Origin of the sequence: Streptomyces sp. TRM68367 (assembly GCF_014495685.1) — a bacterium.
Taxonomy (GTDB): Bacteria; Actinomycetota; Actinomycetes; order Streptomycetales; family Streptomycetaceae; genus Streptomyces.
In genome coordinates this window covers 1-57,671 of the sequence record NZ_JACTVI010000036.1, presented here as the reverse complement: position 1 = coordinate 57,671, position 57,671 = coordinate 1, and the positions used below count along the sequence as shown (strand labels likewise).

General features: G+C 70.7%; 45 protein-coding genes and 5 pseudogenes (1 of these 50 running past the window's edge). 21 read left to right on the top strand and 29 right to left on the bottom strand.

Annotated features, from left to right (window positions below; genetic code table 11):
• Together H8R17_RS22890 and H8R17_RS22885 are read left to right on the top strand one after the other, a co-directional pair.
• On the top strand, positions 1-1,854 hold the 3' portion of the coding sequence (locus H8R17_RS22890) for a S8 family serine peptidase (RefSeq protein ID WP_187825084.1). The gene continues 1,635 nt to the left of window position 1, outside the view; the window shows 1,854 of its 3,489 coding nt (coding positions 1,636-3,489); its start codon lies beyond the left edge, outside the window; the stop codon is at positions 1,852-1,854.
• 539 nt (positions 1,855-2,393) lie between these two features.
• Positions 2,394-3,128: a FadR/GntR family transcriptional regulator gene (locus H8R17_RS22885; protein ID WP_187825083.1), complete on the top strand. Its 735-nt coding sequence runs from the start codon at positions 2,394-2,396 to the stop codon at positions 3,126-3,128.
• A gap of 194 nt (positions 3,129-3,322) precedes the next feature.
• Here the strand turns inward: H8R17_RS22885 and H8R17_RS22880 are convergent, their stop codons facing one another.
• The 5 genes and pseudogenes from H8R17_RS22880 to H8R17_RS47200 form a co-directional block, all read right to left on the bottom strand.
• Positions 3,323-4,777, bottom strand: a complete 1,455-nt coding sequence (locus H8R17_RS22880; protein ID WP_187825082.1) for an SLC13 family permease — start codon at positions 4,775-4,777, stop codon at positions 3,323-3,325.
• On the bottom strand, positions 4,774-5,679 hold the full coding sequence (locus H8R17_RS22875; protein ID WP_187825081.1) for an NAD(P)-dependent oxidoreductase: 906 nt from the start codon (positions 5,677-5,679) through the stop codon (positions 4,774-4,776). The genes H8R17_RS22880 and H8R17_RS22875 overlap by 4 nt, the downstream gene beginning before the upstream one ends.
• 359 nt (positions 5,680-6,038) lie before the next feature.
• Positions 6,039-7,448, bottom strand: coding sequence for a four-carbon acid sugar kinase family protein (locus H8R17_RS22870; protein ID WP_187825080.1), 1,410 nt, complete (start codon positions 7,446-7,448; stop codon positions 6,039-6,041).
• A 79-nt stretch (positions 7,449-7,527) separates the two neighbouring features.
• Positions 7,528-8,094, bottom strand: coding sequence for a FadR/GntR family transcriptional regulator (locus tag H8R17_RS22865; RefSeq protein ID WP_187825079.1), 567 nt, complete (start codon positions 8,092-8,094; stop codon positions 7,528-7,530).
• Between the two features lie 199 nt (positions 8,095-8,293).
• Positions 8,294-8,526: pseudogene (locus tag H8R17_RS47200) on the bottom strand (ATP-binding protein); the annotation flags it as partial.
• 175 nt (positions 8,527-8,701) lie between these two features.
• Between H8R17_RS47200 and H8R17_RS22860 the strand changes: the two are divergent.
• Entirely contained in the window at positions 8,702-9,799 is a 1,098-nt protein-coding gene (locus tag H8R17_RS22860) for an acyl-CoA desaturase (protein ID WP_187825078.1), read from the top strand.
• A 183-nt stretch (positions 9,800-9,982) separates the two neighbouring features.
• Here the strand turns inward: H8R17_RS22860 and H8R17_RS22855 are convergent, their stop codons facing one another.
• Complete coding sequence (locus H8R17_RS22855; protein WP_187825077.1) at positions 9,983-13,630, bottom strand: LamG-like jellyroll fold domain-containing protein; 3,648 nt, start codon at positions 13,628-13,630, stop codon at positions 9,983-9,985.
• A gap of 471 nt (positions 13,631-14,101) precedes the next feature.
• On the opposite strand from H8R17_RS22855, the gene H8R17_RS22850 reads away from it, so the two are divergent.
• Positions 14,102-15,331 carry an MFS transporter gene (locus tag H8R17_RS22850; protein WP_187825076.1) on the top strand — a complete coding sequence of 410 codons (1,230 nt, stop codon included), beginning with the start codon at positions 14,102-14,104 and terminating at the stop codon, positions 15,329-15,331.
• Positions 15,332-15,778: 447 nt separating this feature from the next.
• Here H8R17_RS22850 and H8R17_RS22845 read toward each other — a convergent pair whose 3' ends face one another.
• A complete protein-coding gene (locus H8R17_RS22845; RefSeq protein WP_187825075.1) occupies positions 15,779-16,903 on the bottom strand; it encodes a sorbosone dehydrogenase family protein in 1,125 nt (374 codons plus the stop codon).
• Between the two features lie 311 nt (positions 16,904-17,214).
• Between H8R17_RS22845 and H8R17_RS22840 the strand changes: the two are divergent.
• Positions 17,215-18,318: pseudogene (locus H8R17_RS22840) on the top strand (IS200/IS605 family accessory protein TnpB-related protein); the annotation flags it as partial.
• Here H8R17_RS22840 and pqqE read toward each other — a convergent pair.
• The 6 genes from pqqE to pqqA are packed head-to-tail and all read right to left on the bottom strand — an operon-like array spanning position 18,298 to position 21,719.
• Positions 18,298-19,461: a pyrroloquinoline quinone biosynthesis protein PqqE gene (gene pqqE / locus H8R17_RS22835; protein WP_187825074.1), complete on the bottom strand. Its 1,164-nt coding sequence runs from the start codon at positions 19,459-19,461 to the stop codon at positions 18,298-18,300. The pseudogene H8R17_RS22840 and the gene pqqE sit on opposite strands and share 21 nt — an antisense overlap.
• Entirely contained in the window at positions 19,458-19,847 is a 390-nt protein-coding gene (gene pqqD, locus H8R17_RS48780) for a pyrroloquinoline quinone biosynthesis peptide chaperone PqqD (RefSeq protein WP_187825073.1), read from the bottom strand. Before pqqD ends, pqqE begins: the two co-directional genes overlap by 4 nt.
• Positions 19,848-19,888: 41 nt before the next feature.
• Positions 19,889-20,692: a pyrroloquinoline-quinone synthase PqqC gene (gene pqqC / locus H8R17_RS22825; RefSeq protein WP_187825072.1), complete on the bottom strand. Its 804-nt coding sequence runs from the start codon at positions 20,690-20,692 to the stop codon at positions 19,889-19,891.
• Positions 20,689-21,330, bottom strand: coding sequence for an MBL fold metallo-hydrolase (locus H8R17_RS22820; protein WP_262505437.1), 642 nt, complete (start codon positions 21,328-21,330; stop codon positions 20,689-20,691). The genes pqqC and H8R17_RS22820 overlap by 4 nt, the downstream gene beginning before the upstream one ends.
• Positions 21,327-21,578 (bottom strand): hypothetical protein, encoded by a 252-nt coding sequence (locus H8R17_RS47190; protein ID WP_262505439.1) that lies wholly within the window; start codon positions 21,576-21,578, stop codon positions 21,327-21,329. Before H8R17_RS47190 ends, H8R17_RS22820 begins: the two co-directional genes overlap by 4 nt.
• Before the next feature lie 9 nt (positions 21,579-21,587).
• Positions 21,588-21,719, bottom strand: a complete 132-nt coding sequence (pqqA, locus tag H8R17_RS22815) for a pyrroloquinoline quinone precursor peptide PqqA (protein ID WP_187825071.1) — start codon at positions 21,717-21,719, stop codon at positions 21,588-21,590.
• A 266-nt stretch (positions 21,720-21,985) separates the two neighbouring features.
• Between pqqA and H8R17_RS49385 the strand changes: the two genes are divergently transcribed.
• Entirely contained in the window at positions 21,986-22,513 is a 528-nt protein-coding gene (locus H8R17_RS49385) for a hypothetical protein (RefSeq protein WP_399477120.1), read from the top strand.
• Between the two features lie 371 nt (positions 22,514-22,884).
• Here the strand turns inward: H8R17_RS49385 and H8R17_RS22805 are convergent, their stop codons facing one another.
• Entirely contained in the window at positions 22,885-23,316 is a 432-nt protein-coding gene (locus H8R17_RS22805; RefSeq protein WP_187825070.1) for an SRPBCC family protein, read from the bottom strand.
• Positions 23,317-23,524: 208 nt separating this feature from the next.
• Here H8R17_RS22805 and H8R17_RS22800 point away from each other — a divergent pair, with 208 nt between their 5' ends.
• From H8R17_RS22800 to H8R17_RS22790, 3 genes are all read left to right on the top strand, one after another.
• On the top strand, positions 23,525-24,019 hold the full coding sequence (locus H8R17_RS22800) for a hypothetical protein (RefSeq protein ID WP_187825069.1): 495 nt from the start codon (positions 23,525-23,527) through the stop codon (positions 24,017-24,019).
• A 318-nt stretch (positions 24,020-24,337) separates the two neighbouring features.
• Complete coding sequence (locus H8R17_RS22795) at positions 24,338-25,162, top strand: SAM-dependent methyltransferase (protein ID WP_187825068.1); 825 nt, start codon at positions 24,338-24,340, stop codon at positions 25,160-25,162.
• A gap of 112 nt (positions 25,163-25,274) precedes the next feature.
• Complete coding sequence (locus tag H8R17_RS22790) at positions 25,275-25,949, top strand: hypothetical protein (RefSeq protein WP_187825067.1); 675 nt, start codon at positions 25,275-25,277, stop codon at positions 25,947-25,949.
• A 28-nt stretch (positions 25,950-25,977) separates the two neighbouring features.
• On the opposite strand, the pseudogene H8R17_RS22785 reads toward H8R17_RS22790, so the two are convergent.
• Positions 25,978-26,967, bottom strand: a pseudogene (locus H8R17_RS22785) (MFS transporter); the annotation flags it as partial.
• On the opposite strand from H8R17_RS22785, the pseudogene H8R17_RS22780 reads away from it, so the two are divergent.
• The 3 genes and pseudogenes from H8R17_RS22780 to H8R17_RS22770 all read left to right on the top strand — a co-directional run.
• Positions 26,967-27,227 (top strand): annotated as a pseudogene (locus H8R17_RS22780) (ArsR/SmtB family transcription factor); the annotation flags it as partial. The pseudogenes H8R17_RS22785 and H8R17_RS22780 overlap by 1 nt on opposite strands.
• Positions 27,224-27,736: a glutathione peroxidase gene (locus H8R17_RS22775; RefSeq protein WP_262505430.1), complete on the top strand. Its 513-nt coding sequence runs from the start codon at positions 27,224-27,226 to the stop codon at positions 27,734-27,736. The pseudogene H8R17_RS22780 and the gene H8R17_RS22775, both read left to right, overlap by 4 nt.
• A 55-nt stretch (positions 27,737-27,791) precedes the next feature.
• Positions 27,792-28,667, top strand: coding sequence for a MerR family transcriptional regulator (locus H8R17_RS22770; protein ID WP_187825066.1), 876 nt, complete (start codon positions 27,792-27,794; stop codon positions 28,665-28,667).
• Positions 28,668-28,816: 149 nt separating this feature from the next.
• Here H8R17_RS22770 and H8R17_RS22765 read toward each other — a convergent pair whose 3' ends face one another.
• The 3 genes from H8R17_RS22765 to H8R17_RS22755 all read right to left on the bottom strand — a co-directional run bounded on the left by H8R17_RS22765 (position 28,817) and on the right by H8R17_RS22755 (position 31,125).
• The gene (locus H8R17_RS22765) at positions 28,817-29,008 is read right to left on the bottom strand and encodes a DUF397 domain-containing protein (RefSeq protein WP_187825065.1); all 192 of its coding nucleotides are present in this window, start codon (positions 29,006-29,008) and stop codon (positions 28,817-28,819) included.
• A 238-nt stretch (positions 29,009-29,246) separates the two neighbouring features.
• Positions 29,247-30,107, bottom strand: a complete 861-nt coding sequence (locus H8R17_RS22760; protein WP_187825064.1) for a Scr1 family TA system antitoxin-like transcriptional regulator — start codon at positions 30,105-30,107, stop codon at positions 29,247-29,249.
• Between the two features lie 265 nt (positions 30,108-30,372).
• Positions 30,373-31,125 carry a GPP34 family phosphoprotein gene (locus H8R17_RS22755; RefSeq protein WP_187825063.1) on the bottom strand — a complete coding sequence of 251 codons (753 nt, stop codon included), beginning with the start codon at positions 31,123-31,125 and terminating at the stop codon, positions 30,373-30,375.
• Between the two features lie 243 nt (positions 31,126-31,368).
• Between H8R17_RS22755 and H8R17_RS22750 the strand changes: the two genes are divergently transcribed.
• The 3 genes from H8R17_RS22750 to H8R17_RS22740 all read left to right on the top strand — a co-directional run bounded on the left by H8R17_RS22750 (position 31,369) and on the right by H8R17_RS22740 (position 37,637).
• Positions 31,369-34,512 (top strand): D-alanyl-D-alanine carboxypeptidase, encoded by a 3,144-nt coding sequence (locus H8R17_RS22750; RefSeq protein ID WP_316959498.1) that lies wholly within the window; start codon positions 31,369-31,371, stop codon positions 34,510-34,512.
• Between the two features lie 182 nt (positions 34,513-34,694).
• Positions 34,695-36,674: an MFS transporter gene (locus H8R17_RS22745; protein WP_187825061.1), complete on the top strand. Its 1,980-nt coding sequence runs from the start codon at positions 34,695-34,697 to the stop codon at positions 36,672-36,674.
• 105 nt (positions 36,675-36,779) lie between these two features.
• Positions 36,780-37,637 carry a hypothetical protein gene (locus H8R17_RS22740; protein ID WP_187825060.1) on the top strand — a complete coding sequence of 286 codons (858 nt, stop codon included), beginning with the start codon at positions 36,780-36,782 and terminating at the stop codon, positions 37,635-37,637.
• Here the strand turns inward: H8R17_RS22740 and H8R17_RS22735 are convergent.
• Entirely contained in the window at positions 37,616-38,179 is a 564-nt protein-coding gene (locus H8R17_RS22735) for a TrmH family RNA methyltransferase (protein WP_187825059.1), read from the bottom strand. The genes H8R17_RS22740 and H8R17_RS22735 overlap by 22 nt on opposite strands.
• A gap of 4 nt (positions 38,180-38,183) precedes the next feature.
• Entirely contained in the window at positions 38,184-38,807 is a 624-nt protein-coding gene (locus H8R17_RS22730) for a class I SAM-dependent methyltransferase (RefSeq protein WP_187825095.1), read from the bottom strand.
• A 430-nt stretch (positions 38,808-39,237) separates the two neighbouring features.
• Here H8R17_RS22730 and H8R17_RS22725 point away from each other — a divergent pair, with 430 nt between their 5' ends.
• Complete coding sequence (locus tag H8R17_RS22725; RefSeq protein WP_187825058.1) at positions 39,238-40,023, top strand: SDR family oxidoreductase; 786 nt, start codon at positions 39,238-39,240, stop codon at positions 40,021-40,023.
• A gap of 163 nt (positions 40,024-40,186) precedes the next feature.
• A complete protein-coding gene (locus tag H8R17_RS22720) occupies positions 40,187-41,755 on the top strand; it encodes a sodium:solute symporter family protein (RefSeq protein WP_187825057.1) in 1,569 nt (522 codons plus the stop codon).
• Positions 41,756-41,760: 5 nt separating this feature from the next.
• Here H8R17_RS22720 and H8R17_RS22715 read toward each other — a convergent pair whose 3' ends face one another.
• The gene (locus H8R17_RS22715) at positions 41,761-42,876 is read right to left on the bottom strand and encodes an ADP-ribosylglycohydrolase family protein (RefSeq protein WP_187825056.1); all 1,116 of its coding nucleotides are present in this window, start codon (positions 42,874-42,876) and stop codon (positions 41,761-41,763) included.
• A 565-nt stretch (positions 42,877-43,441) separates the two neighbouring features.
• Between H8R17_RS22715 and H8R17_RS22710 the strand changes: the two genes are divergently transcribed.
• The gene (locus tag H8R17_RS22710; protein WP_187825055.1) at positions 43,442-43,960 is read left to right on the top strand and encodes a DUF2165 domain-containing protein; all 519 of its coding nucleotides are present in this window, start codon (positions 43,442-43,444) and stop codon (positions 43,958-43,960) included.
• Here H8R17_RS22710 and H8R17_RS22705 read toward each other — a convergent pair.
• The 3 genes from H8R17_RS22705 to H8R17_RS22695 all read right to left on the bottom strand — a co-directional run bounded on the left by H8R17_RS22705 (position 43,953) and on the right by H8R17_RS22695 (position 48,211).
• On the bottom strand, positions 43,953-44,513 hold the full coding sequence (locus H8R17_RS22705) for a hypothetical protein (protein WP_187825054.1): 561 nt from the start codon (positions 44,511-44,513) through the stop codon (positions 43,953-43,955). The genes H8R17_RS22710 and H8R17_RS22705 overlap by 8 nt on opposite strands.
• Positions 44,514-44,626: 113 nt before the next feature.
• Positions 44,627-47,212: a bifunctional FO biosynthesis protein CofGH gene (locus tag H8R17_RS22700; protein WP_187825053.1), complete on the bottom strand. Its 2,586-nt coding sequence runs from the start codon at positions 47,210-47,212 to the stop codon at positions 44,627-44,629.
• Between the two features lie 168 nt (positions 47,213-47,380).
• A complete protein-coding gene (locus tag H8R17_RS22695) occupies positions 47,381-48,211 on the bottom strand; it encodes an LLM class F420-dependent oxidoreductase (RefSeq protein WP_187825052.1) in 831 nt (276 codons plus the stop codon).
• A 66-nt stretch (positions 48,212-48,277) separates the two neighbouring features.
• Between H8R17_RS22695 and H8R17_RS22690 the strand changes: the two are divergent.
• Positions 48,278-49,752, top strand: a pseudogene (locus tag H8R17_RS22690) (CehA/McbA family metallohydrolase).
• 188 nt (positions 49,753-49,940) lie between these two features.
• On the opposite strand, the gene H8R17_RS22685 reads toward H8R17_RS22690, so the two are convergent.
• The 5 genes from H8R17_RS22685 to H8R17_RS22665 form a co-directional block, all read right to left on the bottom strand.
• Positions 49,941-50,327, bottom strand: a complete 387-nt coding sequence (locus tag H8R17_RS22685; protein ID WP_187825051.1) for a hypothetical protein — start codon at positions 50,325-50,327, stop codon at positions 49,941-49,943.
• Between the two features lie 88 nt (positions 50,328-50,415).
• The gene (locus H8R17_RS22680; protein ID WP_187825050.1) at positions 50,416-51,876 is read right to left on the bottom strand and encodes an aldehyde dehydrogenase family protein; all 1,461 of its coding nucleotides are present in this window, start codon (positions 51,874-51,876) and stop codon (positions 50,416-50,418) included.
• A complete protein-coding gene (locus H8R17_RS22675) occupies positions 51,876-53,606 on the bottom strand; it encodes an amidohydrolase family protein (protein ID WP_187825049.1) in 1,731 nt (576 codons plus the stop codon). The genes H8R17_RS22680 and H8R17_RS22675 overlap by 1 nt, the downstream gene beginning before the upstream one ends.
• 119 nt (positions 53,607-53,725) lie before the next feature.
• Positions 53,726-54,844 (bottom strand): LLM class flavin-dependent oxidoreductase, encoded by a 1,119-nt coding sequence (locus H8R17_RS22670; protein ID WP_187825048.1) that lies wholly within the window; start codon positions 54,842-54,844, stop codon positions 53,726-53,728.
• Between the two features lie 100 nt (positions 54,845-54,944).
• On the bottom strand, positions 54,945-55,715 hold the full coding sequence (locus H8R17_RS22665; protein ID WP_187825047.1) for an SDR family NAD(P)-dependent oxidoreductase: 771 nt from the start codon (positions 55,713-55,715) through the stop codon (positions 54,945-54,947).
• Positions 55,716-55,932: 217 nt separating this feature from the next.
• Here H8R17_RS22665 and H8R17_RS22660 point away from each other — a divergent pair, with 217 nt between their 5' ends.
• Both H8R17_RS22660 and H8R17_RS22655 read left to right on the top strand, forming a co-directional pair.
• On the top strand, positions 55,933-56,679 hold the full coding sequence (locus H8R17_RS22660) for a hypothetical protein (RefSeq protein WP_187825046.1): 747 nt from the start codon (positions 55,933-55,935) through the stop codon (positions 56,677-56,679).
• 38 nt (positions 56,680-56,717) lie between these two features.
• Positions 56,718-57,422, top strand: a complete 705-nt coding sequence (locus tag H8R17_RS22655) for a hypothetical protein (RefSeq protein WP_187825045.1) — start codon at positions 56,718-56,720, stop codon at positions 57,420-57,422.
• Positions 57,423-57,671 lie beyond the last annotated feature (249 nt).

Below are 57,671 nucleotides of genomic sequence, written 5' to 3'. Positions count from 1 at the left end.
CAGACGGTGCTGTTCGCCGCCGGAAACGGTGTCGGCAACGCCTTCGACGTCCCCGTCAGCACCTGGCACTCCGACCAGACGGGACCCGACTGGAACATCACCGTCGGCGCGCTGCGCCGCGACGACCAGCGTGCCGTCGTCGGTGACGGGATCCCCGTGCACCTGTCGTCGTGGGGCATCGGCAGCCTGCCGTCCGCCTGCCACACCGGAGTGCAGTGCCAGGACCAGTTCAGCGGGACCTCCGCGGCGACTCCCTACACGGCAGGTGTCTTCGGTACGACCCTGCAACGGGTCCGCGACGCGATCGGCGACCCGCGGGCAGGGCAGAAGGGCAGCCAGGTGGTCGCGGAGGGCTCGGCGGTCCCCGAGAGCGTGTACCTGGAGGACGGCAGGCTCACCCGGGGCGAGCTGCGCGAGGCGGTCCTGAAGGACGCCTTCCCGCTCGGCGAGGACAACCTGCCCTCCGCGAGCTGGCCGCTGGCCTCGCCGTACTCGGCCGGCAACGTCCTCTTCGAGGGGTACGGAGCCGCCACGCCGGAGACTGCGAGGAGGGCGGTGGACGTGCTGCTCGGTCGGGCGCTGCTGCCAGAACGGCCCGTCGAGGACGACTTCTTCGCCGCCGACCGTGCCATCCGGGACACCCTCTGGGGCGGCTACGACCGGGACGGCGACGGCACCGAGGACCAGGCGTCGCTGCCCACCGGGGTGTCGGCCGGGCTGGACGACGTGGCGTCACTGGACGGCTCGCTGGCTGTACTGCGCGAGACGCTCGCGGCCCAGCAGCACAGCCAGGACGAGCAGGACGCACAGAACCGGCAGGAGGCCCAAGGCCCGTACTCCGCACAGGCCTTCAGTTACTACCTGCACCAGGGCCCGGACTGCTCGGGCGAACGGACGATGGACCGCACCGACCGCGACGACGACGCGGACGGCTGCACCGTCGGCGACACCCTGTCGTCCGCGGCGCCGTATCTGCCGACCGCCGCCCATCCCGCGACCGACACCCTGGATGAGCCGCTCGCCTCCGGCTCGGAGGTACGGGCCGAGCTGTATGTCCGTACCCGCGCGCCGGCCGCGCTGGTGACCCCCACTGTCGTACTTCTTGCGACGGACCGGGAGATCGGACGCGGCAAGGCCACCACCCAGCCGGTCACCGGCGGCTGGACCAGATTCACCATCGAGTTCGACACCGCCCGGCACGCCTTCACCGGAGAGCAGCTGACCGTGCAACTGCTCTCCGATACCACCGCGTTGGCCGTTCTGGGCTACGAGGACGGCCATGCCTCGCGGCTGTCGATCGACCCGGCGCCGCTGCCGCCGACCGGACTCGAGTTCGGCGTCACGATCGCCGAGCCCGCTGACGGTGCGAACGCCGTCGAGGGCGAGACCGTCGTCGCCGGCGGCCAGTACGCCTTCCCCGACCTCGGTACCGACCCGGAGGGCGTCGGCGGCCGGCCGGAGACGGGGCGGGTGCAACTGTCGGTGGACGACGAGGCGTTCGCCTCGCCTGTCTCCGCGCAGCTCGACGAGGAGAGCGGCACCTGGCAGGCCGAGGCCGGCCGGCTCGCCGTGGGCGAGCATGTGCTGTACGCCCGCGCGGTAAGGGACGGCACGCCCTCGGACGTCGCCACCACGACGTTCCGCGTCACGCCGGACGCCCGGGTCGAATGGCAGGTCGTGAACCGCAACTCCCCCGTGGACGCGGAGGCCTGGCAGCCCGCCGACGGCCTGGACGACTGGTCGTTCCCGCTCACCACGTCCTCCTACGGCAACGGCCACCGGACGATCGTCGTACGCCTCATGGAACACGGCACCGAGACGGCACGTGACACCGTGCGGACCCGGTTCCGCTGAGCCGGGATCCGCTCTGAGCGGTGCGTCGGGACCGACGCACCGCTCCGCGCCCGGTCGGGGTGCGACGGGACAGCGGGATCTCCCGTCGCGTGGGTGACAGTGCCGCGGCGGGCGAGGGCATGCTGACGCGTGCTCGCGCGGGGATGCCGACCGCGATCCCGACACAGGCATCCTGTCCCTGGTCTACGAAGTGCCCCTGTCGGGGAGCAGCGCGCCGCAGCAGACGGCGTCCTCGGAGGTCGCCAAGGTCAATCGTTGACGGCTGTGGGCGGCGCTTCGAATTGGTCTCCCAGACCCAGTTGATCGGGATCCAGGCAGGGTCCCTTGACCTGCTGCTCAGCGCAACCTCGCGAAACCCCACGCACGTCCACGACGCGGGCTTCTGCCGGTGGGGCACGGCGGGGATAACCCCTCCGCTCTAACGTGCACGTCAGAGCAGCCTTGAGATGCATTCAGCCCCGGCGTGAACGCCGGGGCTTTCTGCAAGAGTCCCGGTAACATCTGACGTCTGACCCATGAGGGCGACAAAGGAGTGGTCGATGTCCCTGTCCGACGAGGTCGCCGAGCGACTGCTCAACGCGATCATCGATGGGGTGTACCCGCCCGGCAGCATGGTGCCGCCGGAGGGCGAGCTGGCCGAGCAGTACGGGGCCAGCCGGCTCACTGTCCGGGAAGCGGTGAAGGTACTGCGATCGCAGAACGTGGTCCGCATCCACCGTGGCCGGGGCACCTACGTCAACCCGCCCGACCGCTGGACGGCGCTCGAACCGATGGTTCGGGCCGCGGCCGCCACCCCTCGCTCGCGCGGCACGATCTCCGAACGGCTCATCGAGGCCCGACGACTGATCGAGATCGGCGCGGTCGAACTCGCCGCCGCCCGCAGCACCAAGGACGACCATCAAGAACTCCGCGGCCTGTTGGACGACATGCGCAAGGCCGCCGCAGCGCAGGACACCGACATGTTCGTCGAAGCCGACATCGCCTTCCACGACACGGTGATGCGGTCCACCGGCAACGCCTTCGTCCCGCTGCTCTTCGAACCCTTCGGACGGCTGCTGATCGAGGGCCGCCGCGAGACGTCGGCGATCCCGCAGATTCGGGAGAACGCCATTGCTCATCACGCCCTCATCCTGGAGGCCCTCGAATCCGGGGACCCGGAGCAGGCACGCCGCGCAATGGACGCCCATATGGCACAGACCGCGGACGACCTGCGCACCCACGTCATCGGCCACCAGCAGACACCGCCGAAGCCGCAGGAGCCCCACTCCTCCTGACGCCACCGCCAACGGCAGTCGCCTCCGCGATCGCGAGGCGACTGCCGTTGGCTGCGCGAGGACTGCCCGTGGATCCGGCAGGTGGCGCAACGGGGGCATCGGACGTCAGTCGCTGATCTCGTGACCGGCCGGGCCCCGGCGCCGGGAGGGCGGCGCCGGGGACCGGGGGCGGTGGGGCCGACGGCCCCCAGTGGCTAGACGACGGGCCAGAGGGCCCACGCCAGCAGGAAGGCGGACACGCCCATCGCGGTCGTCAGGACCGTCCAGGTGCGCAGGGCGGTGCTCACGTTGATGCCGACCAGCTTCGTGAAGATCCAGAAGCCCGAGTCGTTGATGTGGGACAGGGCGAGCGAACCACCGCCCATGGCGAGGGCTGTCAGCGCCAGCTGGGGCGAGGACAGGTCCAGTTCCTTCAGCATCGGCGCGAGGAGACCGCCGACGGTGACCAGCGCGACCGTGGCCGAACCCTGAGCGGCCCGCAGCACGAGCGTCATCAGGAAGCCCAGGGCGAGCAGGGGCAGACCGGTGGACTGGAGCACATTGGAGACCGCGTCGCCGATACCGGTCTTGACGAGCACCTTTCCGAAGATGCCGCCGGCGCCGGAGACCAGGACGACCAGGGCCACGGGCGGCAGTGCGGAGCTGAGGACCTCTTCGATGTGGGAGGCGGACCATCCGCGGCGGGCGCCCAGCAGGTAGGCGCAGAGGACCACGGCGATGAGCAGGGCGACCATCGGGGCGCCGAGCACGCCGAGGACCGTGCGTACCGGCGAGCCCTCGGCCATGGTGTTCGTGGCGACCGTGCCGAGCATGATGAGCACGATGGGCGTGAGGACCAGAGAGAGGATCATCCCGAAGGACGGCGGCCGCTCCGCCTGCTTCGTCGCGGTGGTCACCGGGGCCAGAAGGGTGGCGCCGCCACCGCCGTTCCCTGCGCCGTCACTGTCCGCCGGGACGGAGCCGCCGCCGGTTCCCTGCGCGTCGCCCTGCGAGTCCTCGCCATAGACCCTCTCGTACAGCTCGGGGTCGATCGGGTACTCCCGGCGGGTCATGCGCCGGGCGAGCAGGAACCCGATCACGGACACCACCGCGGTGATCGGGATGCCGAAGAGCAGGACCATGCCCTGGTCAGCGCCGATGAGGCCGGCCAGCGCCACCTGCCCCGGGTGCGGGGGCAGCAGGGCGTGCACCGCGAGCATCGCCCCGCCCAGCGGCAGGGCGTACGTCAGAATCGGCTTGCGGGAGACACGGGCGACTCCGAGGACGATCGGCATGAGAATGATCAGACCGACGTCGAAGAAGATCGGGATGCCGAGAACGAACCCGGCCACGGTCAGCGCCAGCGGGGTGCGGCGCTCACCGAATCTGTCGATCAGCGAGTGGGCGAACGCCTGGGCGCCGCCGGAGATTTCGATCATACGGCCGACCATGGCGCCCAGCGCGATGATGATGGCGATGTAGCCCAGGGTCAGGCCCATGCCCTCCTGGATGGTGGCCACCAGCTCTCCGCCGGGGATGCCCGCGGCCAGCGCCACGCCCATGCTCACCATGAGCAGGGCGATGAACGGCTGGACCTTGAACTTGATCACCATCAGCAGCAGCAGGGCGATACCGCCCGCCGCGATCAGAAGCAGTGTTGTGGCGCTCATCTGCTGGCCTCCTTCGGGGAGAGTACGGTCACGATGCTTGAGTCGTCGCGTGCGGCCAGCCCAGCGCGCTCGCCGAGCAGGTACAGCTGCTCGGCGGCAGAGGCCAGCGGAAGGGGGACATGGGCCTGCTTGGCGATGCCGGTGACGATCCCCATGTCCTTGACGAAGATGTCCAGCCGGGAGCGGACCTCCACGGCGTCCGCCTCGTCGCTGTACGCCTGGGCCATCCGCGGTCCGCGGTCGGCGAACATGAACGATCCGGCGGCGCCCTGGCTGAGGCTGTCGATGACGGTCCCCGGGTCGAGACCGAGGCCGCGGGCGAGCGCCACGGCCTCGGCGGCAGCCGCGATGTGCACACCGGCGAGCAGCTGGTTGACGGCCTTCAGGGCCTGCCCGTCGCCGGGCTTGTCGCCGATGACGGTCAGCGTCGAGGCGAGCCGGTCCAGGACCGGCCGGGCCAGGTCCAGCGCGGATTTCTCCGCGCCGACGACTATCAGCAGGTCACCGTTGCCGGCCCGGGTCGGGCCGCCGCTCACGGGGGCGTCGACGAGCAGCAGGCCGAGCTTGGCGAGCCGGGCGGCGGTCAGCCGGGCGGCCTCCGGGCCGACCGTGCTGGTGAGTACGACGACTGTCCCGGCACGCATGGCAGCGGCGGCTCCGTGCTCACCGAACAGGGCACTGTCGACCTGCGCCTGATCGCGCACGGCGAGCAGCACGACCTGCGCGTGGCGCGCGGCCTCGGCCGGGGTCGCCGCTTCGGCGGCCCCGTCGGCGGCGACGAGGGCTCGCGGTTCGGCGGCGATGTCGAACACGGTCACGGGAAACGCCTTGGCGAGATGCCGGGCCATCGGTAGGCCCATCGCGCCGAGGCCGATCACGGCCGTGCGGGGGGAATCAGACATGCGGGGGTCCTTGGGAAGGGGAAGGGGGGAGCGGTGACCTGTGCGGGTGGTCGGGTCGGTACAGGCGATCCGAGGGGCGCCTCGTTCCCGGGTAGTGATCGGGTCCGGCCGGGATCGGTACACAGGCCGGGGTCGGGGGCCAGGCCGGCAGCGGGCCGGGATCGGCGTCGGGGCCAGGCCGGGATCAGGGTCCGGGCCGGGAGCGGGTCGGGGTCGGGGTCGGGTTGGGGGTCCGACGGGCAGGAGGAGACCACCGCCCCTCCCGCGGCCGCCGGCCTACCGAGCCCTGTCGCGTTCGCCGCGGGGCCCATCACGCGCTGCCGGTTGTCGGGGAATGCGCAGCATCCGGCGCATCAGCATCAACGGCTCCTGAGCAGGTCGAGCGCGTCGCCGAGGGCGTCGTCGTCCCCGACGTTCCCGGCGAACACGACGTACGGGATGCCGGCGCTCGGGCCGGACTCGGCCTCCCACAGCGAGACGATGCCGGGCAGCAGGGTGCCCCGCGCCCAGGCCCGGCGAATCTCCAGGCCCTCGGTCGCGATGTCACTGGAGGTGATGCCGCCCTTGGCGATGACGAAGGCCGGCCGGCGGGCGGCGGCGACCGTCCGTACGGCGTCGACGAGCGCTGTGGAGACGCTGCGCGCGATGGCGAGCGAGTCGGCGGCGTCGGCGCCGGTGACCACCGTGCGCGAGGTGCGTACAACGACATCGCTCGTGGCCAGCGCGTCGGCGGCGGCTCGCGCCACCTCGGCGATGTGCGCGGGGCGCTGTCCGGCGTCGAGCAGCGCGTGCACGTCGAGTTCGTACTCGGTGATGCCGCCGCGCTCCCGCAGCCGGTCCAACTGCCGGGTGGTCAGCCCGACATGGGAGCCGACGGCGATCAGTCCGTGTGTCGTGCCGCCCTCAGGCCGGCCCAGCTCCACAGCCGTCAGCGGCGGCTTCGCGGACTGCCCGGCCCGGGCCCGTACGAAGGAGGGGCCGCAGCGGTACAGCAGCCGTGCGCCCCGGGCCTCCGCCCCGGCCGCGCCCAGGGCCAGCGCCCGCAGGTCGTCGTCGCAAAGGGCGTCCGCGACCGCCGTGCGTCCGTCGCGCAGCGAGCCGAGCAGGCGGGCGACGTGCTCCGGCCCGCGGACGCGCAGGTCCTCCAGGGTGATCCGCAGGACGTCACCGGCGGCAATCCGCCCACGGGTCTTCTCCTCGATCCATTCCGGGAGGCCGGAGTTGACGTAGGCGAACGTGGCGTCCTTGGCGAACTCGCTCTGTCCCACGGGAAGCATGGAACCGTCCGCGGTCCGCATCCAGTGCACGGAGCCGGCGGTCAGCCGCCCGGCCTCGATGTACGCGGGCACCAGGACGACACCGTCGACGGGTGTCTCCTCCGCCAGGACGTCCGTCTCCAGCGGGAAGTGGCCGCGCAGCGTGGAGTCGCTGCGGCTGGCCAGGACATAGCCGACGCCCTCCGCCGCCGATGCCTCGCCCAGAGCGCGCACGACCCCGCGGTTACGCCGGGCGGCGTCCCCCGGCGCGAGGCTGCGCGTGTTGGTCAGGACGAAGAACGCAGGGCTGTCCTGCCGCAGCGCCCACCGCAGGTCGTCGATCGACCATCGGGTCAGGACGGGCACCCCGGCGACGGTCTGCGTACCGGTCGGGTCGTCGTCGAGGACGACGAGGCGGGGGCCTCCGGCGATCGTGGCAGCCACTTCCCGGGCGGTAACCGGACGCACGGGCGGCACCTCGTCCAGGTGGGGGAAGGTCGTGGTTGGGAGCATGAGCGGCTCTTCTTTCGTATGGGCCTGCCTTTTCGGCAGGCCGACATGGCCGCCTGGCGCGGCCCGTTGTGGTGTGCCCTCAGGTGCGCTTGCTGATGACGTGGGTGCGCAGGTCGTCCGCGGTCTGGGCCATGTGGTCGTCCATCGCTCGCCGCGCCTTGTCCGGCTCGCCGGTGCGCAGCGCCTCCAGGACGGCTTCGTGGTGGGCGATGGCGTTGGTGCGGATCTGGGGCACCGCCGAGGTCTCCCGGCGGCCCTCGATCAGCAGCCGCCCGAAGGGCTCGGACAGCAGCGGGATGGTGCACCGCGCGGCGGCCAGCTGGGCGGCGCCGACCTCGATCAGCCGGCGGGCCTCGATCAGCTTCTCGGAGATCGCTCCGCCGGCGCGCGGCGCGGTCGCCGCGGCACGGATCATCGGCTCGAGCGCGGTCCAGTGGTCGGGTGCGTTGACGTACGTACCACGCCCGCGGTGGATGCGTACGACGTTCTGCGAGCGCAGGACCTTGATCGCCTCACGTACGGTGAGCCGACTGGCCGCGTACTCCTCGGCCAGGGCGCCCTCCGGGGGCAGCGCGGTGCCGGGCGGGTAGTGGCCGTCGATGATGGAGTACAACAGCCGCTCGGCGAGCTTGTCGGACAGCGACATTGCTGTCGACCTCCTTGCGTCATCCAACACATCAGACCTCTGATGTCTGCGGTGTGACGCTAAGTGCGCCCCTGGCGCACGTCAAGACCGTAAGGAAATCAATCTCCGACTACGGCTAACTCGCTGTCCTACCTCCCGACCCTGGCCGACGGCGGCGTCGAGCTCGCCGAGATCAGCCACTGCGCCCGCTTCCCCATGATCAGGAGGACCACGCCGCGAGGAGTTCCGCCGGGCCGTACGCAGCGTCGAGCCCCGTGCGGTCCCGCTGCGCGAGACAGCGATCACAGGCACGGGAGCAGGCGTGAGCGCGACGCGGTGTCGGTGCAGCGCCGCGAGATCGTGCCGGTCGAACGGGGAGATCTCCAGCCACTTCACCGAGCCGACGAACAACAGCTCCTTGGCGACCGGCGCGTGGTCCGCTCCGCACAGATCAGAGGCAGTCCACCGGTGATCAAGGCCGCATCGATGGCCGAGGCAGGATCGAGGCCGGCAGGTCAGCGGCATAGGGGTGGTGACAACCCCTGGGGTGGTCTGGGGACAGCACCCCTGCGCATACGGTGCCTGGCAGGCTGCCCCCGGCCCGGCGGCCGTCCGCAGACTCGACGGCATGACGTTCTCCATCGACGCATCCGTCGCGGCCCGGACACCCGCCACCCGTCCCAGGACATCCGCCACCCGTCCCCGTACGTCCGGCTCCGGCGCCGGCAGCGACTTCGCCAGGCTCTCCCAACCCATCTCCGAGGCAGGCCTGTTGGAGCGGCGCCCCGGTTACTACACGCTTCGTCTCGGTCTGGTGACCGCCCTGCTGGCGGCGGGCTGGGTGGTCTTCTTCGCCCTCGGCGACACCTGGTGGCAACTGGCGGTCGCCGGCTGTCTGGCCCTGGTCTTCGGCCAGATCGCCCTGGTGACACACGATCTGGCGCACCGTCAGATCTTTCGGCGCCGCCGGCCGAGTGAGATCGGGGGCCGGCTGTTCGGCAACCTCGGTATCGGCATGAGCTACGGCTGGTGGATGAACAAGCACACCCGCCACCACGCCAACCCCAACCACGAGGAACTGGACCCCGACGTCTCCCCGGACATCCTGGTGTGGTCTGCCGAACAGGCCCGCGCCAGCCGTGGCCTGGCCCGCTTCCTCGGCGGTCATCAGGCGTTCCTGTTCTTCCCGCTGCTCACGCTGGAGGGCTTCAATCTGCACGTCGCGAGCGTGCGGGCACTGTGCTCGCCCTCCATGAAGAACCGGCTGCTGGAGGGCGCCCTGCTCTTCCTGCACATCGCGGGCTTCCTGTCCGCCCTGTTCCTGGTGCTTTCCCCGGGCAAGGCGGTGGCGTTCCTCGCCGTGAACCAGTGCCTGTTCGGCGTCTACCTCGGCTGCACCTTCGCCCCGAACCACAAGGGCATGCCCACGTTCACCGGCGACGAGCGCCCCGACTTCCTGCGGCGCCAAGTTCTGACGTCCCGCAACGTGCGTGGCGGCAGGCTCACCGACGTAATGCTCGGTGGGCTCAACTACCAGATCGAGCACCACCTGTTCCCGAGCATGCCCACTCCCCATCTGCGGCGGGCCCAGCTCATCGTGCGCGGCTACTGCGCCGAGATCGGAGTGCCGTACCACGAGACCGGGCTGATCCAGTCCTATCGCGAGGCCCTGACCCACCTGCACCAGGTAGGGGAACCGATCAGGCAGCAGCGCAGGGCGTCTTGACACCTGCAACAGCAACAACCTTGGGGAACCCGAACGGCAGCGTGCCCGGGTCCGCCGGTTTCGACGGATCCGGGCACGTGTGCGGAGCACCGGCGGCGGGATGGCGCTTCTGCCGGGCAGGTGGGTGACGTGGGGTGTTGCTACCCGTCACCCGCGCGCGGCCCGCCACCGGTGGTCAGCAGGTCACCGCACCTCCTTCGCGTACGGCGCGACTGTGATCCGGTCGATCAGCGGGGCGAAGCGGGAGCGGAGAAGTACGCCCGGGAAGGTGTCCGAGGCGTAGGTGGTGCCGTCGAAGTTGGGCAGTTCCTCGGAGCGGAACGCGACCGTGTTCTGGCCCTTCTTCAGCTGGACCGGGACGGTCAGCTCCCAGAAGTTGTTCTGGTGGAAGCTGTGCGGGAAGCTCACGCGCCGGGTCTCGCCGCCGTTGACGCTGATGTCGGCGTGGCGGGCGAGCGGGTCCGGGTTGTAGTGCGTGGCCTCGGACTGCTCCGGGTTGGAGTAGCGGATGCGCATCGCGTACAGGCCCGCCCGGTCGGCCTTCACGGTGAACGTCGCCGTGTTGCCGTTGCCGGGGTCGCCGCCGATACCCGTGATCGCCGTGCCGTCGGTAGCCAGGGAGAGCGGGGTCAGCGTGGCCGAGCCCGCGAGCTTGGCGTCCTGGGCCTCGTACGTGCGCGCCGGGAGCGCGCCCTCGGTGGGGGTGACGCGGACGCGGTCGACGAGAGTCGTGGCCGAACCCCCGGTCACCGTCACCTTGTTGACGCCGCCCGAGAGGGAGACCGCCGCGCTGCTCGTGCCGTTGCCCAGCCGCAGGACGTCATGGCCGTTGACGGCGAGCCGGGCGCCCGAACCGGCGAGGGTGTCGACCTTGAGGGTGGCCTCGCGGTCGGCGGGTGAGTAGACCCAGAACGTGGCGGTCTGGCCCTTGGCGAGCCGGGCCGCGCCCGATCCGGTGGCCGCCTGCTTCGGCAGGTCGTAGACGGGGCGCGCCCCGCCTCCCAGCCAGCCCAGCTCGCCCTCGTACACCTGGGTGCCCGCCGAAGCCTCGGGCAGGGCGAGGGTGAGGCGGTCGACGATGGCGTCGCCCTTGGTGGCGCGCTTGCCGTCGGCGCTCTTCGCGGCGAGCGTCAGGGTGTGCTTGCCCTTGGTGAGCTTCACCTTGGTGTCGGTGTGGTCCCACACCACCCACTTGTAGCCCAGCGGCAGGTACATCTCCTGCTCGCTGTCCGCCTTGCCGTCCACGCTCAGGAAGACGTTGGTCGGGCCCTGCTCCTTCACCTTGTCGAAGGTGTTGAGGGAGTTGGCGAAGACGCTCAGGTCGTACGTGCCGTCCTGCGGTACGTCCACCGTGAAGTCGAGCTTGACGTCGGAGCCGGTGCGCAGGCCGCCCACGTCGTAGCCGCCGGAGGTGTAGAACTTCGACACGTCGCGGGGCGAGCCCTCGGGGCCGTTCTTGGAGTAGCCGGACCCGGTGTGGGCGGCGTCCTCCGCCTCGTACGAACCCTGCCAGCGCACGGGCGGCGCCTGCGTGCCCTTCGCCTTTCCGGCCGGGCTGAGGACGATCTCGTACGACGAGGACTCCTTCAGCTTCGGCAGCGCGCCGTCGCCGAAGTCGACGACGACCTTGCCGTCGTCACCGACCTTCAGGTTCTGCTCCGAGAGCAGCTTGGGGCCGGAGTTGTCGCCGACCTGCCCGCTCCACTCGATCTCCTTCACCCAGGCGTGCACCCGGTCGCCGAAGAGCTTCTTCGGGACGTTGTCGAAGGTGATGTGGCCCTTGCCGGTGGAGCCGCCGAAGATCAGCCGGGACTGCTTCTTCTTCTCGTCGAGCGTGGCGACGCCCTGCATGGTGTAGTTCTCGCCCGGGAACGGCGGGGTCACCTTCACCGTGTGCCCGCTCATCGAGGCGTACGAGTTGAGCAGCCACCACTGGCCGTTGCCGCGGTTGGACTGCACCGCGGAGTCGGAGAGGTTGCCGTCGATGTTCCAGTACGCGATGTCGGCGTCCACCTTGGACTCCTCGATCGCGGACACCCACTGGATCATCTGGCCGGGCACCGAGGTGTGGTAGTTGAAGGCGTACTCGTTGATGTTGATGGGGAGCTGGGTGCCCTCCTTGTCGGTGCCCTTGAACAGGTCCTTCTCCCACGCCCGGTACTTGGCGACGCTCTCGCGCACCGCCTCCGGGTGGCTCAGTTCATGCCAGGTGATGACGTCGGGGAGGGTGCCGGCGGCCAGGGTGTGGGTGAGGAAGCCCTTCACCTGGTTGTAGAGGATGCTGGTGTTGGGGCCGGCGATGCGGGCCTCGGGCATCTTGCCCTTGATGAGCTTGTAGAAGTCGTCCCAGGCGGCGAAGTAGTCGTCCGGGTCGTTGAGCCAGCTGACCTTGTTGTAGCTCCACTCGCCGGTGCCGAACATGTTGCCCTCGGGCTCGTTGAACGGCACGAAGACGATGTTGTCCTGGTACTCCTTCGGCAGCTTCAGGACCTGGTCGACCTGCTTGGCGATCTTCTCCCGGTAGAGCTTGAGCTTCTCCTCGGGAGTGCTGCCCGGCCACTGGTACGGGAAGCCGCGGTGGATGTCCGTCATGTAGATGTACACGTCACCGTTGGTGGAGTCGGCCAGCGGCTTCACCACCTCCAGCGCGTCGGCACCCGGGTGCTGCGGGCCGTCCTGCGCCTTCGTGGAGACCGTGCGCAGGCCCATGCCCTCGATGAGGTTGTTGGTCGGGACGTCCGGTCCGTACACGCCGTAGAGGGTGCCGGAGGCGCCGCCGTGGAACGCGCCGGTGTCCGAGCCGAGGTCGACGTTGAGCTGGCCCTCGCGGACCACGGTGACGGTGGCCTTCACGGCGCGTCCGGCCGCGGTTCCCGCCACGGTGAAGGTGCCCGGCTGGGCGTACTTCTCGGACGGTACGGCGTCCCAGGTGATCGGCGCGTCACGATCGTAGCCGTCGGAGAAGGTGGATCGGACGGCGGCGGGCAGGGACGGGGCGGTCCCGGTCGTCGTACGGACCTCGAAGGAGGTCTTCGAGAGCTCCTGGAGGGTGGGTACGTCCCCGACCAGGCCGGCCACCTGCTCGGAGCTGAGCGCCGAGTGCCACACGGTGAAGTCGTCGACCGCGCCCTTGAGCAGCGGGTCCGGCCACAGGGACTTGCCGATGTAGCCGGCGGCCGTGGCCGAACTGTCCAGTACGTCCCTGGCCTTGATGCTGGTCTCGGCGGAGGAGACCGCCACGCCGTCGAGGTAGGTGGTGAGCCGGCCTGCGGAGCTGTCGAGGGTGACGGTGACGGTCTGCCACTTGTCCGCGGGGAGCGGCGCGTAGCCGTCGACCTGTGCCTCCCCTCCGCCGTTGGTGATGGCGGTGCGCAGCTTCCCCTCGCCGCTGTACGGGGTCGCGAAGAGGTACTTGGTGGTGTTGGTGCCCAGGTCGAAGATCCGCTGCCAGGACGACTTGTCGCCACTCCACTTCACGCGGGCGGACACCGTCAGGTCGTTGGCGTCGCCGACCACTTCGCGCGGCAGGCGGACGTAGGCGCCGTTGGAGGTCGGCGCCCCGCCGGGCAGGGCGAGCGCCTTGCCTCCCTCCGTGCCGGTGACGGACTGGGCGGTGGAGCCGTTCACCAGGCTCGCCGTCAGGCCGTTGCCGGAACTGTCCGTGATCTCCCCGGAGGCGAGGTCGTCCTGGTCGAAGGTGTAGCGGGCGGTGGGCTGTGGCGTTTCGGCCGCCTGCGCGGGGGTGGCCGGCGCGGCCAGCAGCCCCGCGCCGATGGCCAGGGCCACGGCAGCCGGGGCTCTGCGCCGCCCGGTTTTGTCAGCGGATGGCATGGTGGCGTTCCTTTCGGGACCCTGTCGAACCGGTTCGACAGGGTCCGCAGCGGCTCTTACCGGTTGGCGGGGGGCCAACCGGGTGGGGGTCGGGCGTTGCAGGTTGGTCCGGCGTTACGGGGTGGCCGGGCGTCGGGGAACGCGGCGGCTCGTTTTCGGCGACGGGAGGCGGACGCGCTCCTCTCAACTCAACCCGGGCATTCGGCATTTCGAACGCGGTTCGTAGTGTCGGCGTGACCGTAGGGGCAGGTGGGTGTGGTGGTCAATACTTTGCGCCAGCCTTGGCAGGCGCGGGCGAGACCAGAGGCCCTCTGGGCTTGCCGCGGCGCGTGCGGTGCCGGTGGCGGCCACGGCGGCCGTACCGCCGAGCGCCGTGATCACTGTGCGCCTGCGCACGCCGTTCATGGCTTTCGTCCTTTGTGTGTGTGGGGGGGGAATTGAAGTGGGGGGGACTCAAGTGGAGGAACCTGAGTGGATTATGGGGTTCAGGCCGGCCGCCGGGCGCGAGTGGCAGTGACGGCGATCTTCTTCGTCCATGGTGCGGTCTTCGGCTCCTGGGCCGCCCGCGTTCCCGCCGTGCAGAGCGAACTTCAGCTGTCCGCCGGACTTCTGGGCCTGGTACTGGCCGGCCCGGGAATCGGTGCGCTGGCCGGCAGCCAGGCGGGCGGGCTGCTGGTGCGGCGCCTCGGCAGCCGTACGGTGAGTGCGGTGGCGCCGGTGATACTGAGCGTGCCGCTGGCCCTCGTCCCGACGGCGCACTCGGGGTGGACACTGGCCTGCCTGCTGGTGCTGCTGGGAGCGGCCGACGGATGCACGTCCGTGGCCATGAACGCGCGAGCGGTCGTCGTGCAGCGCCGGTACGGACGGGCGGTGCTCAACTCGATGCACGCGATGCGGAGCGTCGGCGCCGTCGCCGGCGGGTTGGCCGGGGTGGCCACCGCGGCCCTCGGTATGGCGCTCACGGCCCAGTTCGTGGTCGTGGCCGCCGTCCTCGGCGTCGTGTCGGCGGTGGCAGCCTGTGGACTCGGGCCGGACGGGGAACTCGCGGAGCAGGCACCGGGGAGCGACCCCGCACGGGAGGGCGGGCACTCGGCCGACGCGGGCGAAGGAGATGCCGCCGGGCACAGGGCCGACGGGCCGGTGTTCGTCCTGCTTGCGCTGATGGTCTTCCTGGCAGCGCTGGTGGAGGATGCCCCGGCATCCTGGAGCGGCGTGTACCTGAAGCACGTGGGGGCGGACACCGCGACGGCCGCGGCCGGTTACGCGGCCTTCTCGGCCGGTTCGGTCCTCGCCCGGCTGTTCAACGACCGGCTGGTCGACCGCATCGGCTGGGTCCGTCTGATCCGGGCAGGCAGCCTGTGCTGCGCGGCCGCACTGACCGCGGCCCTGCTGCTCGGACGCCCCGGTACCACGCTGGCCGCGCTCGTCGTCGCCGGAGCGGGAATGAGCGCCGTCTTTCCCGGCGCGTTCACGGCCGCGGGTGCGCTGCCCAATGCGCCTGTGGCGATGGGCCAGGTCGGCTTCGCCGGGAATCTCGGCTGGCTGCTGGTCTCCCCCGTCATCGGCGGCCTGGCCACGCTCGTCGGCCTGCCGGCTGCCCTCGGCCTGCTGGTCGTCGTGGCGGTCACCGTGGCCGCCCTGGCACCGGTCACCCACTCGGGCACACGGCAGGCCACCGATGCCAGGCCACCCTCGAGTTGAGCACACCGCGCCGGTGGCCGAGAGGTCGCGTGCCGCGACGTGGTGCAGGCGTGCGGAGTTCGCGACTCCCCAGGTCACACCCGCGGAAGCCCGACACCTCGGCGATGGGCGCACGCCACCGCCGGGAACAGCGCGGGACGCCTCCCGCGAGGTCCGGGGCCGGCGGCCTCGTGCCCGCTACCCGGACTCCAGCAGTCCGGATTGCTGCACGACGCGACTGCCTGTTCGTGGACCTGCGCGCGCACAGCACCCAGCGGCGGCAGTCGCCGGAGCAGGCGCTGCAACGGCTGCTGCGCACCCGGCTCCGACTGGCTGGAGATGGACAATCCGCAGCCGCCTGGGCCACGCCTGCCTGGCCGCAGGACGGCTCGGCGCGGCGCGCGAGCAGTTCCAGGCCGTCCTCGACGTGCACAGCGCCCGTGCGCGCCGCGCCGTTCGGGGCTGCGGCTAACCGAGGGTCACCCTCAGCACGCGGTCCGCGCCGTCCGGCCGGCCTCCCGGGGTGTCGGCGTTGGTGGTCGTCAGCCACAGCTGGTCCTCGCGGCCGGGGACCTTGACCACCGTACGGAGGCGGCCGTACGTGCCGACGTAGTGCGCCGTCGCCGCGCCGACGTTCTCCGTGTCGCCCTCGATGGGGACGCGCCACAGGCGCTGGCCGCGCTGGGCGGCGATGTAGACGACGTTGTCGGCGATGGCGATGCCGCTGGGCGAGGCCTCGGAGGTGGCCCAGGTCTTCTTCGGGTTGGTCATCCCGGCGACCGAGCAGCTGCCCTCGCAGGTGGGCCAGCCGTAGTTGGCGCCGGACTTGATCAGGTTCAGTTCATCGAACCGGGTGTTGCCGAACTCGGCCGACCACAGCCGCCCGTTGCGGTCGAAGGCGAGCCCCTGCGGGTTGCGGTGGCCGAGGCTGTAGACGTGGTTGCCGAAGGGGTTGCCGGGGGCCGGCGCCCCGGACGTGGTCAGGCGCAGGATCTTGCCGTTGAGGGAGTTGCGGTCCTGGGAGAGGGCGGTGTTCTGGGCGTCGCCGGTGGTGGCGTACAGATAGCCGTCCGGGCCGAAGGCGAGCCGTCCGCCGTTGTGGTACCGGGCTTTGGCGATGCCCCGCAGGATCACCTTGTAGCCGCCGAGCGAGGTGCCGTCGTACGTCATGCGGGCGATGCGGTTGCCCTCGGCGGCGGTGTGCATGAAGTAGACGTGGTGGTTGGTGGCCCAGTCCGGGTCGACGGCGACGCCCAGCAGGCCGCCCTCGCCGTCGGTGGTCTGGCTCTCGGGGACGGTGCCGACCTGAGTCTTGGCGCCGTCGGGGGCGACCTTCCAGACCCGGAAGTCGTCGCGCTCGGTGACCAGGGCATGGGAGCCGTCGGGCAGCCAGGCGACGCCCCAGGGGACGGTAAGCCCGGTGGTGAGGGTGGTGACGGAGGTCGGGACGCCGTCGGGCGCGGCGGTGTCAGCCTGTGCGGGTCCGAGTCCGGTGAGGAGCAGGAGCCCGGCGAGGGACAGGGCCGCCGTGCCCGTCGCCCGTGTGCTGCGAGTTCTACGTGATCGTGTGCTTCGCTTGCCGGTCAGTCGCATCTGTCCTCCAGGTGGGGGTTGTGAGGTGCTGCCTCATGACGGCGCATGAGTGCGTTCTGGCGTGGGTGAGTGAGTATCCGGCTGCCTCCGCATGACGCCGGGGAACGGGAGTTCTTGTACCGAATGGGTGACCTTTCCCGGTGGTGGTCGTTGGGTGGTGACGGGGATTCTTCGGCCATGGGAGGGAGGTTGATCGGGGTGGGTGGGCTGCGGGAGGTGACGCCACCGTTCGTGGTGCCCGGCCCCACCGGTGTGGCGATCCGCGACAGGCTCAAGCACCTCACCCCGCAGGACGAGAAGGTGCTGCGTCTCTGCTGGGCACCCGCCACCATCTTGAGGATGCGCGGATCAGCGAGGCCGAGTGGCGGCAGCGGTGGGAAGCGGAGCGCTGGTTCCTCGCCGCTGACGGCGAGTCGGGCAAGAGATTCGGCAACGAGACGATCCGTGTCAGCCCCGAGGGCGAAGTCTCGATCAGGCTGCCCGCCCCGCTCGCCGACCTGGCCAACAGGAACGGCCGGTACGTGCTCGCAGCGAAGGTACGGTTCTGGCACCGTGGCCAGGAGTGGGCCGACCGCGTGGAGGCCAACCGGGCTGTGGCTTACCGTATCCACCACGACGTGCAGCGCGGGCGCTGGTACCTGACCGCCTCCTGGCAGATCCCGACGCCGAAGACCATCCCGCTCGACGCCGCCCTCGCCGACGGTGTGATCAGCGTGGACATCAACGCCGACCATCTCGCCGCCTGGCGCCTCGACACCCACGGCAACCCGATCGGCAACCCACGCCGCTTCTCCTACGACCTGTCGGGCAGTGCCGACCACCGCGACGCCCAGGTGCGGCACGCCCTGTCCCGTCTGCTGAACTGGGCCAAGACCTGCGGTGTGAAGGCCATCGCGGTCGAAGACCTCGACTTCACCGCGGAGAAGACCCGCGAGAAGCACGGCCGACGCAAGCGATTCAGACAGCTCATCTCCGGCATGCCCACCGGCAGGCTCCGCGCCCGTCTCACCTCCATGGCCGACGCCACCGGCATCGCGATCATCGCCGTGGACCCGGCCTACACCTCCCAGTGGGGCACCCAGCACTGGCAGAAGCCCCTCGCCTCGAAGAACCGCACAACCACCCGTCACGACGCGGCTGCCGTGGCGATCGGGCGACGCGCCCAAGGACACCCGATCCGGCGACGGACGGCACCGCCCCCTGCTCACCGGAGCGATGGGCAGGGGCATCGGACCGTCCAGGCCAGACCGGGCGCTGTCGGGCGTGAGGGACCCCGCCCCCGCCTTCCCGGACCACGCACAGGATGCGTGCCACCGGACGCGGCGAGTACGCGGGCGACCAGGACATCCAAAACCGTTCGGGATATCCGCAGTGACCAGGTATGGGTACAACACTCACTCCTGTTCACTGATTAGGAACGGTTGGAAGGTTCTCGGAACAGGTTCGGAACAGGTCACACGCGCTGGTGGCCCCGTGGCGGAAAAGGAACGGGGTGTCGCCGGGTGGCCGGGGCCGGGGGTTTCCACGAGCGTCCGTACCAGGCCGTGGTCGGGGGCCAGCCGGCACACCGGATCGGTACGGGAGGCGTCGCCGGTGAGGGCGTACGCCTGGCAGCGGCAGCCGCCGAGGTCGGCGTCCCGCTGGGGGCAGGAGCGGCAGGGGTCGGACATCCAGCCGGTGCCGCGGTAGCGGTTGAACGCGGGTGAGTGGTGCCAGGCCCACTCCAGGGTTCGGTCCCTGACGTTCGGGGCGTCGAGTCCCGGCAGCGTGGCGGCGGCCGGGCAGGGCAGCACCGTGCCGTCGGGGGCCACGGTCAGCGAGACCGCGCCCCAGCCGCCCATGCAGGGCTTGGCGGTCCCCTCGACGTAGTCCGGTACGACCCACACCACGTCCAGACGCCCGGCCAGCCCTTCCCGCCGGGCCGCCACGACGGCCCGCGCCCGCTCGATCTGCTCGCGGGCGGGCAGCAGGCGGTCCCGGTTGAGCAGGGCCCAGCCGTAGAACTGGGTGTTGGCCAGCTCGATCCGCTCGGCGCCCCAGTCCAGCGCCAGGTCGATGAGGGCGTCGAGCGCGTCCAGATTGTCCCGGTGCAGGACGACATTCACGCCCAGCGGCAGGTCCGCCTCCCGGACCAGGGCCGCGGCCCCCCGCTTGGCGGCGAAGGAACGGTGCCCGGCGATCCGGTCGGAGGCGCCCGCCTCGGCGTGCTGCACCGACAGCTGGACGCTGCGCAGTCCGCGCCCGGTGAGGGCGGCCAGCCGCTCCCGGGTCAGGCCGACGCCGCTGGTGACCAGCTGGGTGTGGATGCCCGCCGCGTCCGCCGCGCCGACGATCTCGGGCAGGTCGCGCCGCAGCAGCGGTTCGCCGCCGGAGAGGTGCGTCTGTACGACGCCCAGCTCGCCGGCCTGGCGCATCACGTCGGCCCACTCGTCGGTGCGGAGTTCGGCGGATCTGCGGGTCAATTCCAGCGGGTTGGAGCAGTAGGCGCAGTGCAGCGGGCAGCCGTGGGTGAGTTCCGCGAGCAGCGCCCAGGGAGGGGCGGCGGGGGCGTCGGTCATCGCAGCCAGCCCTCGTCGCGCAGTCGGCCCAGGAACTGCGGGACCTCGGTGGCGACGGGCGCGCCCGGGAAACGCTCGGCCAGCTCGGCGACGATCGCCCCGACGGTGCGTTCGCCGTCACACAGCCGCAGGACGGCGCTCGCGCTGCCGTGCAGCACGACCACACGTTCCGGCATGACCAGCAGGTCGGTGCCGCGCACCCAGTCGTACCGAAGCATGACAGACCGGCTCAGCACCGGGCTCCAGTCCCCGGCGTCCGGCACGACATGCTTGCCGCCCGGCACGCCACGCTGTCCATCGGGCCCACTGTCCCCGCCGCCCCGCACAGCACGCCCGCCCGGCACGGCGTCCCCGCCATCCGGCACAGCGCCCGCGCCGTCAGTCATGGCATCCGGTCCGCCGGGTCCCTGCTTCGTAGGCGCCGGTTTCATGGGCACGCCCCCGTCGAGCGCTCCCCCGCCGGATGCTCACCGGCCGGGCGCTCCCCCGCCGGACCCTCACCAGCCGGGCGCTCACCGGCCCCGTCCACCGCATCGAGCAGCGACCACAGCACGTCGCACTTGAAGGTGAGCGCGGCGACGGCCCGTTCCTGGTCCTCGCGGCTGCGCGCCCAGCGCAGGACCAGGTCGAGCGCTTCGGCGCTGTCCCGGCTGCCCTGCCCGACGCGGGTGCGGAAGTAGGCCAGCCCCTCGGCCTCGATCCACGGGTAGTGGTACTCGAAGGCGGCGATGCGCGTGCGCATGATGCCGGGCGCGGACAGTTCGGTGAGAGAGGCGGCGACGGCCTCCAGCGGGGACTTCAGCCGGCAGTAGTTGACGTACCCGTCGACCGCGAGCCGCACCCCGGGCAGTACGTCCGCGGCCGACCACAGCAGGTCCCGGTCGAGCCCGGCGGCCTCGCCGAGCCGCAGCCAGCGCTCGATGCCGCCCTCCCCCTCCCGCACACCGTCGTGGTCGACGATCCTGCGCAGCCACATCCGGCGCAGTGCGGGCTCCTCGAACTTGGCGAGGATCAGGGCGTCCTTGACCGGGATGTGCCGCTGGTAGTGGAAGCGGTTGGTGATCCAGCGGCGCAACTCGGCCGGGGTGAGAGTGCCTTCGTGCATGCGGACGTTGAAGGGATGCCGGTCGTGGTAGCGGCTGGTGGCGACCTCACGCAGCCGCTCCTCGAACTCCTGCGGGCTCCAGGCGTTCTGCCGGGTGTCCGTGTCCCGTACGGGTGTTGTCGTCACAGCTCGATGACCATTCCGTCGGCGGCGACCTCGAGGCCCCGGTCGGCCAGCTGTTTGTGCCGGTCGTCGTCCGGGTCGGTCAGGGGATTGGTGTTGTTGAGGTGCGTGTAGAGGCAGCGGGCGCGCAGCCCGGCCAGGCGGCGGGCGGTGCCGGTGGGACCGTCGACGGGCAGGTGTCCCATACCGCTCGCGGTCCTGGTGGAGATCCCGGTGCGCACCGGCTCGTCCTCGTCCCAGAACGTGCCGTCGACGATGACGCAGTCGGCGGCCACCGCGGCCTCGTGAAAGGCGTCCGGCCAGGCGGCGAGGGCGGGGGCGTACAGGAGGGACTTCCCGGTCGCCGGTTCGCGCAGGACGAGGGCGACCACCCAGCGCGGGTCGTCGTCGCCCGTTCCGGCCGCGTACCGGGGGCGTTTGGCGGCGACGGGCACGGCGCTGACGTCCAGTTCCGGGCCGAGCGGCAGCCAGGCCGTGTCCAGCTCTCGCCAGACCAGCGCCGTGTACGGCCCGAGTAGGGGGCCGAGGCGCGGGCCGGTGAGCAGCGCGTCGCGGACGGGGGCGGTGGCGACCAGCTCCACGGCGTCCGCCTCGCGCAGCCGTGCCACGCCGAGGGTGTGGTCGAGTTCGGCGTCGGTCAGGACGATGCCCGCGACCGGGGTCTGCCGGGGGCCGGGGCCGGGTGCAGCGCGGGGGTGTCCTCGATCTGGTCTCCGATGTCGGGGGTGGCGTTGACGATGTACCAGCGGCCGGCGTCCGCCCGTACGGCGAGGGACGCGTGGCGGCGACGGCGCTCCGGATGTGCGCGTGCCCCGGTGCAGCCGGGACACGCGCAGTTCCACTGGGGCAGTCCGCCGCCCGCCGCGGTGCCGAGCACCTGCAGCAGCACGGCGGGGGGTTACCGGGTGGCCAGCGCGTACGCCGTCACTTCGAGCGCGGTCTCCACGACCTCGTACTCGGGTGACTGCCAGCCCGTCTCACCGCTGACCGCGGCCACCGGCTGGTCATGCGTCTCCTGGATCTCGTGCATGTCTGTTCCTGCCTTCCTGTGTGGGGGTTCAGGGAGCGAACAGATCATTACTGGCATTCAGCCGTCCGCCTCAGGATCGCGAGCGGACGGGACAGGGTCAATCACGCGTGTCTCAATCGCGCCATGGGGTCACGGGGGCGGGCCGGGTGCAGCCGGTGCAGGTGGATGTGCGCTCCCGCTTCCGCCCGGCGCCGGGTGTTCCGCGAGAGTGTCGGAGTTCGGTGCCGGGGCTCCGTGGGTCGCGGCGGGTGCGGTTTCGGGGTCGGGTGTCCTGGCTGGCTCGGGTCCCGGTGCGCGCGGACCTGGAACCGGTGGACCGGGCGGCCCGCGCAGCCGACGGCTCGGGCGTCCGCGCAGTCGGCGGGCCGTACGTCCCCTCCCCCGCGAGCCGGGGGCCGGTCGCGTTCGCCGGGCGTTCCGTGGCCTGGCGGCATGCGGTCGAGCGGGCCGTGGAACTGGCCGCGTTTCCCGGGCCCGTGCTGGTCGTCGGGGAGCGCGGCACCGGCAAGACATGTCTGGCGCGGGAGCTGCTCGGCGGACACCTGGTCGTGGACGCGGCCGAGGGCGAGGTGGGCGACGCGCTCGGCGGGCTGACCGGGAACCGCCCGCTCGTGCTGCGGCACGCCGAGCGGCCGGCCCAGTGCGACGTCGCCGCGCTCAACGCCCTGCTGGACGCCCGCCCGGACGTACCTCTCCCTGGTCACCTACACCCCGGGGACACCCCCGGACCCATGCCTCCAGCGGCTCCTGGACATCCTGGCCGCACGCTCGGTCACCCTGCCCGCGCTGCGTGAACGGCCCGAGGACATCGAGGAGTTGCTGCCCATGCCCGCCCCCGGACACCCGCCGCTCACCTGGACGCTGGACGCGCTGCGCGCGGCGGTACCCCTGGCCCGGCAACGTCACCGAACTCGCGTACGTCCTCCGCTCGTTGGCGGAGCACCGCAGGGCGACGGGCCCCGCACGACGTACCGAACTGCCGGACCCCGTACGCGAGGGCCCGTCACCGCGCCGCTGAGCCCCATGCACGCCGAGCGCACCGCCATCCCGGAGGCCCTGCACCGCCACGGCGGCAAACAAGGCCCGTGCGGCTCAGGCCCTGGGCATCGGCCACGCGACGATCTACCGGAAGTTGCGCAGTTACCGCGGCTGGGGACGCCCGCTGTCACCGCTCGCGTTCCACGTACTCCTTGAATTGGTTCAGATCGCTGCGGACGACTCGTTCGATCGCGTTCGCCTGGGCGAAGCCCTTGGGGCCGCCGAAGGTCGACCGGACGGTGTCGGGGTCGTACTCCAGCCGTGCCTGGACACGGGTGCTGTTCTGGTCGATCGGCTGCAGCGAGAAGGAGCCCGACAGCTCGGGGCCACCGGTGGTGCGCCACTCCATCACGCGCTCGCCGCCACGGTCGGACAGCTCCGCGTCGCACGCGCGGGCCCGCCCACCGGCCTCGATGGCCAGATGCGCCCGGCCACCCGCCTCGGCCCGTGCCTCACGCACTCCGTCCACGAATCTCGGATAGTTCTCCACCCGGTGCAGGCTCTCCCAGGCCTCGTCGATCGACACTGCGACGTCCACATGCTCTTCGAGGGTGCTCATGGCCCACCTCCACGGTCCGCTCATGACGCACAGCCCTACTTCTTCCAGTGTGCGCCCGGTCCCGCCGTCGTCTCACCTCGTCCCGCGTGTTCGCCCCGGCCTTCCGCCGGGCGCCGCACCTTCACCGGGCGCCAGGGCTCGGCCCTGGGCGTCGTGGTTGAGTACGCGTACTCATGTTCCCTCCGGAGCGGCGAGGCACCGTGGAGGCATGAGGTATCAGGGAACGGTCCTGCTTGCCGGAGCCGGGCTCGTGGCCGGTGTGCCGGTCGCCGCCTGGGGGCTTATGGGCCAGCAGAATGCCGAGGGGTTCGCGGCCTCCGAACTCGACTACGCCTTCGAGCCGTGGGCCGTCCCGGACGGCGTGGCCGCCCTGATCGGCGCGGCCGGGCTGCTGGCGGCGGGGGCCGGGGCGGCACTGCTCGTACGGGCCTCGCGGCGAGGGACCCTGGACCGGCGCTGGTGGGGAGTGCTGGGTCCGCTGGTGGTGGCCGGGGTGATCGCCGGGGTGGGCTGGCGGATCCTTACCGCGGGCGTGATCGGCGCCAACATCGGAGCAGGCCTGACGATCATGTTCGGGGCGCCGCTGATGGGCGGACTGCTGCTGTGGGCGCTGGGCCGGGCGGCCTGGCTGGCGTTCGAGCGCCGGTCCGGTGGGGGCGGCGAGGGGGGACGACGGTTCCGGTTCGTACCGCACGGCACGTGACGTACGAACCGAACCGCACCGCACCGCACCGCACCGCACCTGACCCACACACCGCACACATCGCGGCCCGGCCCCGTACGCAACGGGGCCGGGCCGCTTCGCCGCGTGGCCCCGATGTCACCGACGCGACCGGCGCTCTCCCGCCCGCCGCACCGGCCCCGGCGACGGCTGAGCGTGGAGCTGCCGCTGCCCGCCGGATCCGGGCCGTCTGACCGACTGGCCCGAAATCGCCACCCGATCCCGAAAGTTGGCCAAAACCTCACGCTCGGCGCGAGGCGGGCATCCGTCACCGAACACCGATCTGCAGGAGGCTCTGTCGTGTCCGAATCCACCCCCGACGCCCCCGCGCGTGCGGACATACGTGACGGGATCGACACGTCCAAGCCGCACTCGGCCCGCTTCTGGAACTACTTCGTCGGCGGCAAGGACAACTACGAGGTCGACCGGGAGATCGGTGACCAGATCAAGGAGATCTTCCCCGGACTCGTCGGCGTCGCGGTGACGAGCCGTCACTTCCTCGGTCGGGCCGTGCGCTACGTGGCCGGGGAGCAGGGCATCCGGCAGTTCCTGGACGTCGGCACGGGGCTGCCGACCGCCGACAACACGCACGAGGTGGCCCAGCGCGTGGCACCGGACGCGCGGATCGTGTACGTCGACAACGACCCCATCGTGCTGGCCCACGCCAGCGCCCTGCTCACCAGCACGCGCGAGGGGAGGACCGCGTACCTGGACGCCGACCTGTACGACCCCGAGTCCGTGCTGTCGGCCGCCGCCGGCACGCTCGACTTCTCCCGGCCGGTCTCCCTGATGATCCTCAACACGCTCGGCCATGTCGCCGAGTACGAGCAGGCCCGTGACCTGATCCGCCGCTACATGGCTGGCCTCCCCTCGGGAAGCCACCTGGTGGTCAGCGACGGCACCGCCACCAGCGAGGGCATGATCGCCGCGTCGGAGGCCTACAACAAGAGCGGGGCCGTGCCGTACTACGTCCGCAAGGCCGAGGAGATCGCCGGCCTCTTCGACGGCCTGGACCTGGTCGAGCCCGGCATCGTCCGGGTGACCGACTGGCGCCCGGAACTCGGCGAGACGGCCCGGCCCGCCGTGCCCGTGGACGCGTACGGTGGAGTGGGCCGCAAGCCGTAGGGCGCGCAGGTCACACGGGAGGGTGCGGGGCGGTGCTCGAAGTCGCCCGGGCTGTTGATCAGGGCGATAATCGATCCATGGCACCACCCCCCGCACCCCTTCTGGCCGCTGCGTGAAAACCCCCGAGCTGCATCAGCGCCTGCTGGACGATCTCCTCGCGGCGGGCGCGGCGTACCCGTTGCTGGTGGCCGGTGCCGACGCGGTCCGGGCGCACGGGCTGGTGGAGCGGACGAGCCGGAGCGTGACCATGGCCGTCGAGCATCCCGCGACGATGGCGGACATCGCCGCCGCGGTGAGCGCCGGACTGGCCCGGCGGGGCTGGCTCGTGCGCACGTCGGAGCCGGATCCGCTGTCCGCCCGGCTCGTCGTCACCGAGCCGGAGTCCGGCGAGAAGTGCAAGGTCGACATCGTCAAGGAATTGCTCTGGCGCCCGCCGGTGCGCACCGGCCTCGGGCGCACGCTCTCCCTGGAGGACCTCATCGGCACCCGGGTCCGCGCCCTGGTCGATCGTGGCCTTGCCCCCGACCTGATCGACGTACACGCCGCCGCACGGCTGCGCAGCCACCCCGAGCTCGAAGAACTCGGCCGCCGCCACGCCGTCGACGCCTTCGACCTCGCCGACCTCCAGTCCCGCCTGACCGCCACCGACTGGGTGGACGACCGGGAGTTCGCCCGGGACGGCCTCGACACCCCGGAGATCGCCGCGCTGCGCCGGTGGGCGCAGGAGTGGGCGGACGACATCGGGGAACGGCTGCTGGAGGGGGAGGCTCCGGAGGATGAGGAGTGAGGAGCGGGCGGTCACCGCGTCTGAGGTGCTACGGCCAACCGGCTCTCCCCGACCTCGCCCTCGCCGCCGCCAGCGCCAGCGTCACCGCGAGGGAGGCCGTCGCTATCGCCGTCATCGCCGTTGCCGGAGAGGTCAGTTGGGCCGCCGTGCCGGCCAGGAAGGCGGCGACGCCCTGCATCGTGAGCATGCCGGCGGAGTGCAGGCCCAGGGCGTGGCCCGCGAGGTCGGGCGGGGTCAGGGCCACGAGGCGTTCCTGCTGGGCCAGGCTGGCTCCGAAGCCGACGGAGGCGAGGGCGACGGCGGCGGCCGTCACGGGCAGCGCAGGGTGCAGGAAGAACGGCACGTACGGGGCGGCCAGGAGCAGCAGCAGCGGCGTGCCGAGGCGGGGGCGCAGCCGGGGCGGGATCAGACGGCCGACCGCCACGTCCCCGGCCAGCATGCCCAGCGCGGCGCAGGCAAATAGGGTGCCCGCGGCCGAGGGGGCGTACGACACGTAGAGGGACTCGCAGCCGACCACCAGGCCGTTCGGGATCCACAGGGCCAGATAGACCAGGCGGCGTGGCCGGGACGACCACAGCAGGGCGTTGGTGCGCCAGGTGGCCGAGACCGACGGGCGTCCCGAGGTGCGCGGCGGGCGGCGGGTCAGGCCGGCGCGGACGCCGAGGGCCGCCGCCAGGTACAGGGCCGCCGACACCAGCAGCGTGACGCGCGGCGACAGCACGGCCACCAGGGCGCCGCCGGTGGCGTACCCGGCGATCTGCATGACCCCGCTCATCATGTTGAAGACCGAACGCCCCAGCAGATAGCCGTCCTTGGAGAGGATCTCGTTCAGCAGTCCCCACCGGATGCCGCCGCCCACCGAGGCGGCCAGCCCCGGTACGAGGACGACGGCGAAGACGGCCCACACCGGCAGGCCCGGCAGCGCGAGGACCGTCGTGCCGGCGGCGAAGGCGAGCGAGATGCCCGCCAGGGCCGCCCGCGGGGGCACGCGGTCGGCGGCCGAGAGGAACGACGACGCGGGCCGGGGTGCTGGTGCTGCTCGGCTCTCCCATGAGCACCAGTCAGCTGGTCGCGGTGACCGGGCAGGGGCTCGGGTCGGTCGGGCGGCATCTGCGGGTGCTGCTGGACGCGGGGCTGGTGGAGCGGCGGCGGGCGGGGCGCTCGGTGCTGTACTCGCGGACGGCGGCCGGGGAGGTCCTGGTGAGGGCCGGGAACGGGAACGGGAGCGGCAAGGTCGGGAACGGCATGCCACATCCCGGAGTTAGGCTCCGCTCATGACGACTACAGAGAACACCGGTGCCTCTCCCCTCGACGTCGAGATCAACGCCCTGCAGGGCGGTTCCGCCGGCCTCTCGCAGTACGCGGGCAAGGTCGTGCTCGTGGTGAACGTGGCCTCCAAGTGCGGCCTGACCCCGCAGTACTCCGGCCTTGAGCGGCTCCAGGAGCGGTACGCGGAGCGGGGCTTCACCGTGCTGGGCGTGCCCTGCAACCAGTTCATGGGGCAGGAGCCGGGCAGCGCCGAGGAGATCGCCGAGTTCTGCTCGGCGACGTACGGCGTGACGTTCCCGATGACCGAGAAGGTGGAGGTGAACGGGGAGGGCCGGCACCCGCTGTACGAGCGGCTGACCGGCTTCGCCGACGCCGAGGGCCACAGCGGGGACATCCGCTGGAACTTCGAGAAGTTCCTGATCGGCCGGGACGGCACGGTCGTCGCCCGGTTCGCGCCGCAGACCGAGCCGGAGGCGGCGGAGGTCGTCACGGCCGTCGAAGGTCAGCTGGCCGGTTGACCTTGCCCCTGGGGCAGGGCTGAACGTCCTTCGCACCGGGCGGAAGAGCCGCCCGGTGACGGAGGATGCCGTGGTGGACCTTCGGGACGAAGAGCTGCTCACCATCGGGGCGTTCGCCGCGCGGGCCCGGCTGTCGGCCAAGGCCCTGCGGCTGTACGACCGGCTGGGCCTGCTGGCGCCGGCGCACGTCGACGAGGCCAGCGGTTACCGCTACTACCGGGCCGGCCAGGTCGAGCGGGCCCGGCTCGTGGCGATGCTGCGGCAGCTGGACATGCCGCTGGCGCGGATCGCGGAGGTGGTCGAGGCGGACGGCGCCGAGGCCGCCGGCCGGCTCGCCGCGTACTGGGCGGAGGTCGAGGCACGGGTGGCGGGGCAGCGGACGCTCAGCGAGTACCTCCGTGGACGGCTGTCGGGGAGGAGCTCCGAGATGTACGGGAAGTTCGAGGTCGAGACGGTGGACACGCCGGCGCAGGTGCTGATCACCGAGACGCGGCACGCGCTGGCGGACGAGCTGCCGGCGTGGATCGGGGCGTCGCTGGGGCGGCTGGAGGAGGCGGCCCGGGAGTGCGGCGGCATGACAGGGGCGCCGTTCGTCGCCTACCACGCCGAGGTGTCGATGGAGAGCGACGGTCCCGCGGAGGCGTGCGTGCCGGTCGCCGACGAGGCGGCGGCGCGGGCGTGGGCGCAGCGGCGGGGGCGGACCTGGGAGACCGGGGTGCGGGTGGAGCCGGCCCGGCGGCTGGCCTACACCCGGATCACCAAGGCCCAGGTGGCCCATCCGCAGATCCTGGCCGCCTTCGAGGCGGTGCAGGAGTGGATGGCGAAGGAGGGGCTGACGCAGACCGGCCTGTGCCGGGAGGTGTACTTCGCCGACTGGGATGCGGCGGGGGCCGAGGATCCGGTGTGCGATGTGGCGTTCCCCGTGAAATGACTCTTGCCGTGAGGTGACCGACGGGCGCCTCGGCGCAGAGGGGAGCCCCCTCGGCAAGGACGGCGAGCTTGTCGAGAGGGCTCTGTCGGTGGTGCGTGTGCAGTTGTCGTGAGGGGTGCGGTGGGGCGAGGATCAGGAAGATCCTCCCCTTACGCCCTGACGGAGGCCACGAAGGCGTTCCACGCCTCGGCGGGGAAGGCCAGCGTGGGGCCCTCCGGGTCCTTGGAGTCGCGGACGTCGAGCGCTGCCACGGAGGGCGACTTGACCTCGACGCATGCGCCGTTCCCTCCGGAATACGACGACTTGGTCCATGCCTGCGTGGCGCCCTGAAGAATTGCCATGTTTGCTCCGGTGGCGAGTTGCTGAGTCACTGTCCCCACGCCACGGTTCCCGGCAAGGGCCCGCGGTGCGGTTCACGCCAACTGCGTTGATCGTTGGCGTGATCGACGCTACTCGCTGAGGCCCTCGTTCGGAGCCGGGATTCACTCGACCGGATGACATATTCCAGGCGAATCTTCCACTTCGGCCCATCAGGGTGTACCTTCCGGCGGCCCAGTCGGAGCCAGAGCCAGTGGGGGCTCAGCGGGCGGCGTATTCCTTCGCCACGTCCTCGATGAGCTGGCGGGACTGGTCCACGTTCAGCGCCTGGGCGCGCAGGTGCTCGTACATCACCGTGTACTTCTGCACGTCGGGCGGCTTCTCCAGGTACAGGTCGCTGGTCACGCCCTCGATGTAGACGACGCTGGAATCGCCGGCGTCGGCGAACTCCAGGATCGAGTACTGGCCGTTGACGCCGGGGTGCGCGCCGACGTCGAACGGCATCACCTGCACGGTGATGTGCGGGAGCTGGGACATCTCCGCGAGCGACTCCAACTGCTCGCGCATCACCTGGCGGCTGCCGACGACCCGGCGCAGCGCGGCCTCGTCCAGCACCACCCACAGCCGCAGCGGGCCGTCGCCGTCGGTGATGCGTCCCTGCCGCTGCATGCGCACCTGCACACGCTTGTCGATCTCGGTCTGGGAGGTCTCCGGCAGCGCGCCGCGGATGATGGCCTCGGCGTACGAGCGGGTCTGCAACAGGCCAGTGATGATCTGGGGTTCGTACACGCGCAGCGACTCGGCGTCCGTCTCCAGGCCGATGTAGACGCTGTACGGGATGTCACCGAAGGCGTGCCACCAGCCCTGTTGCCGCGAGTCCTTGGCCATCTGCATCAGCGAGTCGACGATCCGCTGGTCCTCGACCTCGTAGACCCCGCACAGATCGCGGACGTCGCGCTGGCTGATGCTGCGCCGGCCGTTCTCCAGCCGGCTGATCTTGGACTGCGACACCAGCAGTCGTTCCGCCACTTCCTCGGCCGTCATGCCCTTGAGCTCGCGCAGTCTGCGCAGCTCCTGGCCCAGCCGGCGCCGCCTGACGGTGGGATTGACATTGGACGCCACGGGACGTGCACCTCCGGCTGCGTGCCTGTAGTTGCAACTTTGCGTATCTGCTTCTGAGCAGACTGCCACCAAGGTGCGTACTACCGCTGGGAAACCGAGGGATTACGGCCGGTACGCATGCGGCCGCGCGGGGCGGCGGGACCGTTTCATCGCACGCATGTGCGAATCGCACGAATCCTGCCGCCCCGCGCGGTCCTGCGGCTCCCGTACCGGGTCTCGGGGCAGTGGTGCTGTGATGCTGTGGTGCTGCCGTACCGCGTGCGGCTCAGTGGGCCGCGACGCGCGCCATGGATCCGCGGCGCGGCTGCATCGGAACCCCTCGCGCGGGTTCCGCCGCGGACCTGGCTCCGGCGGGCTGCCGGCCGGCCGTGGCCGGGTTGCGGCGCGGCTGGGCCGCGACGCCGTTCTGGACGTCCATCACGGCGTGCGCGACGAGACCGCCCATCGGGTCATGCCTGATCAGATCCCGCAGCCGGGACCGTGAGGACCGTCCCTCATTGCCCGGATACAGATGCTTGCCGAGACCGACCGCGTGGGCCAGGGCGGCGAGCGCCGCGGTCCGCGGGTCCGGTGGTACGCCGGTGCGGATCGCGGAATCCAGCCGGGCCCTGATCTCCCGGCTGATGGCGTTGTCCGTCGCCTGGTAGCGCGTCGTCGGCAACACTCCGCACATCTGGCCGGCCACGGCATGCACCATGCCGCACCGTTCGAGATGCGAGAGGTAGGTCTGGCGCAGCCCCAGCCGGGGCCCGCCGATCCAGTGGACGGCCCGTACCGGAGCGCCACGCCTTCGCAGCAACTCCAACGCGCTGTCCAGAGTCGGATCTCCTGTCGGCCGTGGTACCACCACGGCGATACGATCCCCGTCTGGGGCTATCCGTCCGGCCAGCGCCAGCTCCACTAGCTGTGCTCCGGCCAGACCGAGGTCGAGCGACTGCGGCTGTGCAGTGGTACCCGTGGCCGGGTCCAGTGCCAGCAGCAGAAGCTCCTCCGGAAGTGTTCTGCGGCTCCTGCCCATCCATGCCTCCCCGCGTGGATGTACGACAGGGTGACCCCTCTCACATTGGTCTGTCGAGGGTGCGTGACCGGTTCGTGTTGGAACCGGTAGGTATGTCGTTCTCGTCTCTCGCTTGAGTCAGGCGCGCACACAGGACACTGGTACATGGTTCGGACAGCGCGGTGGAGCGGGGGCCGGGCAGTCGGTTCACTGTTCGGGATCGGTAGGCGCACGCACGGCGTGTGGCGCATGGAGGAGGCATCGGTGGCGGGCGAGTCCCCCGACAGGTCGAAGCAGCGCGAGTCGTCGGCACAACCGACGTCGGGGAGCGCGGGTCCGGTTCCCGAGGCCAGGAACGAGCCCCGGGATCCCCGACTGGCGGTGTCCCGCGACAAGCCGGACTCGGCGACGACGGTCCTCACGGCCCCGGATCCGGCACGGGGCGCCGGGGAGGCGGATGAGACGGCCGACGGGGCGTCTGAGGCCCGGGACGGCGCGGAGGCCGGTGAGACGACCGGCGGCGGGCGTGAGACTCGCGGTGTCCGAAAGTCCCGGAAGACGGCCGAGGGGACGTCTGAGACGCCGGACTCGGACAAGGCCGGGAAGACGGCCGGCGGGGCGTCTGAGGCTCCGGGCGGCGAGAAGGCCGAGCAGGCCGACGAGACGGCCGGCGGGGCCGGTGAGGCCGGGGAGAGCGCCGGGAAGGCCGGGGAGAGGACCAAGGAGGCTTCTGGGGCCGCTGAGGGCGCGGAGAGGCGCGAGAGCGGCGAGAGGGGCCGGAGCCGCGCACGGGGGGCCTCGGGCAACGCCCGGTCGGGGAGCGCTGACACGGACGCCGACGCGGGCACGGAGGACGCCGACGCCGGCGCGGGGACCCGGGACACCGACGCCGGCGCGGAGACCGGGGATGCCGACGCGAGGGGTTCCGCTTCGGCTTCCGGTTCCAGCGAGGCGAAGCGTTCCGGTTCTCCTGGCGCGAAGGGTTCCGCTTCCGGCAGCTGGCAGGCTTCCAGCACCACGGCGAGCGACGGCCGCCTGCGGGACGCGGTGGCGGCGTGGGTGGCGTCTGCGGACGCGAAGGACAAGGCCGAGGACGCCGACGCGGATGTGTCCGGCGCCGATGCGGACGCGGGTTCCCCCGCAGGCGGCGCAGGGGCGGACGCGGCCGGCGTCGGCACCGACGCGGGTGCGAACGCGGGCACGGGGCGCGCAGTGCGTACCGCCGCCGCCGACACGGATGCCCGCGAGGACTCGGACGAGGACGTGAAGGCCGGATCGGACGCCGACGAGCCCTCGCGGGCGACCGGCGCCGACGCGAAGGCCTCCGCAGCCGGGGCGGACGGCGGCAAGGAGTCCCAAGGCGCCCCTGAGGCCGCCGGCGACGCCGAGGAAGGCGACGAGGGCCGCGAGAGCGGCGCGAACGCCGACGACAGCGACTCCGACACGGACGAGGCTTCCGAGCCCGAGGGCAACACCGGTACGGCGTCCAAGGCCGAGGCTGGGCCCGGCGCGGAGACGGACCGCGAGCCCAGGCCCAGCGGCGACTCCGCGAGCCCCAAGCCTGCGCCCAGCGCGCCGGACAGGCCGTCCAGGGCCCAGCCCAACGCAAGCGAGGCACCGGAGGCCAGGCCCGGCGCCGACCCGGCGTCCAGGCGCGGGTCCGGCGCGGACACAGACCCCAAGCCCGAGTCCGGCACCGACACCGGCGCCGACCCCAGGGGCAAGGTCGGCAAGGACACCGACCCCCAGGGCGACGCCGGCGCCAACCCCGGCAAGAAGGACTCCGACTCCCCCGAGCGCCCCGTCGATCAGCCCACCGCTGTCTTCAAGGCCGTGCGGCCGGACAAGCCCGCCGTCGATCAGCCGACGACGATGCTCAAGGTCGGGGACGCTGCCAAGAGGGCCGAGGCGGACTCCCCCGACGAGGCGGAGCAGGGTGGCAAGGGCGCCGGTGAGAAAGACGCCGAGCGGACCAGTAAGTTCGTGGCGCTGAAGCCGCTGGAGGATCCGGCGAGCCGGAAGCCGCGGCCCGCTGTCGATGGCGACAGCGCGTTGCCGAAGGTGCCGGCCACCGCGGCCGTGCCGCAGGTCGGTCCGGAGCGGACCACGCAGCAGCCGTTGCCGCCGAAGCCGCCGCTGGACCTGCTGGCGGAGCTGACGAACACCCCGCCGCCCCCTCAGACCCCCCTGCGGACGGCGATCCGGCGCGTCAAGATCTGGACGCCGCTCGTCTTGCTGCTGGTGATCATCTTTGCGGTCGTGCAGATGTTCCGCCCGCTGCCCGCGCCCACGCTCCAGCTCACCGCCGCCGACAGCTACACCTTCGAGGGCGGCAAGGCCGACATCCCGTGGCCGTCCGCCGGACAGGCCGCGCTCGACGTGCAGGGCATCGGTACGTTCGGTTCGTCGGGGCAGCAGAAGCCCGTGCCGATCGCGAGCGTCGCCAAGGTGATGACGGCGTATCTGGTCTTGCGTGATCATCCGCTGAAGAGCGGGGCCAAGGGGCCGAACATCAAGATCGATCAGGCTGCCCAGGATCAGTCCGACGCCGGGCAGGAGTCGACCGTCGACGTGACCGCCGGTGACTCCATCTCCCAGCGGGAGGCCCTGGAGAGCATCCTCATCGCGTCCGCGAACAACGTGGCCCGCCTGCTGGCCCGCTGGGACGCCGGCTCGGAGAAGGCGTTCGTGGCGAAGATGAACGCCGCCGCCAAGGACCTCGGCATGACCAACACGACGTACACCGACCCGTCGGGCCTGAACAGCACCACGGTGAGCACGGCCGTGGACCAGGTGAAGCTCGCCAAGGAGGCGATGAAGCAGCCCGCCTTCCGCGAGATCGCCGCGATGATGAACTACGTCGACTACAAGAACGTCAAGCACAACAACTGGAACCAGCTGGTCGGCTACAACGGCGTCGTCGGCATCAAGACCGGCACCACCACCTCGGCCCTCGGCAACCTCGTCTTCGCCGCGAAGAAGGACGTCGACGGCGAGCCGCGCACCATCATCGGCGCCGTGGTCCGCCAGCCCGAGGGCGGTTCGGACCACACCATCCTGCAGGGCGCCCTGTCCGCGAGCGACCGCCTGATCCGGGCCGCGCAGGACGCCCTGGAGTCGGCGACGATCCTGAAAAAGGGCACCGTCGTCGGATACGTCGACGACGGCCTCGGCGGCCGCACCCCCGTCGCCGTCACCGAGGACGTCAAGGCGGCCGGCTGGTCCGGCCTGAAGGTGAAGCTGTCCTTTGCCGCCGACGACGTACCGCACACCGCGAAGGCCGGCACCCGCGTCGGCACCCTCACCGTCGGCGACGGCGGCACCAGCGGCGCGGTCCAGGTCCCGGTCGTCCTCCAGCAGGACCTCACCGACCCGGCCTGGACGGCCAAGGTGACCCGCCTGGGCTGACCCCCGGCTATCGGCCACCCCGGCGACCACCACCGCACTGCGGACGGTGACCGCCGGGGTGGCGGCTTCCGCCCTGCGTGCTAGCGTCACGAAACGGGCAAGACGCGGAAACGCGGTTGTGAACACCGGCCGAACGGGATGCGGCCGGACAGCAGAAGACGGGACACGGGGAGTGCCTTCAGGTGGCCACTGCGGAGCCGACACGCGCCGACGACGCCGATCCGGGCCCGGAAAACGGCCCGCGAATACGCCTGTCCGAGCCGCGCGGACGAGACAGCGGGGACGAGAGCAAAGGCAGCAAGGGCAGCGCGGACACGGGCGGTGACCTCGGCCGCCGCCCGGGCCACCCGGATGGTCGTCATGAGGGTCGTCCGGAGCCGGCACCCCCCGTCACCAGAGCCAGGGCCGCCTTCCTCGCCCTGCGCGAGCGCATGCTCCGCCATCCCGCGCTGTCCGTCATGGGCGTCGCCGGCACCCTCCACATCGTCTGGTTCTTCACGTTCGCGAACAGCGGCGGCGACCTCGCGGCGCAGGACGCGTGGGCCGAGTTCGTCGGCCGGCACCCGGACTCGGCGTACAACCTGGCCTGGTACGGCGGCATGCACCCGGTGTCGTACAGCGTGGTGTCGCCGTATCTGATGTCGGTGCTCGGTGTCCGTACGACGATGATGATCGCGGGGACGGTCTCGGCGGGCCTGCTGACGATGATCCTGATCCGCAGCCTCCCCCACTCTCGGCTTCGCTCGAGCGGGGGGACCCCCGTGGTACGGAACCCGCTGTGGGCGGCGCTCGCGGGCGTGTACGCGTTCCTGTGCAACGCCGCGTCGGGGCGCGTGACCTTCGGCCTGGGCACGATGTTCGCGCTCGGTGCGATCGCCGCCGTCTTCTGCTGGCCGTACCGCTGGCGGTACAAGCGCTGGGCGAAGGCGCTGTGCGCGGCGCCCCTGGCCGCGCTCGCGACGATGGCCTCGCCGGTCGCGGGCCTGTTCGTGGGCCTGGTGGCCGTCGCGCTGTTCCTGCAGAAGCGGCGGCCGGGTGCCTGGTCGCTGGGTCTCGCCCCGTCGGCCGTGGTGGCGCTGTCGGCCTGGCTGTTCCCGTTCTCCGGGACGCAGCCGATGCGGTTCGCGTCGGTGATCCTGCCGGTGGTGTTCTCGATCCTCGTCTACGTCCTGGTCCCGAACGACTGGAAGACAGTCCGGATCACGGCCGCGGTGTACGGCCTGAGCGTCATCCTGGTGTGGCTTATCAGTTCCCAGATCGGTTCCAACATCACGCGGCTGGCGATGCTGTTCGCCGGGGTGGTGCTGGCGGCGGCGCTGCCGTTCGCGGTGCCGCGCAGCCGCAAGTGGTACGCGATCGTCGTGGCGTTCGCCGGTTTCACCGTGTGGATCGGCTACAAGTCGGTCGACGACGTGGTGAACACGGCCCCGGCGGCGTCCTGGTCGCGCGAGCTGGCGCCGCTGGTCAACGAGTTGCAGGAGGTCGGCGCCGAGAAGGGCCGCGTCGAGGTGGTCCCGGCCCGCTCCCACCGCGAGGCCTCCGCGCTCGCCCCGTACGTCAACCTGGCCCGCGGCTGGAACCGCCAGGCCGACATGGAGCGCAACCCGCTCTTCTACGACGACACCCTCAACTCGGCGAACTATCACGAGTGGCTGGAGCGCTGGGCCGTGCACTTCGTGGTGCTGCCGAAGGACAAGCCGGACGGTGACGGCGGCGAGCGGGAGCGGGCGCTGGTGCAGCGCGGGCTGCCGTACCTGACGCAGATCTGGGGCGACGCCAACTGGCAGCTGTTCCGGGTGACCGCTCCGACGCCGCTCGCGGAGCCGCATGCCGTGGTTCAGCGGGCCGCGCAGGGCGAGATGACGATGGACGTGAAGAAGGCGGGCCGCGTCCTGATCCGCATCCCGTACTCGCCGTGGCTGAGCATCGTCGACGCCAAGGGCAAGAAGCTCGCTCCGCCGCAGGAGACGGCGGCGTCGAAGGAGCGGCCCGAGGGCATGCCGAAGTCGTACGACAACGTCAACGGCTGCCTGATGGAGACGGCGGAGGATGCGGAGGGCGACCGGTGGACGGTGCTGGTGGCGCCGGAAGCCGGGACGTATCGGCTGGCGGCGCCGTATCAGTTGCCGCGCGGGACTCCGTGCCCGGAGGAGTTGCGCTGACGGGTCCGTTGCGAGCTGGTCGGGCGAACGAAGATCGCTGAACTTCGGGCGGAGCCGAACGGAATCCCTCTCCCAATCTGACGCTCCGTCAGCTACACCGGACCCATGACAGACGACGCGACGCACGCAGTTGAATCCCGCAGCCACAGGTATGCGGAACTGGCCGCTGTCGGCCCCTACGGAGCCGACCTCGGGCACGCGCTCATCACCATGGTCGAGCCGCACCCCGGCCGGGAGCGCAAGTACAATCGCTGGTACGAAGACGACCATTACATCGCCGGCGCGATGGCCATGCCGTGGATGTACGCAGGACGGCGCTGGGTCGCCACGCGGGACCTGCAGCTCCTGCGCTACCCCCAGATCTCCTCCGTCGCGCAGCCGGTGACGGCAGGATGCTACATATCCGTCTACTGGATGACCGCCGGCCGCTACGCCGACCACATGCGGTGGACCGTCAGCATCAACAAGCGCCTCAACCGCGATCACCGTGTCTTCCAGGACCGTACGCACATCTTCACGGCCTTCCAGGACCATGCGGCGACCGTCTACCGCGACGGCGACCACGGCCCGCGTGACATCCACGCCCTCGACCACCCCTACGCCGGGCTCGTCGTCCAGGTCATCGACGCCGGCTCGCCCGACCGGCGCGGGGAACTGCTCGCGTGGCTGCGCGACGATCACCTCCCGAAACGGCTGGCGGGCTCGCCCGCGGCCATGGTGACCGTCTTCGTGCCGACGCCGCTGCCCGTGGACCGGATGACCTACGTCAAACAGGTCGAGGGGGTCGAGACCCGGCTGACCCTGCTGTGGTTCCTCCAGCACGATCCCCGCGACCACTGGCGGGAGCACTTCGCGGACTTGGACACGGCAGTGGCGGCTTCGGGGCTGGGCTGCGTGCAGTTCGTCGCGCCGTTCATTCCCACGGTGCCCGGGACGGACCGTTACGTGGACGAGTTGCGGTGAGCCCCCGGGACTTCGGCCCGTGCCGTCCACTCCTGGCGGCGTACCTCGTAGCAGCAGACAGCGACGGCAGTGGCCACATTGAGCGAGCCGACCCGGCCGAGCTGCGGAATATAAGCCACCGTGTCACAAGCTTCCAGGCATTCAGCCGACAGTCCGCGGTCCTCGTTTCCGACGGCGATGCAGACGCTGCCGGAGAAGTCGACCTCGTGTGTCGGAAGGGCCTCGTCGGCGAGTTCAAGCCCGACTAGCCGGTATCCGTCGGACCGCACCTGCTTCACTGCCTCCTGGAGTTCGCTGAACGTCTGCACTTGCAGATACCGGTCGGTCCCCATGGCCGTCTTCTGCGCCTTTGCGTTGGAGGGTGCGGCGCAGGCACCGGCGAGATAGAGATGTCCGACGCCCAGCGCGGCGGCGGTACGCACAATTGCACCGACGTTGAAAGGGGACTGCACACCCTCAAGAAGCAGGGCCACGCGCGAGGAGCTCTGCCGCCGCCAGGACCTGTGCAAACGTTTGAGGGCTGTGCCCCTGAGCTGCTGCATTCACTTATCCATTAGAAGAGGTCTGGTGATTTTGGACTTCGAGCACGCGGTATCCGCGCTGGGAGGTCAGCCGAGCCGTCGGAAAGCCCTGTGCGGTCAACCACTTCGCCAACGAGTCCGAACCGAGGTGTTTCTGCACGACGAGATATGCGGCGGCGCCGGGTAGCAGCCGGGAAAGCCAGTACTGGAGCATGGCGTGCAGTTGCGCCTTGCCGATCCGGATCGGCGGATTGGAATAGATCGCGCCAAACCGTATGTCCTCCGGCACTGCCTCGGGCAGGCACGCCTGCACATTGCCGAGATTCGCGGCCTCCGCGTTCTCCCGCACCAAGTCGAGGGCCCTCTCGTTCACATCCACCGCCCAGACCCGGAGGCGCTTTCGGCGGGCTGCGAATGTCAACGCGATGGGTCCGTAACCACAGCCGATATCCAGAATGTCACCTCGAATCTTGGGTGGCGGCGCGTGTTCCAGAAGTACCTTGGTACCGGCGTCGAGCTTGGAGTGGGAGAAGACACCGCTGTCGGTACGGAGGTCCAGTCCGACATCGGGAAGCTCGACCTTTACCAGGCCGCGCCGCGAGGTCACTCTGGGATCCGCCGAAAAGTAGTGCTGCCCTTGGCCGGCCATCCCGGTCACTCCTCTCCTGTGCCACGAAGCGATCGAGGCGAGCAGACCGCTGCGCACTAATTGTAACGCACCGGACACCGCCTCACGGTCACTGGCCGACGCACACGCAAACCGGCGGGTATCCGACCCCGCAAAACAGTACCGGAATCCCGCAAAGCACCGCATAGAGAAGGACACACAGATGACTCATGCAATATTGCGCAGGGAACGAAAAAAGACAAGGTCACGGTAAGTCTGTTGACCGTGGAAGCAGGACTGCCGGAAGGCCGACAAGGGCGCCTGACGCAAGGCGAGGAGTTCGGCGATAGTGGCCTCGATTCCAATCTGTGCTCGCTGCGGGTGTCCTCGCTCATACCCTTCCCTTTCCTGGGTGACTGCCCCATACTCTGACGCTCCGTCAGGTAATTGCGCCAGAGGTCGGGGAGGTCCGGTGTCACTGCTCGCGGGCAAGACCGTCGTCGTGTCGGGAGTCGGGGCGGGCCTCGGCCGCCAGGTCGCGGCGGCCGTCGTACGGGACGGCGGGCATGCCGTGCTCGGGGCGCGTACGGAGACGAACCTGGCGAAGACGGCCGCCGACCTCGATCCGGACGGGGGGCGCACGGCGTACCGGGCGACGGACATCGCCGACGAGGAGCAGTGCGCGGCGCTGGCGGAGCTGGCGCGGGACCGGTTCGGGCGGATCGACGCGGTGATCCATGTGGCCGCACTGGACGGCCACTTCGGCGGCCTGGAGGACGCGGACTTCGAGGCGTGGCGGTCGGTCATCGACGTGAACCTGCTGGGGACGCTGCGAATGACGCGGGCGTGCCTGCCGGGGCTGAAGCCGGGCGGCGGCTCGGTGGTGTTCGTCGGCACGCAGTCGGCGGTGGCGGCGCCCTCGCAGCTGCGGCAGGCGGCGTACGCGGCGTCGAAGGGGGCGCTGACCAGCGCGATGTACTCGCTGGCGCGGGAGCTGGGGCCGTACCGGATCCGGGTCAACACCGTGCTGCCGGGCTGGATGTGGGGGCCGCCGGTGCAGACGTACGTCCGGATGGCCGCGCGGCGGGAGGGCGTGCCGGAGGCTGAGGTGCTGGGGCGGCTGACGGGCCGTATGGCGTTGCCGGAGCTGGCGACGGACGGCGAAGTGGCGGACGCGGCGGCGTTCCTGGCGTCGGACCGGGCGCGGGCGATCACCGGGCAGTCGCTGCTGGTCAACGCAGGCGAACTGATGCGCTGACACGGACTCTTTCCAGCCACTCCGGGGGTTCATAAACCTGAACGCAAGTCAGGCCGCAGAACATTTTTGCCGTCTCTTGACCCTCCCTGCGCTTGCCGTGGCCATGCCACCGAAACCAGAGTTCACATGCCTGACCCTGGCGATGGACTCTGGAAGGGGGCACATGAACGGTCTCGACTGGGCCGTGCTCATCGGCTACTTCGCCGTGATGGTCGCAATCGGTGTCTGGTCGCACAAGCGCGTGGACAATGTCAGCGACTTCTTCACAGCCGGCGGCAAGATGCCCTGGTGGCTCTCCGGCATCTCGCACCACATGTCGGGCTACAGCGCTGTGATGTTCACGGGCTACGCGGGCATCGCCTACACCTACGGCGTTACATCCTTCGTCACCTGGTCCTTCCCCATCGCCCTCGGCATCGCCATCGGGTCGAAACTGTTCGCGCCCCGCATCAACCGGCTCCGCTCACGGCTCCATGTCGCCTCCCCGCTGGAGTACTTGAAGAACCGGTACGACCTGAAGACGCAGCAGGCGCTGGCCTGGTCCGGCATGCTGCTGAAGATCGTGGACGTGGGCGCGAAGTGGGCCGCGATCGCCACGCTGCTGTCGGTGTTCACCGGGATCTCCCTGAACCAGGGCATCCTCATCACCGGCACCATCACGGCGATCTACTGCACCATCGGCGGCCTGTGGGCCGACGCGCTGACCGAACTCGGCCAGTTCGTCATCCAGTTGCTGGCCGGCGTCGCGATGTTCATCGCCGTGGCGGTACGGCTCGACGACCACGGCGGCTTCTTCGGCGTCTGGGACAACCCGGAACTCCAGGGCCACGAGAAGCCGTTGGTGGGCCCGTACGGCACGATCTTCCTCCTGGCCTTCCTCTTCATCAAACTCTTCGAGTACAACGGCGGCATGCTCAACCAGGCCCAGCGCTACATGGCCACGTCCAACGCGTACGAGGCCGAGCGCTCGGCGCGGCTGTCGGCGATCCTGTGGCTGGTCTGGCCGCTGGTCCTGTTCTTCCCCATGTGGATGTCCCCGCTGCTGGTCGAGTCCCAGAAGGCGGACGGCTCCGACTCCTACGCCCTGATGACCGAACAACTCCTGCCCCACGGCCTGTTGGGCCTGGTCATCGTCGGCTTCTTCTCGCACACCATGGCCATGTGCTCCTCGGACGCCAACGCCATCGCGGCCGTGTTCACCCGGGACTGCGCGCCGGTGATCTGGGCCAGGGCGCGGACGTGGAACCAGGGCCAGGGCCTGCGGGTGGCACGCATCGCGACGGTCGTCTTCCTCGGCCTGTCGATGGCGGCGGCGACCCAGGTCAACTCGCCCACCTTCAAGGACATCATCACGGTCGTGATCAAGTGGGTGGCCGGTCTGATGGGGCCGATGGCCATCCCGATGATGCTCGGCCTGCTACGGCCGTTCCGCCGCTCCGGCCCCACGGCGGCACTGACCAGCTGGTCGATGGGTCTGCTGGCCTTCTGGCTGGTGAACTACCCGATCCACTGGAGCCTCGACGGCGGCGTGCCGCTCGAGTACCAGGTGTCGATCCCGCTGGCGGTGTCGCTGATCCTGTACATCCTCGTCGGCTACCTGAGGCCGGAGGACACACCGGACCGAATGGCGATCATCGAGAAGATCAACACGGACGACGACTCGGCGGCGGCCGCGGTGCCGTCGCCGGCGGGGCCGGTGGACGACGCGGTGGCGCTGGGACGGAAGGAATAGCGGGCTCAGCCGCGTGGGTAGCGGGCGAGCCAGGCGGGAGAGGACCCCGCCGGCCCGTGCAGGGCAGGCCCCTGAGTCATCTCCATGGCGAAGTCGTCGGCGAGTTCCAGGATGGTGGGACGGCCCTCCAGCTCGGCCAGCCAGGCCGGCGGGAGGGCCGTCTCGCCGTGCAGGGCACCGAGCAGACCACCGGTGAGCGCGCTCGTGGCAGCCGAGGGGCCATCCTGGTTGACGGCGAGCCGCAGCCCGTGCCGTACGTCCTCACCGACGAGGGCGCAGTAGACGGCGGCGGCAAGCAGCCCCTCCGCCGTACCGTCCCCGGCGAGCTCGGCGACCCGTGCGGGCGTGGGCATGCCCTGCCGTACGGCGCCCAGCGCGTGCTGAAGGGCGCCCGACACGGGCTGGTGACCGACCCTCGGGGCCAACAAGGCCAGCGCCCGCTGTACGGCCCCGTCGAGGCTCTCCCCGCAGGCCAGCCCATGCACGATCGCGGCGTACGCGCCCGCCGACAGATAAGCGGTCGGATGCCCGTGCGTCTGCGCGGCACACTCCACGGCGAGCTGCACGACAAGCTGCGCTTCCCACCCCACGAGCAGCCCGAATGGCCCGGAACGAGCGGCCGCCTCGGGCCCGGCCTCACCGGGATTCTTGGGCGACTCCAGCGTCCCCATGTTCTCGTCCCCGAACCCGATGAGCAGCGCACGCGTCGGATCCCGCCGCGCGTAGAGCCACTCCTCTCTCGCCAGCCACCCGTCATCCTTACGGCGCTCATCGGGCCCCCAGTCCCGCTGGGTGGCTGCCCACCGCAGATACGCCCGGTGCAGATCGGTCGGCGGATGCCAGGCCCCGGTGTCCCGCCGCACCTGAGCCCTTACGAGCCCGTCCACGGAGAACAGGGTGAGCTGCGTGAGATGGGTGACGGCCCCACGCCGCCCGTACGCAGGCGACAGATCGGCGACGCCCTCGGCGCCGTACGCCTCCCGGATCCCGTCGATGTCGAGCCCGTCCACCGGCGTGCCCAGCGCATCGCCCACGGCCGCCCCGAGCAAGGTCCCGCGCACCCGGCTACGGAAGTCCTGCTGCTCACTACGGCCCCAGACGGCGCCGGCTGTCGCACCCACCTAGACCTCCCCAGGGCACCGTCCATACGTACGACCGTCCAGCACTGTAATCGAACGGGGACGGTCGGTTCAGGGGGTGGATCGGTATGTGGGATGTGGGCGGGGCGGGGTGTTGTTGGCCGGTTTCAGCCATACCAGCTCCCATTTCGTCTGCCACCTCAACGGAATCGTGGCCGAACACGAGCAGTCAGGCGGCGGGTTCATCTACGCCGCTGCCGTGCGACAGTCCCGGCAACGGGCCGGCTCTGGTGCCCGGAATGCGCGGTCGCAGTCGTCGCAGGTGGTCCTTGGCGTCGGGACCGACCGGATCACCGGTCCATGTTCCGTGTAGAACCTCAGCGCGCGGTCCTGATCGGTGACGTACAGCGTCACCTACATGATGTTCTTCAGCATCGTGCCGTCCTGCTCCCTGGGTCGTGGCCGGTCGCCCCGGGTGGGGCGGGTGGCCTCGTCACCTCACTGACGCACCGCGACGGGAGAGTGTGACCGGCCTCGGCCGCCAAGTGCCGTGGAGTTTGCGGTGGTTGGCATTGAGCCACGGGCCGCACGGGGAAGAATGATCGGCATGGCCACCACAAACACCACCTCCGCCCGTGCCCTCCCCCTCACCGCCACGCTCCTCACCGCCGGCGTCGCCCTCTACATCGCCCTCGTCGCCTTCGGGAACATCACGGACTTCGGGACCAACCAGCAGTTCGTGCGCCATGTGCTGGCCATGGACACGACGTTCAAGGACGAGGATCTGATGTGGCGGGCGATCACGAGCAGAGGCCTCCAGGACGCGGCCTACGTCGCGATCATCGTGTGGGAGTCCGTTGCCGCGCTCGTGCTGGTCTACGGGACCTGGCTGTGGGCGCGGCGGGACTACCCGCAGGCCCGGCAGGTCTCGACGTACGGGCTGCTCATGGTTCTGCTGCTGTTCGGCGCCGGGTTCATCGCGATCGGCGGGGAGTGGTTCTCGATGTGGCAGTCGGAGGACTGGAACGGGCTGGACGCGGCGACGCGGGTGGTGCTGTTCAGCGGGCTCGTGCTGGTCGTCAATCATCTGCCGTTCCGGTACGGCACGCAGACCGGCGCTACTTGACCACCACGACCGTCGTCCCCTTCGTGCCGAACGTCCACACCGCCGCCCCGTCCGCCTTGCGCATGCGGATGCCGCCCGTCTCCGTGCCCTCGGCGGGCGGCGGGGGCGCGGAGCCGTCCACGGCGTTGGAGAAGGCGACCGAGACGCCGTCCTGGAAGGCGAAGTAGACGATGTGCTCCACCTGTACGCCGTCGGTGCCGGTCGTGGCCTCGGTGCGGCTGCCGATCGTGTACGTGCCGGGGTCCGGGGTGACCGTGCCCGGCCACACGGCGAACGTGCGGCGGGCCACGTCGCTCGCGTCGACCAGCCAGACCCGCTTCTGGCCGAGGGAGTAGACGATCCGGCGGCCGGTGCCGGAGCCGTCCGGCACCCGCGCCGGGGCCGAGGCCGTCGGCGTGGGAGAGGCGCCCGCGTGTGCAGGGGTGCTCGGCCGGTTCGCCGTGGCGGTCGGGTGCGGCCCCTGGTCCGCATGTACGGCCAGCACGGCCACGGCCGCGATCGCCCCCACGGTCAGTCCGGTCACCCAGGCCCAGGAGGGAATTCGGGCAGGCACGGGAACGCATCTCCTCCGCTACGAAACCCCTCCACCAGGGGTCGGTTCATCGTACTGGGCGTAGAGGTGTCGCAACGGCGGCCTGCCACTTGGCCAGCAGCCGCTCCCAGCCGTCAGTCCAGTACGGGAAGCAGTTCCGGCAGATGCCCGTCGGAGGCCTCCGCCGCCCGCTGCCGCTCCTCCGGCACCTCGCCGTACACCGTGGTCCGCGGCTTCGCCGGACGTCCCGCCGCCTCGGCCACGGCGATCAGGTCCTTCACCGACTTGTACGAGCCGTACGAGGAGCCCGCCATCCGCGAGATCGTCTCCTCCATCAGCGTGCCGCCGACGTCGTTGGCGCCGGAGCGCAGCATCTGAGCCGCGCCCTCCGTGCCCAGCTTCACCCAGCTGGTCTGGATGTTGGGGATCCAGGGGTGCAGCAGCAGGCGGGCCATCGCCGTCACGGCCCTGTTGTCCCGCGTCGAGGGGCCGGGGCGGGCGATCCCCGCCAGGTACACGGGCGCGTTGGTGTGGATGAACGGCAGCGTCACGAACTCCGTGAAGCCGCCCGTCCGTTGCTGGATCCCGGCCAGGGTGCGCAGGTGGCCCAGCCAGTGCCGCGGCTGGTCGACGTGGCCGTACATCATCGTCGAGCTCGACCGGATGCCCAGCTCGTGCGCGGTTGTCACGACCTCGATCCAGGTCGCCGTCGGCAGCTTGCCCTTGGTCAGGATCCAGCGGACCTCGTCGTCGAGGATCTCGGCCGCCGTGCCGGGGATCGTGTCGAGGCCCGCTTCCTTCGCGGCCGTCAGCCACTCGCGGATCGAAAGGCCGGTCCGCGTCGCGCCGTTCACCACCTCCATCGGCGAGAAGGCGTGCACATGCATACCGGGGACGCGGGCCTTGACCGCCCGCGCGATGTCGAAGTACGCCGTGCCCGGCAGGTCGGGATGGATGCCGCCCTGCATGCAGACCTCGACGGCACCCACGTCCCAGGCCTGCTGGGCGCGGTCGGCGACCTGGTCCAGGGACAGCGTGTACGCGTCGGCGTCCGTACGGCGCTGCGCGAACGCACAGAAGCGGCAGCCCGTGTAGCAGACGTTGGTGAAGTTGATGTTCCGCGTGACGATGTACGTCACGTCGTCCCCCACCGCCGACCTGCGCACGTCGTCCGCGACCCGGCACAGCGCGTCCAGCGCCGGCCCGTCCGCGTGCAGCAGGGCGAGGGCCTCCTCGTCCGTCAGCCGCGTCGGGTCGTCGGCCGCCGTGCGCAGGGCCTCGCGTACGTCCCCGTCGATGCGCTCGGGTGCCATGCCGGGGGCCGCGGCCTCGCGCAGGGCGCCCCAGTCGCCGTACACCTCGTCGAAGTCGTCGCGGCGGTCGGCCGAACGGCCCTCGGTGTCGATGGACGCGTGCAGATCCGTACGGCCGGACGCGGCGAACGCCTCCTCCGGCTCCTGCCACGGGTGCCCCTCGACGACGGCGTCCGGGCGGGCCAGGCCGGTCTCCGGGTCGGCCAGCGCCGCCACGTGCGGGCGCAGCCGCGGGTCGAGCCAGGGCTCGCCGCGCCGGACGAACTCCGGGTACACGCACAGACGTTCGCGCAGTTCGAAGCCTGCCGCGCGGGACTTCTCGGTCAGTTCCTCGATCTGCGGCCAGGGGCGTTCGGGGTTGACGTGGTCGATCGTCAGCGGCGACACCCCGCCCCAGTCGTCGATGCCGGCGCGGATCAGGCGCTCGTACTCGGCGTCGACGAGGTTCGGCGGGGCCTGGAGGCAGGCGGCGGGCCCCATGATGTGCCGCGCCACCGCCACCGTCGCGACCAGTTCGTCCAGTTCCGCGTCGGGCATGCCGCGCATCGCGGTGTCCGGTTTGGCGCGGAAGTTCTGGATGATGAGTTCCTGGATGCCGTGGTAGGCCCGCGCGACCTTCCGCAGCGCGAACAGCGACTCGGCGCGCTCCTCGTACGTCTCGCCGATGCCGATCAGGAGGCCGGAGGTGAAGGGCACCGACGAGCGCCCGGCGTCCTCCAGCACCCGCAGCCGCACGGCGGGTTCCTTGTCCGGCGAGCCGTGGTGCGGGCCGCCGGGCTCCGACCACAGCCGGGTGGCCGTCGTCTCCAGCATCATGCCCATGGACGGCGCCACGGGCTTCAGCCGCTGGAAGTCGGTCCAGCTCATGACGCCGGGGTTCAGGTGGGGCAGCAGCCCCGTCTCCTCCAGGATGCGGATGGAGATGGCCCGGACGTACGCGATCGTGTCGTCGTACCCGTGCGCGTCGAGCCACTCGCGCGCCTCCGGCCACCGCTCCTCGGGCTTGTCGCCGAGGGTGATGAGGGCTTCCTTGCAACCCAGCGCGGCACCGCGACGGGCGATGTCGAGCACCTCGTCCGGCGACATGAACATTCCGTGCCCGGCGCGGCGCAGCTTTCCGGGCACGGTGACGAAGGTGCAGTAGTGGCACTTGTCCCGGCACAGCCGGGTGAGGGGGATGAAGACGCTCTTCGAGTAGGTGATGACGCCGGACCGGCCCGCCGCGTCGAGCCCCGAGTCCCGCACCCGGCCGGCGGATGCGACGAGGTCGTCGAGCTGCTCACCACGGGCCTGGAGCAGCACGGCAGCCTCGGAGACGTCGAGCGCGACGCCGTCCCGGGCGCGTTTGAGGGCGCGACGCATGGAGTTCTCGGTAGGGCCGGTTCCGGAGGTCGCGGAAGTCGTCATCCTTCGAGCATACGATCGGGCTGATCAACGCCGGGGGCGCGCCCAAGGGGCGCGGGGCTGTATCGATATCCGGCTCCGCCGCGCGGGCGCGACCAGCCACAGCACACCCGCAGCCGACCACCGACCCAGACCAGGCAGACGAGAAGTACCGACCACGCGTCCGCAGATCTACGACACAAACGCCCCGTACTCGTCCAGCACCCGCAGAATTTCGGTCTCCCCCGCCGGCGGCAATCGCGCCACCACCTCCTCGATGCCCAGCTCGGCGTAGTGGGCGAGCTTGCCGGGGGTGGGGCGGACGGCGTACGGGACGACCTGGAGGGTGGACGGGTCGCGGCCCGCGTCGGACCAGGCTGTGCGCAGCGCCGGCAGGGTCTCGGACAGGCCGCGCCCGCCGATCGGCAGCCACCCGTCGGCGTACTCGCAGATGTGGGTGAAGAGTTTCGGGCCCGCCGCGCCGCCGACCAGCGTGCGCGGCCGCCCGCGTACCGGCTTGGGGTGCGCATGGCTGGCCCGCACGCTGCCGAACTCCCCCTCGTACGCGGTCGGTTCGGCCGCCCACAGCGCCCGCATCAGCGCCATCCGGTCCCGGACCAGCGCACGCCGCTTCCGCCAGTCGACGGCGTGGTCGGCGGCCTCCTCGGCGTTCCAGCCGAAGCCGACGCCGAGCGTGAGGCGCCCGCCGGAGAGGTGGTCGACGGTCGCGATCTGCTTGGCGAGGTCGATCGGGTCATGCTGGGCGACCAGCGTGATGCCGGTACCGAGCCCGAGCCGCTCGGTGACGGCGGCGGCCTGGCCGAGGGCGACGAAGGGATCCAGGGTCCGGCCGTACTCGCGCGGCAGGTCGCCGCCCGCCGGGTACGGGCTGGTCCGCTCCACGGGGATGTGCGTGTGCTCGGGCAGGTACAGCCCGGCGAAACCGCGCTGCTCCAGCTCACGGGCGAGCCGGGTCGGGGTGATCGTCTCGTCGGTGAGGAAGATCGTGACGGCGATGCGCATGCCCCTTCTTTACCGGGCCAACCCGTATATGTCGAAACCGACCAGCCGGAATATCGTGCACGTGCCATACCGACAGCCGCCGCCGCGCTTACGTTGGAAGCGTGACCTTCGCAAGCGGCGCCGACGACGCCCGGGACGCCGAGACCAGGACGGTACGGGGCACCCTGCCGCCCGGCTCCCCCGATTTCGTGTACGTCCCCGTCGAGATCCCCTCGGGCGTACGGGAGATCAAGGTCGCCTACACCTACGACAAGCCGGCCGTCCCGGCCGGCACTCCGGGCAACGCCCTGGACATCGGCATCTTCGACGAGCGCGGCACCGACCTGGGCGGCCGGGGCTTCCGGGGCTGGTCGGGCGGGGCGCGCACCGAGTTCTTCATCCGCGCGGACGACGCCACGCCGGGCTACATTCCGGGTCACGTCCGCGAGGGCACCTGGCACATCGCCCTCGGCCCGTACACGGTGGCCCCGCAGGGGCTGTCGTACGAGCTCACGATCAGGCTGACGTACGGCGAGCCGGGCGACACTCCCGAGCCCGTATACCCGCCGTCTCGTGCCAAGGGCCGGGGCCGCGCCTGGTACCGCGGCGACTGCCATCTGCACTCCTGGTACTCCGACGGCCGCCGCACCCCGGCTCGGATCGCGGCGCTGGCGCGGGCGGCGGGCCTGGACTTCATCAACAGCTCGGAGCACAACACGCACTCCGCGCACGCCCACTGGGCGGACGCGGCCGGGGACGACCTGCTGGTCATGCTGGGCGAGGAGGTCACCACCCGCAACGGCCACGTGGTGGCCCTCGGCACCGAGCCCGGCACCTTCGTGGACTGGCGCTACCGGGCCCGCGACAACCGTTTCGGCCGGTTCGCCCGCCGGATCCGGCAGGCCGGGGGGCTCGTCGTGCCCGCCCACCCGCACGCCACCTGCATCGGCTGCAACTGGAAGTTCGGCTTCGGCGAGGCGGACGCGGTCGAGGTGTGGAACGGCCCGTGGACCCCGGACGACGAGGTGGCCCTGGCCGACTGGGACGGCATGCTGGTGGCGGCGGTGCGCGGCGGCCGGGACTGGATCCCGGCGATGGGCAGCAGCGACGCCCACCGCGCCCCGGACCCGGTCGGCCACCCACAGACGGTCGTCCTCGCCGACGACCTGACCCGCGAGGCCGTTCAGGAGGGCATCCGGGCCGGCCGCTCGTACGTCGCCGAGTCGAAGCAGGTCGTGCTGTCCTTCACGGCGTCCGGCGGGCGCGGCGTCCAGGCGGGCATCAGCGAGCGGCTGGAGGTGGACGGGGACAGGCCGGTGACCGTCCGCCTGGAGGTGTCGGGCGCGCCGCGCTGCGCGGTCCGGTTCGTCACCGACCAGGGCGTGCTGTTCACCAGCGCCCCGCTGCCGGTGGCCGGGTCGGGGGTCGTGGAGTGGCGTACGACGCCCTCGTACGCGGCCTACGTCCGGGCGGAGCTGCGGCACGAGACGGCGGCGGGGCCGCTGCCGGGAGCGCTGGCGGCGTTCACGAACCCGGTCTTTCTGGGGCGCGTCGACGATTGACGTAGCGCGTGCTCCGGCCGCATATTGTGATCTTCAACCGTTGATCAAGGGCGACGTGGCCTCCGTCTCGACCAGCGTCCGGGACCAGGCCCCGGCCCGCACCCCTGGATGGACGTGCCCCCGGAGACGACGGCCGCACTGGACAACGGGCCGGGCATCCGGCCTTCCACGCCGCACGCCGGTCTCTCTCACATTCCGCATTCGGGCACGTCCGGCAGCTTGTTCGCCGCGTGGTCGACGTAGTAGCTCGCGATCCAGCCGAGCATGTCGCCGCGCTCGGCGAGCACCCACCACTCGTTGCCGCCGACGACCTGCCCCTGGTTCTGGCAGACCGCCTCGAAGGGCTGGTTCGGCTGCAACTGCCCGACGACGCGGGGGCAGTTGGCGGGCGATGGGTTGTTGTCACAGACGGCGACGTCGTTCGGGTTGTCACGGACGTTCACGTCCGTCGCCCAGACCGTGTACTGCGCCTGCGCCCCCGAATCGGCGGCCGTGGCGGTCCCGCCCACGGCGACGCTCGCCGACGCGGCGAGCGCCAGGGCGGCCGTTGCCCCGGCAAGGGTCCGTACCTTCATGTGTTTCTCCCCGTTGGTCGTGTGCACCTTGCGCACGGCACACGACCGGGGAGCCCGTCCCGTATGACACCGTCGAATGTGACCTGCGTCACCCCGGCCAGACGATCGCCTGTACCTCACTGTAGGCGTGCAGGGCGTAGGAGCCGACGTCCCGGCCGACCCCGCTCTTCTTGAAGCCGCCGAACGGGGCCTCCATGTTGCGCCCGACGGTGTTCACGCCCACACCGCCCGCCCGCAGCTGCCGCGCCACCCGGAAGGCGCGGGCCACGTCCCCCGACCACACGTAGTCGATCAGGCCGTAGTCGCTGTCGTTGGCCAGCTCGACCCCTTCGTCCTCCTCGTCGAAGGGGATGACGACGACCACGGGCCCGAAGATCTCCTCCCGGGCCACCCGCATGTCGCTGGCGCAGTCGGCGAGGAGGGTCGGGGCGACGTAGAAACCCTTCTCGAACGACGGCCGTTCACCGCCCGCGACCACCACGGCTCCGTCCTTGCGCCCCGCCTCCACGTACGACTCCACCCGCTCCCGGTGCGCCGCCGAAATGACGGGCCCGACCACGGTGTCGGGCTCGCGTGGGTCCCCGACCTTCAACCGTCCCGCGTACGCCGCCAGTTGCTCCACGAGCCTGCCGTACACGCCCCGCTGCGCCAGCACCCGCGTCGGCGCCGTGCAGATCTGCCCGCTGTAGAAGGAGAACGTCGTACCGATCCCCGCCACCGCCGACCCGAGGTCCGCGTCGTCGAGGACGACCGCCGCGCCCTTCCCGCCCAGCTCCATCAACTGGCGTTTCATGTCCCGCCCGCACACCTCGGCGATGCGCTGCCCGACCGCCGTGGAGCCGGTGAAGCTCACCATGTCGACGTCACCGGAGCCGACGGCCGCCTCGCCGACCTCGGCGCGCGCACCGCTGACCACGTTCACCACACCAGGCGGCGCTCCCGCCTCCCGCAGCGCCTCCGCCATCCGGTACACGGACAGCGGGTCCTGCGGCGCCGGTTTCACCACCACCGTGTTGCCCATCGCCAGGGCCGGGGCGATCTTCCCGGCCGGGTTGGCCCACGGGTTGTTGTACGACGTGACGCAGGTGACGACCCCGACCGGCTGCCGCACGGCCAGCGCACCCATCACACCGGCCTTCCCCATCGGCCCCGCCTCGTTGATCTGCGGCGGAATGGCCCACTCGGCGGGCTCCACGCGCGCGTACCGCCGGAACCGGGCCGCGGCCACCCCGACCTGCATCCGCCGCGCCGTCACCGTCGTCGCGCCCGTCTCCGCCCGCGCCAACTCGGCATACGGCTCAAGGCGCCCGCCGATGATCTCCGCGGCCCTCCCGAGCACGGCCGCCCGCTCCTCCGGCGCCGTACGCGACCACGGACCGAAGGCCTCGCGGGCCGCGGCACAGGCCGCGTGCACCTGATCCCGCGAGGCCTCCGGCGCCCAACCGACGGTCGCCTCGGTCGCGGGGTCCACGACCGGGTAGTGACCGCCGTCCGGCTCCACCCACGAGCCGCCGACGAACAACCGCTGCCCCTCGTTCCCCACGGACATCACCGGGTGCTCACCGTCGCCGTGTCCCGCCCCGACCGCAGCACCTGCCCCGGCACCGCGCCGGTCACCACGTCGTCCCGGATGGCCTCGACCCCGTTGACCCAGACGGCCCGTACCCCGATCGCCTTCGAGTCCAGCCGCGGGCTGTCACCCGGCAGGTCGTGCACCAGGGTTGCCTTGCCGGCGTCGATGCGTTCCGGGTCGAAGAGGACCAGGTCGGCATGCCAGCCCTCCCGCAGCTGCCCGCGCTCACGCAGCCCGAACAGCCGCGCCGGATCGCCGGTCAGCATCTTCACGGCCTGCTCCAGACCGGCCAGCTTCCGCCCGCGCAGACAGTCCCCGAGGAACCGCGTCGTGTACGGCGCCCCGCACATGCGGTCCAGGTGCGCCCCCGCGTCCGAGCCGCCCAGCAGCACGTCCTCGTGCTGCCAGGCCTCCGCCCGCATGGCCCAGGAAGCCGGGTCGTTGTCGGTCGGCATCGGCCACAGAACCGTACGGAGATCGTCCGCCGCACAGATCTCCACCAGACACGCGAAGGGATCCTGCCCCCGCTCGGCCGCGATGTCCTCCACGACCCGGCCGGTCAGCCCTTCGTTCGCCGCGCTGTATGTGTCCCCGATGACATACCGCCCGAAGTTCGTCAGCCGCCGGAAGACCCCCGCCTCCTTGGCACCGGCGTGCCGCAGCAACTCGGCCTGCACCGCCGGATCCCGCAACCGCTCGATCCGCTCCGGCACGGGCAGCCCGAGCACCGGCCCCCACCCGGGGATCAGGTTCAGCGCGCAGAAGGTCCCCAGCGACATGTTCATGGGCGTGAGGATGGGCATCGTCAGCGCCACCACCCGACCGCCCGCCTTCCGGGCCTGCTCACTCGCCAGCAACTGCCTCGGCACCCGCTCCGGGACCGCCGCGTCGATCGTCAGGACGTTCCAGTTCAGGGGCCGTCCCGCCGCCGCGCTCATGTCCACGAACAGATCGATCTCGGCATCGCTGAACTGATCCAGACAGCCGGCGACGATCGCCTCGATCTGCGTACCTTCGTGCTGCCCCACCGCCCGCGACAGCGCCAGCAACTCGTCCGGCTGCGCATGCCGGGAGGCCACCGGCTTCCCGTCCCCGTCGGAGTGACTGCTCGACTGCGTGGTGGAGAAGCCCCAGGCACCGGCGTCCATGGCGTCATGCAACAGCCCTACGATCTCGGCCAGTTGCTCCGCACTGGGCTGCCCGCCCACCGCGTCCGGCCCCATCACATACCGCCGCAGCGCACAGTGCCCCACCATGAACCCCGCGTTGACGGCGATCCGGCCTTCGAGGGCGTCCAGATACTCCCCGAACGTGTGCCAGCTCCAGGGCGCCCCCTCCTCCAGCGCGACCAGCGACATGCCCTCGACCTTGGACATCATGCGGCGGGTGTAGTCGGCGTCGCCGGGCCGGTCGGGGTGCAACGGCGCGAGCGTGAACCCACAGTTCCCGGCGGCGACGGTGGTGACACCGTGATTGAGGGAGGGCGTGGCGTACGGGTCCCAGAAGAGCTGGGCGTCGTAGTGGGTATGGGGGTCGACGAATCCGGGGGTGAGGACAAGGCCGGAGGCGTCCTCGGTGGTCCGGGCCTCCTCGGAGATCTCACCGACGGCGGCGATACGACCGCCCCGTATACCGACGTCGGCGATGTACGCGGGCGCACCGGTCCCGTCGACGACGGTCGCCCCCTTGATGACGTGATCGAGCATGGGGTTCACCTCCTGTTGTGCGGTGAGACGATCTCCCTAGGGGCGCGGGGCTGTATCGATATGCGGCTCCGCCGCGTGGGCGCGACCAGCCACAACGAACCCGCACCCGCCAACGAACCTCAGACACCCCTCCGGAACCGCGTTGTCCGATGCACCGGATCCGTATCGATCTTCGGAATGACGTGCTCCCCGATCAGCCGAATCGTCTGCAACGTCTCCTCCTTCGGCACCCCCACCGGCAACCCGAAACTCAGCTGATCCGCCCCGGCCTGCTCCCACCGCTTGCACTGCCGAAGCACCTCGTCCGGATCCCCGCAGATCAACAACTCGTCCTGAATCATCAGCTCGACGAGTTCCTCCGTGTACTCCGGCAACGTCTCCGGCCACACCGGAAACCCCTCTGGCCGAGGAAACGTGTCGTGATACCGGAACACCAGAGAGGGCAGATAGTGCAGCCCCCCGTTCACCGCGATCCGCACCGCCTCGTCATGCGTAGGCGCACAGATCGCGGTCGTCGTCACCATCACGTTGTCGTTGACGAAGTCCCCGATCGGATCGGCATCGACCACCGCCGTCTTGTACTGCTCCAGCACCCACTCCATGTCGGAGACCTTCTGCACACTGAAGCCCAGCACCCCCAGCCCCTTCTTCGCCGCCATCGCATACGACGGCGGCGACCCGGCCGCGTACCACATCGCCGGATGCGACTTCCCGTACGGCTTCGGCAGTACCTTCCGCGGCGGCAACGACCAGTGCTTGCCATGGAAGCCGGCGTACTCGTCCTGGAGCCACATCTTGGGGAACTCGGCGATGGTCTCCTCCCAGATCTCCTTGGTGTAGTTCATGTCGGTCACACCAGGGAGGAAGCCGAGGATCTCGTGCGAGCCCGCCCCGCGACCGGACCCGAACTCGAAGCGGTTACCCGTCAGATGGTCCAGCATCGCCACCTTCTCGGCGACCTTCACCGGATGGTTGACCTGCGCGAGCGGATTGAAGATCCCCGAGCCGAGATGGATCCGCTCGGTCGCGTGTGCCAGGTAGCCCAGGAACACGTCGTTGGCGGAGAGGTGCGAGTACTCCTCCAGGAAGTGGTGCTCGGACGCCCAGGCGTACTTGAAGCCGGACCGGTCCGCCTGGATGACGTACTCGGTCTCCTCCATCAGCGCCCTGTGCTCGGCGAGCGGGTCGGTCTCGGCGCGTTTGCCCACGTATCCCTGTACGAAGATCCCGAATTCCAAGGAGGTTCACCGTCCCCACAGATCCAGTATCTGACAGGTCGTCAGATTCGTACGGCGACTGTTCCACCGGCCCCTTGGAGCGTCAATAGCTGACGTACCGTCAGATCACGCTGACCCCCGCCAGCCACCCCCCGTCGATCACGAACGGCTGCCCGGTGATGTACGACGAGTCCGCGCAGGACAGGAACAGCGCCAGCCGCGCCACCTCCTCCGGCCGCCCGGCCCGGCCCAGCGGAACGAGCTTGCGGTACAGCCGGTCCATGCCCAGGGAGGCCTCCTCGGGATCGGCGCCCGGGTCCAGCAGCGCGGGGTTGGACATCGCGGTGTCGATGGCGCCGGGGCACATCGCGTTGACCCGGATGCCACGGCGGGCCAGCTCCAGCGCGGCGACCCGGGTGAGGCCGACGATGGCGTGCTTGGTCGCGGCGTAGGCGCCCACGGCCGCCATCCCGGTCACGCCGGTGTACGAGGCCGTGTTGACGATCGTGCCACCGTCGGCCATCTCGGCCGCGGCGGTCCGGATGCCGAGGAAGCAGCCGGCCTGGTTGACCCGTACGACCTCCATGAACTCGTCGAGGGGCGTGTCGACGAGGTGGTGGAAGCGCAGGATGCCGGCGTTGTTGACCAGCCCGTCGAGGTGGCCGTAGGCGTCTTTGGCGGCGGCGACGGCGGCCTGCCAGCCGGCCTCGCTGCGCACGTCGAGGTGGACGTACCGGGCGCCGATCTCCTTGGCGAGCCGCTCGCCCTGGTCGTCGAGGACGTCGGTGATCACCACCCGGGCCCCCTCCTCCCGGAACAGGCGGGCCTCCTGCTCGCCCTGGCCGCGCGCGGCGCCGGTGACGATGACGACCCGTCCGTCGAGCTTGCCCATGCGGACCTCCTTCGCGGGGTGGAGGGCGGCATCGTATCTGACGGTCCATCAGGTCAGAAGCCCGAGCCTGTGACAGCTGTGGCTCTGCTGGCGCAAAGTGAAAAAGGACACTCCAAGTGACCCGCGAGTAGGGACATTTAACCCTGTCGGTCAGCTGTGCACCCGCCCAATAATCCTGGCCCCAGAGGCAAAGAAAAGCCCAGGGACGGAGCAGGACGTGGGCAACAGGGCCCTGAGGAACACAAAGATCAAATTCAGTACGACTGGAGCGGCGCTCGCCGCGGGCGGCCTGATCATCGCGATGGTGCCGTCGGCCGAGGCGGCCGTCAAGGCGGCGGAGCCGAAGAAGAAGACGCCGGAACAGATCATGCGGATGTGCGAGAGGTCCCGGTTCATCAACGGTGAGCGGCAGTACCTGAGGAACAGCTTCGGCACCGGCTTCTTGGCCGACTCGTGCGAGTTCATCCAGACCAAGCCCATGGAGTTCTTCAACGGGCCCAAGGAGAAGACCAGCATCGACTACGCGAACTGCGAGCCGAACTCCACCGAACCGACGCCGGTCTCGCTCCAGGGGGCGATCGAGGTCGCTCAGGGCCGGGGCAAGTACACCTCGACGCAACAGGGCTTCGCGGCGGGGATCTTCGGCGCCCTCAACGCCTCCTGGGTGCATCACCAAGGGACGCTGGACCTGACCGTGAAGGCGGCCGGCACCACTCTGACGGACAAGGACAAGGTCCCGGTCGGCAAGGTGCTCTACATGACCTTCGTGCCGAAGATGCAGCGCATGACCGGCATCTGGCGGGTGAAGATCGACGCCCGTGAGCAGAGCACCGTCATTCCCGCTCAGCGGGAGGAGATCTACGAGGCGCCCGAGGTCGTCGAGGGACCCGTCGTCCTGGACGGTGCCGCAGGCGCGCCCGGGCGGCCGGCCGGCATCCGCGGCTCCGACACGGCCGACTGCTGAGCCTCCCTCGCCCGCTGCCCACAAGGAGAAGACGCACCATGGCACGCACGTCCCGCAGGGGAACCCACCGCAGCAAGAAGAAGCGCATCACGCTCGCCCTGGCCCCCGTCGCCGCGCTCACGGTGGCCGTCCCGCTGGTGAACAGCGCGGGCGCCGCCACCCCCGACGACGTGGCCGCCGACTGCCGCGCCGACTCGGACAAACTGGAGAACTGCGAGTTCGTTCCCGTCCAGCACAGAAAGAACAGCCTCGGCTCCAACAAGGTGGTCTCCGAGGTCACGGACAACTGCGGAAGGGACCAGCCGAAGGAGACGGGCTTCACCGTGAGCGGATCGGTGACCAGAATCGTTCAGACGGAATCGGGCTTCACCGCCGGTGGGGACTCAAAACTCGCCAACTCGGTCTTCGAGGTCGGCATCAAGTTCTCCACGACCGAATTCAACATCAAGCGCGACGACAAGAAGACCGGGTTCTCCTACAGCATCGATGACGTGGTGAAGCCCGACCACGTCGGTGTCTTCATGTGGTCCGAGAAGCGCACCGACGTGAGCGGCTACCTCAAGGCCACGTACAAGGACGAGCAGGACGGTCAGAAGGTGTTCTTCTCGCCCAGCAAGGGAGCCACCGACATCCACGTCTTCTATCCGCAGCTCCTGAAGAACGGAACTCCGGACGGCCGGCTCTGGCTGCGCAATGTGAAGTGCGGCACTCCGGCGGCCGACAAGCTCCTCACCAAGGCCTAGTGCCCCGGCAGGCAACGTTCGCCCCGTCGCGACGCCCGGCACGCCCTCTCGCCGCACCGGCCGAAAGCCCAAGTACGTCCAGTACGAGGGCTTCCGGCCGGCACGCCGAGAGCACGCTCCCCCACGACGCCGCTCCTTGACGGGCAAACGTTGCCTGTCGGGGCACTAGTGGTGTGTCGCTGCTTAATTACGGTGTGTCTGGTTGGGAGGTTGGTGTCTGGCAGATTCCTTCCCCTTTGCCAGACAGGG

What these genes read in the sequence shown, in the direction of transcription:
- H8R17_RS22885 (WP_187825083.1), top strand. Translation starts at nt 2,394, where the DNA reads ATGTCCCTGTCCGACGAGGTCGCCGAGCGACTGCTCAACGCGATCATC.
- H8R17_RS22880 (WP_187825082.1), bottom strand. Translation starts at nt 4,777, where the DNA reads ATGAGCGCCACAACACTGCTTCTGATCGCGGCGGGCGGTATCGCCCTG.
- H8R17_RS22875 (WP_187825081.1), bottom strand. Translation starts at nt 5,679, where the DNA reads ATGTCTGATTCCCCCCGCACGGCCGTGATCGGCCTCGGCGCGATGGGC.
- H8R17_RS22870 (WP_187825080.1), bottom strand. Translation starts at nt 7,448, where the DNA reads ATGCTCCCAACCACGACCTTCCCCCACCTGGACGAGGTGCCGCCCGTG.
- H8R17_RS22865 (WP_187825079.1), bottom strand. Translation starts at nt 8,094, where the DNA reads ATGTCGCTGTCCGACAAGCTCGCCGAGCGGCTGTTGTACTCCATCATC.
- H8R17_RS22860 (WP_187825078.1), top strand. Translation starts at nt 8,702, where the DNA reads ATGACGTTCTCCATCGACGCATCCGTCGCGGCCCGGACACCCGCCACC.
- H8R17_RS22855 (WP_187825077.1), bottom strand. Translation starts at nt 13,630, where the DNA reads ATGCCATCCGCTGACAAAACCGGGCGGCGCAGAGCCCCGGCTGCCGTG.
- H8R17_RS22845 (WP_187825075.1), bottom strand. Translation starts at nt 16,903, where the DNA reads ATGCGACTGACCGGCAAGCGAAGCACACGATCACGTAGAACTCGCAGC.
- pqqE (WP_187825074.1), bottom strand. Translation starts at nt 19,461, where the DNA reads ATGACCGACGCCCCCGCCGCCCCTCCCTGGGCGCTGCTCGCGGAACTC.
- pqqD (WP_187825073.1), bottom strand. Translation starts at nt 19,847, where the DNA reads ATGACTGACGGCGCGGGCGCTGTGCCGGATGGCGGGGACGCCGTGCCG.
- pqqA (WP_187825071.1), bottom strand. Translation starts at nt 21,719, where the DNA reads ATGCACGAGATCCAGGAGACGCATGACCAGCCGGTGGCCGCGGTCAGC.
- H8R17_RS22805 (WP_187825070.1), bottom strand. Translation starts at nt 23,316, where the DNA reads ATGAGCACCCTCGAAGAGCATGTGGACGTCGCAGTGTCGATCGACGAG.
- H8R17_RS22800 (WP_187825069.1), top strand. Translation starts at nt 23,525, where the DNA reads ATGAGGTATCAGGGAACGGTCCTGCTTGCCGGAGCCGGGCTCGTGGCC.
- H8R17_RS22775 (WP_262505430.1), top strand. Translation starts at nt 27,224, where the DNA reads ATGACGACTACAGAGAACACCGGTGCCTCTCCCCTCGACGTCGAGATC.
- H8R17_RS22765 (WP_187825065.1), bottom strand. Translation starts at nt 29,008, where the DNA reads ATGGCAATTCTTCAGGGCGCCACGCAGGCATGGACCAAGTCGTCGTAT.
- H8R17_RS22755 (WP_187825063.1), bottom strand. Translation starts at nt 31,125, where the DNA reads ATGGGCAGGAGCCGCAGAACACTTCCGGAGGAGCTTCTGCTGCTGGCA.
- H8R17_RS22740 (WP_187825060.1), top strand. Translation starts at nt 36,780, where the DNA reads ATGACAGACGACGCGACGCACGCAGTTGAATCCCGCAGCCACAGGTAT.
- H8R17_RS22735 (WP_187825059.1), bottom strand. Translation starts at nt 38,179, where the DNA reads ATGCAGCAGCTCAGGGGCACAGCCCTCAAACGTTTGCACAGGTCCTGG.
- H8R17_RS22730 (WP_187825095.1), bottom strand. Translation starts at nt 38,807, where the DNA reads ATGGCCGGCCAAGGGCAGCACTACTTTTCGGCGGATCCCAGAGTGACC.
- H8R17_RS22720 (WP_187825057.1), top strand. Translation starts at nt 40,187, where the DNA reads ATGAACGGTCTCGACTGGGCCGTGCTCATCGGCTACTTCGCCGTGATG.
- H8R17_RS22710 (WP_187825055.1), top strand. Translation starts at nt 43,442, where the DNA reads ATGGCCACCACAAACACCACCTCCGCCCGTGCCCTCCCCCTCACCGCC.
- H8R17_RS22700 (WP_187825053.1), bottom strand. Translation starts at nt 47,212, where the DNA reads ATGACGACTTCCGCGACCTCCGGAACCGGCCCTACCGAGAACTCCATG.
- H8R17_RS22695 (WP_187825052.1), bottom strand. Translation starts at nt 48,211, where the DNA reads ATGCGCATCGCCGTCACGATCTTCCTCACCGACGAGACGATCACCCCG.
- H8R17_RS22685 (WP_187825051.1), bottom strand. Translation starts at nt 50,327, where the DNA reads ATGAAGGTACGGACCCTTGCCGGGGCAACGGCCGCCCTGGCGCTCGCC.
- H8R17_RS22680 (WP_187825050.1), bottom strand. Translation starts at nt 51,876, where the DNA reads ATGTCCGTGGGGAACGAGGGGCAGCGGTTGTTCGTCGGCGGCTCGTGG.
- H8R17_RS22675 (WP_187825049.1), bottom strand. Translation starts at nt 53,606, where the DNA reads ATGCTCGATCACGTCATCAAGGGGGCGACCGTCGTCGACGGGACCGGT.
- H8R17_RS22665 (WP_187825047.1), bottom strand. Translation starts at nt 55,715, where the DNA reads ATGGGCAAGCTCGACGGACGGGTCGTCATCGTCACCGGCGCCGCGCGC.
- H8R17_RS22655 (WP_187825045.1), top strand. Translation starts at nt 56,718, where the DNA reads ATGGCACGCACGTCCCGCAGGGGAACCCACCGCAGCAAGAAGAAGCGC.